We start from the raw sequence: 57,671 nt of genomic DNA, 5'->3' as shown, positions 1-57,671 counted from the left end.
GAAAAAAGACCTCCAGTATAGTTTTTTGAGCTGGAATGACTACATCAAATCCGCATTTGTGACATTAACAGCAGCTGTTCAGAACATCAGTATAGCAGAACGAAAATACCTGTACCAGGTACTGGAGATAAAGGATGATTCTATATTAATCAGATCGGTTCCGAAGTCAGCTTGTGATTATGTCGAGGATTATAAACCTATTTCCAAATGGGTAAAATGGCGGACAGACCACTGCAAGTTGATCGAGTTCAACTTCTGCTATTAAGTTCGGATAAATAATCTCTTTGATGATTGAAAAACGTGAGCATATGAAAAACCTATTCAAGCTAATAGTATTCTTATTTTTCTTGATTTTGATCTCCTGTCAGGAAAACCGTTTTGCAACCAAGGAGAAAGGTGTAAAAAATACCCATGTAGACAGTGTAAGCAATACTGAGGTTGAATTTAAACAGGTTCTGCTCAATTGTGATGGCGACGAATATAATGCCACAGTCTGTGTTAATGAAAAAGAGCAGATATCAATTGCATTCGCTGAAAAAAAAAGAAATTTCTCCATTGATCAGATCGGCTATATTGACAGCAATGACATAGATTTGGGAGACTTAGGTTTTCAGATTTATGTCTATAAAAATAGCACTGATAAGGTAATTATAATCGATTCATTTTTAGAGTGTGGTCACTTGTTCTATGTTTATTTTTATACTGAAAACGGTCTGAAATTTTTAGGAAAAAGGGAAGTAACAATGATTGATGAAGCCAATTCAATAGAAAGAATAAAGGTAGATCGTTTCAAAGATGAACTTATTATTTCTGCTGGAGAGCATATTGATGATTTAAAATTTGACACAAACAAAGGTATAGATATAGCGATTAAATCAGAATGATGTCTTATTCCCAGTAGTTTGACCGATTTAGGCTACCCTGATCGTCCGTCCGATTTTGTATATGCGTTAATTGAGTTATGCGTTTCTATGCAAGTTCGGGGTTTTTTTTTATATTTTTGCGTTTTATTGCATATTTTGCTTTTTTATCTGTATCATTACGTACGATTAAGGGTAGCCAATGATCCTATTTGATTTTACAAAACTCGTATTGATTGCAACTGTCTTCTTATGGAGTGGAATACTCTATGGGCAGAATGATAGTAACCTGGTCAAAGGTACTGTGGTTGACCCCGAGATGTCACCTGTTGCCTTGGCTACAGTAGGATTGTACAGCAGCAGTGGGGTATTGGTATCCAGTACAAACACTGATAATCTGGGAATTTTTCAGCTTCGGGGTAAAATCCCGGGTAAATATTTTATAGCGGTAAAACACCTTGGCTACCTAGATCATAGGAGCGCCCTATTTGACCTTGCTAATGGCAATCTGGGTACCGTAAAACTCTACCGACAGGAAAATAAATTGGAAGCGGTGACGGTCGAAGGTAAAAGAGCGGTGCTGACGGTTGATGGTGGCACCATTGTCTATCAGGTAGAAAATAGTATCGGAGCACAGGATATTTCGGCTTTTGACGCATTGAAAAGAGCTCCTGGGGTACAGATAGAAAATGAAGTCGATATTACGCTCAACGGCAAAAGCGGAGTGCAGATCTTGTTGGATGGGAGGCAAACTTTTCTTTCGGGAAAGGAGCTCAACGATCTATTGAAGTCAATGTCATCTAATAATCTCCGATCCATCGAAATTGTCAATAGTCCTTCTGCTAAATATGATGCGAGCGGTGCTGCTGGTATTATTAATATCAAAACGAAGAAAAATCAGTTGAAGGGGCTGAACGGAAGTATTACAAGTGCCTTTGCTTATGGTGTCAGCCTGAAGCAATTGCAGAATATGACCTTCAATTACCGGGTGAATAAACTCAATGTATTTGGGAATTATAACCATACATTGGGCCATTACAATTACCTCTATGGGACCGATCGTAAGCAAAACGGCAAATCTTATGACAGCCATACGGTCGATGTGGACAAGCGCCAGAAAATGGGTGCTCAGGTGGGGATAGACTACTTTCTGAACGATAAAAATACAATAGGTTTTTTGACAAACGGTAATTTTATCTTCGGTGGTGGACTGACGAATACAGCTACGGCTATTGCAACACTTCCTTCAGTTGTATTTGAAGAATCTCTTGATGCAATCAACGATTACTATGGTCAGAGTACCAAGCGCTACAACTTTAATCTGAACTACAAATATGAAGATACACTTGGTCGTAGTCTAAATGTGGATTTGGACTACGGTCTTTTTGATAAATGGAATAAAAACCTACAATCGAATACCTATCGGGACAACCAGGGAAATGTCGTTGACGAAAATCTGTACCGCACGCTGAATAATATCGATATTGATCTAAAAGGGCTAAAGGTTGACTACGCTACGAAACTGTGGGACGGAAAATTGGAAGCAGGTGCCAAATATTCGGCTGTAGGCTCTAAAAACAATTCCCAGTTTTATCATGTCAGCCCCGTAAGTGATAGTCTCGATAATAGACGTTCCAATGATTTTCATTTTGACGAACGCATAGCCAGCGCATATCTTGACTATAAAAGAACTATCGGAGAATGGTCTCTCCAAGCTGGGCTACGGCTAGAAAATGCGAATTCCAAAGGTATTTTATTTTATCGGGAGCAAGGAAAGGATCTGGATGACCATATCAATAGAAATTTTACTAATCTTTTTCCCTTTTTATCTATCACGAGGCAACTGGCCAATAAACAGACAATTTCACTGTCATACGCCAAGCGTATTGAAAGACCAGCGTATCAGGATCTGAATCCTTTTGTCTATATGCTCGATGAACTGTCTTTCTGGAAAGGAAACCCGTTTTTGACCCCCTCACTGAGCCAACGGTTTTCCTTACTTTATTCCCTAAAAAGTTCGACGGTTGTCGGCTTAAATTATGCGTATACGGATCAATTGAATGCCAAGATAACGGATACATTGGAAGCTGATAAAATAATGATGATCAGCAAAAATGTGGGTACGCAAAAGCATTGGTCGCTATCCTTGACTCAGACGCTAACACCGAAACCTTGGTGGGATATTACCTTTAATGGGTTGATGTATTATATCCACAATGATGTTTCATTTGACCAGTACCAAAACCTCAATTTAAAGCAGACCGCGGGACGTGTTAGTCTGCTACAGTCTTTTAAGCTGCCGAATAAGATGCGGTGCGAGATTTCAATGGTCTACAACTCCAAGCGGCTGACGGGTGCAAATACGATCAGTAGACCGATAAGTCAACTAGATATTGCATTCCAAAAGAGTTTATTGAAGGATAAGGCGACACTTAGGCTGGCCGTAACGGATGTTTATAAAGGTAACCAGATTAAATACACACAGAATTTACCCGGCTTGCAATCATCAAGCTACGGCTACTATGAGTCAAGACAGGTGCGTCTGAGTTTTGGCTATAGATTTAGCAGTGGGGCGGCAAAGGAACAACGTAGTCGAAAGTCAGCGCTAGAAAGTGAAAGTGGCCGAATACAGTAATGAAAAAATAAGGACGTCAATCACTTGGTGTACTGTCTAAATATTGTGTTCTTTTAGAGCTATTGAGAATGGATGTGTTACACATCCAAATGCTGAATTTTCAGGAACTTAATCGTAATACCCATCTGCCCGAGGTGGTACATATCATGGTGAATTAAACCCGTTAACAAATACTTATAATCGTGCGGAAAGGAGGTGTCAGCATGTGGGTAAGCAGTATGAAGGAAAGAGTCATCTTTTCCTTCCAGAAAAGAAATAATATTTTGCTGTGTTGTATGAAGATCCTGCATTAGATTCTCCCAACCACGTTTTCTTAACTCATCATTGCTTCGCCAGTTTGCGGCATCACTCATCTCAAGTCCTCTTTGATTTCCTTTTAGGCGGCTTAAAACTTCCCGGCGCCACTCGATTAAATGTGATGCTAACTCTGCTATGCTATGCATTGCGGGGATAGGACGTTCAAAAGCTGTCGTGCCATCCACCTGAGATAGCTTCTTTTCAAAATTTTCGTCGATCCAGAGATCAGCTGTTTCGACATCCTTTAATTGTTGAATATGATCTTTTATCAAAATATCATCCATGATTATCAGTTTTAGTTCTCTTTTTTATAAAGGAACAATTGCTGGATGGAGAAGGTTTAGGGTTTGGGGAAAATGATGCCGTTTTGGAAGCGGCTATCGCACAGTTGACAGGTGGATAAGTGACAACTATATTTAATATATTAAAAAAGCGCATCATTATTGTTCGCTTTTGGTTAAATCTGATTGCGTTGTTTTGGTCCCAGAAAAAGGTTAACAAAGATTATAAAACATTTTTTAGCTCGATCAGGTTAAAGTGATCATCATTTTTAAGGAAGTCTTTTAGTATGGCAGCAAAAGGATTGATGCGAGCGTAGTTTTTTTTTTGCTAATAAGGCTAATCGCTTAGACGGATAATAACTTGCATATAACGAATGATAAAAAAGATGTACCGGATCTCAATTTGCCACTGTGCCTGGTCTATGATTGCTGTATATTTAGGCGTAATTCTTTTTAGGTGGTGGACAATGAAATAACTTTTTTAGCTATTTCTGATTCACATAATTTTACTGATCTGATAGATAAATATAGGTTAATTTTATGTTTATGTAGGTGATTTTAATATGTTGATTATTAGTTGTTGTAGTTGTAATTGTAGTTGCGTTTAGTTGTGAAAGAGTTATCTATATTGAGCTGCAATATCCTGATGGCGAATTTAAAATACTACAACCAAGAATTCGGAAATTCCTATTTACAATTGAAACCCTTAGATAGGGCTGAAGTAGTGGGCAGTAAGGAGATCAAAGTGGAAATACTGATAGATGAAAATTTGATCAAGTTTGCCGTCACAGAGGTGACAATGACAGAAGCCACTGCTTTGATAAAATACTATTTTGAGCTCGATGAAATCGGTAATATAGATTCCTATGGGCTCGGATATCCATAGCGGATTAGTCGTGATAAATTTAGTGTCTGCAGATGTTTTATTTATATTGTTATTGTTTGTAGTTTAATATGTTATATTGGTTATATAAATTAAAAGTATAGTGCTAAAAACAGGTGCTTATAACCATTGGTTATGGTTGTTTTTGGAGTAATCCGATATGTTTTAAGCAGAGATAGGCTGTCATGGGGAAAGGCCAATTGGTAGGAGAAAATGAATTTCGACTAAGCTTGGATGCATTGTTGTGGTGCACGAAGCTACCAGACAATGGACACAGTATTGATGGTGTAGAAGGAGGTATTAAGGTCGTAGCGGAACTATTAGGTCTATTCCTTGGATCAGGTTGATTACGGAGAAAAGTTGTGTACAGGCGATATTTTGGCTATCAGAGGAGGACAGTATCAGTTTTATCGAAATGGTCAAAAAGAGCCTTCGATATCAGATGTAGTATAAGATAATATCAGCTGTGCATCGGATATTGAATGTGTTCCAGCTGTTTAGCGATCAATCTAATGTGGAAAAATATGGTTTTTATGTATTATAATTAATTTATTAATAGGTCATTGTATTGTTTTTGGTTAAGTTTTAGTGATAGTTGGTGTTCTCGGTATGTAAAGGCAGACTGACTGGTTGTGCAACCCGATGATACTGACTAAAAGTAATCTGCGCTTGATCTGTGGATGTGGGGTTGAGCGGAAACTCTCCATTGGTAAATGTCCTATTTCGCTTTTGGGCTATGTAGCTTTCTAAGTCGAGGTTTGCTATTGCCGCAGTATCTATTCAAAAAATCCGTTCTACGGACAAATTCCTCCTCTAGACGGATTCCGTCTAGCTTCCTTAACGATACCTTTGCAACATATTTATATTATTTAGAATAATTCTTGATATGCTTTACACTACAAAAATTAAATGGTCATTTGTTGCTAGCATACTGGCGGCGGTATGTTGGATTATTGGAGATATATTTGTCGCGGGTTTTGATGTAGATCCTTCGGAATATCCACTTTTTTCGGAGACTTATGCGGATCAGGTGGACGTGGGTATTGCGGTACTCATGCTGAAAGGGTCGAGCGCACGCCTCATGTTTGGTGCACTGATTGCCTCGATGACGGCTACTTTGTTCCTGCCGGGCGTATGGTTGGCCTATCAGTATTTTCACGACAAATCCAGGTGGTATGCCTGGGGAACTTATTTTGTGTTGATAGTCAGTGTTATGCTGATGCCCCTCGGTCATGCGGACTTTTATTATACGGGTGAAATATACAAAGCAATATACCATACCGATCCGGTCGCTCATCAATATCTGTTGGAGACAGCCTCGGGCTTTACTAAGGTACTGTATATTGCTTGGGGGACGGCTATTGTGGTGTTGATGGTAGGTTGGCTACTGTTTTCGATACTGATTTTTATGCGGAAGACACAATTGCCCCGCTGGGCAGCCTTTATCAGTCCTGTTTTTATCACCATCTATCAGTTGCCCTTGAGATTCCTACCCTCGTCTGTACTGAAGGGCTGGTTGCTCGCTGCGGGATTTAATATTTCATACCTAATTTTTTTTATCTTGTTGTGGCTACTTTTCAAAAAACCCGCGGCACAAGATACGGTGATAGATTCTTAACCTACATTAAGTTTTTAGCTTAAGCTAGGTTATTGGTTTATACCTCTCTGTTGGCGTAAATTTGGATATACAAAATCGAACAGCAAGCAAGCAAGCAAGCAAGCAAGCAAGCAAGCAAGCAAGCAAGCAAGCAAGCAAGCAAGCAAGCAAGCAAGCAAGCAAGCAAGCGGAGTGTATTCGATGATGTATGGATTCAAAAGATAGGAGTATTAAAAATGAAAAAATCAATTGAAAAAATCTTCCCTCGACCTGCACAGCCAGGTATGGTAGGTGACGGATTCCGTGTGTACAATATGGTTCCCGGTAACGGGATTACCAAAAGACGGATGAGTCCTTTCCTCTTATTGGATTTCAATGCGGAATTTGATTTTGGTCCATCAGATCATATTCGTGGAGTAGATGTTCATCCGCATAAAGGTTTTGAAACCGTGACTATAGCCTATAAAGGAAGTGTGGCGCATCATGACAGTTCGGGTAACAGCGGGGTGATCAATCCCGGGGATGTTCAATGGATGACAGCTGGAGCAGGAATATTGCACAAAGAGTATCACGAGGAGAATTTCTCCAGAGCTGGTGGTCCTTTTGAAATGGTGCAGCTTTGGGTTAATCTACCTGCAAAGGATAAATCTACCGAGGCGCATTATCAGGGCATTACTGCAGATCAGATGGGCAAAGTACAGTTGCCTGAAGATGGCGGTATTGTTAATATCATAGCTGGTATATTTCAGGATACAAAAGGACCAGCCGAAACTTATACTGCAGTCAATCTCTTTGATATTAAATTAGAAAAGGGTCATCAGACAGCATTTACTGTTCCCAAATATCACAATTCCGCCATTCTGGTTGTCAATGGAGAAGCAGAGGTCAATGGACAGTTGGCCAAAGAACATAGTTTTGTGCTGTTTGAAAACGATGGTGAAGAAATCGTGATCAAGGCCAATGAGCAAGCTGTCTTACTGTTTATGAGTGGAGAACCTATTGACGAACCTATTGTAAGCTATGGCCCTTTTGTAATGAACACACAAGAGGAAATCTATCAGGCTTTCGAGGACTTCCAGGCTGGTAAATTCGGTACACTTGAATAGTCATTGATAGAAAACCACTGTACTACTTTCTGCTAAAAATGATTGCTGAATATAAATGTCGGTTTATAGATTAAATCATGAATTTCCCCTGAGTCTAAAAGCTCAGGGGATTTTTTTTGAATAAGGTTCTCTTTACAACAAGCCGTTCAGTTTTTTTATCGATAGATCTGGTATTTCAATAGCGCCTAAGACAATTGTGGCGGTACAACTTCAGTGGGGTGGTGTAGACAATCTAGGCAAAATCATATGGTTGTTACAAAAATAAGATAGGAGTTGTGCCAAAGTCTTTGGATATTTGAAGATTGGACTTGCCTTAATTCACTAGGACAGGTTTTATAAACTGATGTGTTACCATATACCATATAGATGAAAATAGGAAGATTTATAATGTTGCTACTGCTACTCAGTATAGGACAGATCATAGCCGCCAAGGGGAAAACCGAGTTAAAAGTGCTGCAGATCAATATCTGGCAGGAGGGGACGGTTGTACCCAATGGATTTCCGGCTATTGCGGATGAAATCATAGACAAGAATGCTGATATCGTGCTTTTTAGTGAGGTACGTAATTACAAAGGAACAGATTATATCCAGCGGATATTAGCAGAATTAAAATCCAAAGGGGCAAGCTATTTTGGTAAGTCAAGTGATGAAAAGCTGGATGTTGGATTGATCTCCAAATTTCCAGTGGCGGACCAACACGCGCTATATGGTAAAGATAGCGAGATGGGAGGTGTGTTGAAAAGTAAGATCAAAGTTGGCAACCGCGATTTCGTCTTTTATTCTTTACACCTGGATTATACCAATTATGCCTGTTACCTACCTAGGGGGTATGATGGAGTAACCTGGAAGAAATTGGAGAACCCGATTACTGAGGTGTCCGCAATTGTAGAAGCCAATCGTAAAAGTAAAAGGGATGAAGCGATACGTGATATTATACACGATGTGGACGGGGAGAAGCAATCCCAATCTTTTATTATTGCGGGCGATTTTAATGAGCCTTCACATTTGGACTGGACTGTAGCGACAAAGGATTTGTTTGACCATCGGGGTGCCGTGGTGCCTTGGGACTGTTCGGTTCTATTAAACAAAGCGGGGTTTAAGGATAGTTTTCGTGTGCAGTATCCCAATCCGGTAAGTCATCCCGGGTTTACCTATCCGGCGTTCAATCAAGATGTCCCTATTGATAAGCTGGCTTGGGCACCTACAGCTGATGATAGGGACAGGATAGACTATGTCTATTATCGCAGTAAGCAACCATTAAAAGTGGTGAAGGCGAGGATTGTGGGTCCTGTGGAAACGGTGAAATATGCTAAAAAGCAGGAAAAAGATAGCGAAGATGAATTTTTGCTTCCAAAAGGAATATGGCCTACAGATCATAAAGCCCTGTTAGTGACTTTTAGCTTTTAGGAGAGAAAAGTTAATTGCACTACTGTGGATTGAATACAGTGCTAAAGGAATACAGGGGACATTGCACGGCATAAGAAGCACGGACAGGTTTTTAGCAACAGGTCTGTGCTTCTTTTTTGGAGGCCTGGTTTCTTGTGGGGTATGATGGTAAGCCAACGGTGAAAATTGAACCTTTATTGGGAATACTCTGAATATCGACTATACCCTTATTTCGCTCGATCAGATCTTTGCATAATACGAGCCCTAAGCCCGACCCGGGTTCATCTTCCGTACCGAATGATTTATGCTGGATTACATTAAACAACAAGGCGGATTTGGAGGGATTAATTCCAATCCCCTCATCTTGGATATGAATGTGTGTATGGATCTCATTCCTACTGCAATAGATGCTTATCTTTCCAGCCACGTAGCTAAATTTGATGGCATTACTAATAAGGTTGCGTAGTATGATGGACGTGTGATCCTTATTGGCGAAGATATGTGTTCCTTCGGTGATATCAATTTCTATCTTGAGTTGTTTTACCTGTATCTGATCAGCAAATAATGTCATGATTTCGCGAATCAATGGTTCGATCAGCACTAAAACAGCTGGGCTGGTAATCCCACGCATACTGCTACTTCCCCATTGCAGAAAGTCGTCCAGTGCCTGGTTTTGATGCACAATCTGTTGATAAAGTTGTTGTATATATTCTCTAGATACGGTATTGTTAAGTATTTGGTCGCGAAGCATCAACACCAATGCTTCCAAACTAGCAAATGGACTTTTGATATCATGAGCGATGATGGAAAATATTTTTTCCTTATCGCGATTCATGGATTCCAGTTTTCTCCGCTGGTCTTCAATCTTCTCCATATTGTTGTAAATAATCTGGAGGAAGGAGTTTACAGCGATTACAATAAAAGCAAGTGCATTGCTAATGTTGAAGATCAGTCTCAGCCTGGGAACACGTTGGACAACAGGAACAATTGTCGGAAGGAAATAGAGCAATGCAATGGCGAAAGAGGTAGCAAGACAGAAAAAAATATGGACACGACGGTCGTCATAGAGCAACATCGAAGCAATCAGGGTGCATAATAGAAAATATTCTCCTCCATTTTTAAACAATATCGCTCCCAAAAGAAAAAAGATGAAATTGCTGATTAATAACATCGCTTTCGCAAAGTTATGTTTACCATCGTATTGTAGAAAGAGTACCGAAATAGAACAGATGGTATTGGATAGGTTGATCGTCGACAGCAAGTAACGTTTGTCGATGATATTAAGGATAAAAAAGCAAAGCGTTGGCAATAAACAAAGTATGGCAATCAAGTTGACCATCTGTATCCTTTTGAGGTCGATATAGGACATATCCGGACGGGTACCGATATTAGTGAGTATGTTCCAATATCTTCGGATATAGTTCATAGTTTTATTTAATCTGCTAGTGAATATTAATCCGCTAAATTAACATAAATAAGGTTTTGTAGTGTGATGTTTAGCGAAAAAAATCTTCGCAATACTTTAATTGATAGATGGCTGGGGTACCTCTGAAGGATGATCATGATACAACTGATTTATGACTTCGGTTGAACAGCCTTAAATCAGTTGTAGGATTGATAGAGACTAGCTATTTTCTGCATGTAACCAGACTACTTTTTGATCTGATTCATGTTGTTTACCAATAATGTTGCAGTAGAGCTCTGGTCTTCGCGCGCTGATATAGCGATGTCCACCAGCCTGTATCAGTTTTTCGGGTGTTATTGTAGCTATGACAAAGCTATCGTCAAATGTACGGCATTCAGCGAGAATATCCCCGAAAGGGTCTAAGACCATTGAACAACCGTTTTTTAACTGATCGTCATCCATTCCGATAGGGTTTGAAAATACAGTATATACCGCATTGTCATAGGCCCTAGCAGGCAACCATTTCATTAGCCAGCTCCGTCCTTTCATTCCATCAAACTCCAAACGCAAGGAGGTTGGGTCATTTTCACGATTATGCCAGAGCTGAGGATCTACAAAGCCCGCTCCGGGTCTAGATGAAGGTGTGCACATGGTCACATGTGGCATAAAGATAATATCAGCTCCCAATAATTTTGTCGCTCGTACGTTTTCAATGACATTATTATCATAGCAGATCAAAATACCACATTTCCATCCTTTGATCTCAAATATCGTATAATCTTGACCTGCGCTCAGGTAAGGATTTATGAAGGGATGTAATTTGCGATGTTTGGCAATTAAGCCATCTTTGTCGACGCAGATATAAGGCTTATATAAATTGTCATTTTCATCTTTTTCAAATAAACCAGCAAGAATGGTGATATTGTATTTGGCGGCTATCTCGATCAACTTCTGGGTGCTCTTACCTTTCGGAACGAGTTCGGCAATATTGAGCATCTGCTGTTTATCTAAATTTCTTGCAAAGGTATAACCTGTAATGGAGCATTCGTGAAAGGCAATCACATCAGCACCTTGGGTTGCGGCCTGTTGCGCAAGGGTCTCGATGATTGTCAGATTATAGGCTTTATCCACACTTTTATGCTCAAATTGTGCTGTAGCAATTTTTAATTTGTCCATATTTCTTTCATTGATCTATTGACAAATCTACTTGTAAGTGGTTAAGATAAATTGTACAAACCCGACAAACGATCGGGCAAGGCTTGAAACTCCATAAAATTGATTGCCAGTCTGCTTGTATTGTTCAAGTATATGGATGGTGTAAAACCGGTATATTTTTTAAATGTCCTGATGAGATGAGATTGATCAAAATACCCACTTTCGTAGGAGATCGTCGTCAGTGTGGTATCATCAGGTTTATTGCGAAGCAACTTCAAAAAGAAATGGAGCTGGACAATGCTTACGAATTTTTTTGGACTCATACCGACCTGTTCGGCAAATATCCGTTCCATGTGTCGCTCAGTATGGCCGCTGTGTTTGAGTAGTTCTTCAACAGAGAGGAGTCCGTTATGGTCGGTAATATATTTTAATACATTGGAAAATGAGGTTTGACCTAGCGATTTGTTTTGAATGGCGAGTGTATAAAAGAAGGTATTTAATGCATTTAATTTGGCTGTTGGATGGCTGCGGTACATGAGCTGATCATAAAGCCGTTCTGCGGACTGTCCAAAAATATCCTGTAAGCCAATGATTTGATCTTTTAGCTCATGTGCCGGTACACCCAGCAATTTGTAGAGACCATCAGGTTGGAATACAACAATAATAAAGGAAATCCGTTCGATCAGACAGAGATCTTTAAAATGACTGATCTGACCGTACAAAAATGACTGGGGGAGATGATCGCTTTGGTTGATGGATAAACGGCCCTGATTCAAAAGAAATACGATTCCTGTATTTCCATCCGAGAATAAGCGTAGCGTTTTTTGCGAATCATCAGCACTTTCCAAAAAAAGATAGTGCTTGATGTAAGGCAATAATTCTTTTGACGGGAGTATCTGCATGATCTAATCCGTGAATTGATGTATACCAAATGTACGTATTTCCTGTTGTATGAAAAATTAAAAATGATTTGATATTTAGCGTTATCTGTCGTCTCAATTGAGGTTTCTGACCGCGTTAAGGTAGACCGGCGTGTATTGAATCAACAGCTTAAGGAGCTGGAGCACGACGGAATACTTCGCAAAGAGGTCTTTAAAGAGCTGCCACCCCGGGTGGAATATACCCTGACACCACTAGGTAAAAGTCTGGTGGAGGTACTCTGGAAATTAAATGACTGGGGGGAATCGCTTTTAGTTGAGAAGAATGATTCTCACTGTTAAGAGCCTGCTCATTCTATGAGCAATAAGTGGGGCATATTGCTCCAATACATCAGTTATTTAGTTCCTATAGTTCTTACCACAATCCATACAGCCAGCTACAAAATTGCAATTTATTCCTTCTTGGATTGGCGGGATTTGATTTCTTGGTTGATCTGTATATTATTCACATAGATCGGTATAAATACACAAAATAAGGAAGCTGCAATACCTGAAAGAGCATATTTTTTTGTTTTAAATGAAAGGTAGACCAAAACCACGATAGCTATAAACATGACAATGCCAAAAGATATCATGACTCCAATGGACTGTTTTTTCTTTTTGTTTAACTCCTCGCTAGTCAATTGAGATAAAACTTTGTTCTCTGGCATGGTTCAATTGTGTTAGGGTTTATAAAAAAGGGTTATATACCTCCCTTGTTAGAAACAAATTTAAATAAATTTTTGACCCTGTAAAGTTATTTTTTGATGCCAGTGATAAAGCCAGATAAGGGTTGTTTTTCTAGAGGGAATCTTTGTTTTGACGAAAATATAAGGGTATAAGTGATAGAAGGGAAGGAAAAAATAAAAATATATAAAACGCTTGGTCAATTTTGTTGTTCTTTTATTTAACTGGCCTAGGGGCAGGATGTTGTGAATTTTTATTTAGGTATTCATAATAGCAATGGCCTAATAGGGAATAGTATCAATAACCATAAAAAAAGGAAGAAATGAAATCAGCAAAATACATTGTGCTCAGTTTTCTCGAAAGCCTGAATAAAGAAGATTTTACGGCTGCATATGAATTATTGGATAGTGACATGGTCTTCGAGGGTGTGCTTGGGAGTAGGCATACTGCGGACCATTATATTGCGGATATGAAGAAAATGAAGTTTAAATACAATATTAAAGAAGTAATGACAAATGGTAATCATGTGGCTATCTTCTATAACATTGATATGGGTGGAATGGAGATCTTTAGTGCAGGCTGGTATCAAGTAGAAAATGAGCTGATCCTGAAAATAAAGGTTGTCTTTGATCCACGGCCACTTCTGAAAGATAAATAGCTTTACTCAGGAGTGTGTGGATCCAAACTCCTGAGTAAAGCTATTCGGCCCTTCGTTTGAGATCTTCGGCGGCACCTGTTTTACGTGACTGTCCTGTTTTGGTGGATCCAAAATTATAGCTATAGGACAACATCACAACTCGGGGCTCTCTTCTAGTCTTAAAATTTTCTTTGTAATCATTGTAGACGGTCACCCCCTTTATAGTATTGCTGTTGAATATATCACTTACGGCGAGCTTCAGAGTGTTTTTGTCCTTAAATTTCTTTTGCAACCCGATATTGAGATACCAATAAGGGTCAATACGGGCGAAGGCGTATACCTCGGTAGCTTTATAATTGGCCGCTAATTCGGCAACGAAATTTTTACCCAATTTAAGCGTATGGATGCTATTCATATCGAATGTGAAATTACCAATATTATTGATCTGTGTCCCTGAAACGTTTCCTGTATATGAACCGTAATAAAAGTTCGCGCTGTTGTTTATATCCCACCAATTGGTCGGCTTGATCGGTAGAATGAGATTGAGGGAGTAATAGGAAGCTGATTTCAGGTTCTCTTCTGTCTGAACGGTGATGTTTTCTCCATTTTCGATTACGGGTTTTATGACAGTCGTAATATTGTTGCTTATTTTGCTATAACTCAGGGTGGCTATATATCTACTTTTGAAACTATAGGTGAGTTCGTAACTTTGCGATGTTTGTGCATTTAGATCGGGGTTGCCAACGCGATATGTTGTCGCATTAATATAGTATTTAAAGGGGTTGAGCTGTTGATAATTGGGACGGTTGATGCGACGGCTGAGATTGACTTCGAGATTATGGTCTGTTGTGAACTCATAGGAAAAAATGGCACTTGGAAATAGCTGAGTGTATTGCCTTTTATTAATTTGTGCAGTGGTTAGCTGTGTTCCTGTAACATCGGTTTTTTCAACACGTAGACCTAATACGGTTTTCAGCTTATTCCATTTTTTTGACACATTACCATAGGCTGCGTAGATGTGCTCCTGGTAGATGTAATGATTAGATTTATTGGTGTCCCGTACTGCCGGCGATGTACTATGATCGTAAAATTCAATATCGTTATCTGATTTAACGTAACTCGTTTTAAAGCCGGTTTCCAGTTTGAGGTTTTTAGGGAAGATCTTAATCCAGTCGCTTTTTAGCGCATAAATATTCAAACCACCATCAGTTTTTCCTCTTAAGATATAGGGTATACCTATAGGTTCACCATCGTTGTTGCTGGTTTTGGTATCAAAACCTTGGTTTGATGTATTGACATAGCGAATGAAATCTATATCCGTGCTAAGTTCAGAACCAAGAGTATCCATGCTGTATTTATGGTTGAGATTAACAGAGATATTTCTCAAGGTATTGTTCGTTTGACTTAACGTGGCGATATGACTGAGTGGTTGATCGTTGGGGGCTAGGATAGCCGTTTTGCTATCCCCACGTGGTTTAAAGATATTACTTGTGAAGCTGACAGATGCACCCAATACGTTTTTGTCAGTTAGATTATAATCGAAGCCGATTTTACCATTATGATTGCGGGTATTGAACTTAAAGAAATTGTCCTGTAGGTATGTTTTCTCTAAATTGCCTTCCGTGTAAAACTTTCGATCGATCATAAGCTCGTTAAATGCTTCGCGATAAGCAAAATTATAATTGGCAAAGAGATTGAGCTTATTATTGCGATGGTTGATATTAAAACTGTTGTTATTTTTAACGTATCTACCTGCACCTAATGCTGTAGAAAAGCTTCCGTTGGTTCCCTTATTTGTTCCTTTTTTTAGTTTTATATTGATAATGGCAGTTCCGGCTGCGTCATATTTTGCAGATGGGTTGGTAATGAGTTCAATTTTGTCAATCGCAGATGCGGGGAGGCCGCGGAGGTAATTGGCTAGTTCATCGCCGGTAAGTGGTGAGTTTTTCCCATCAATCTGTATCAAAATATTGTTTTTTCCCCGCAGAATAACGTTGTCATTCCCATCTATTGTAACACCAGGTGCTTTTCCCAGTATTTCTAGCGCAGATCCACCCGTATTTTGAAGGCTGCTTTCCACATTTAAGATCATTTTACCATCATGTCGTTCAATAAAAGGGCGTGATTTGTTGATGACGACGGTCTCCAGTCGTTGTTCGTTTATCCGAATTTCAGGTAGAGCTATGTCATGGTCCGTCACTTGAATGACCTCCGAATTGTAGAGGTCTGATTGACCCTGGCGAATTTTGAAGTAATAGGCTCCTTTGCTGAGGGCATTAAATCGGAACTCACCCTGTTGATTGGGAAATTCGGTCTTGATCAGCTTAGCCTCTGTATCGAAGAGGTTAATTTCCAGCGGGGCAATCTCTGCAGTAACTATTTTTCCAGATAATATAAAATCGTTTTTCTGAACCTTTTGCGCCATGATCTTGGTTGTCGATATAGACAGTAACAGGGGTATGAATGTGATCAAAATTGATCCTGCTATAGAATCGGTTAGCATGATCAAGTGGAGGTTTCGTTGAGTTCGCATTTTTTATATTTCTATCACCGTTGTATGTCTACTCCGTAGTTGTATGTCGTATAAGCTTGTATTATGTTGCAGGATAATATGGTGTAAGTTTGTAGGCTTTGAGAAAATTGCGCTGATTTTTCTATCTTAATGATGCAGGAGTCCGTTGCGCATAAGGTGAAATGGAAGTTAATAGGAATAATGCTATGCTGATGATTGTCTCTGCCTCGTTATAATTTTTTGATGAAAATAATTACGATTCGTTGAGATTGACTTAAGATTCGTTTAATGTTGACCGAAAATAACTCGATATCTTTGATTCGGCAGTTGTTCATTTATTATTCAGGAGATTGAGCCTTTTCTTGCTAAAGATCTTTCTTTGGAAATTAATAGATTGGAACAGCAATTTGTGTTATTTCGGATAATAGGGTAGAAAGTGTTAAATAATATCAGATAATGGGTATAACGGAAATATTTGTCGTCATACTATGCATTGGAATTGTCAGTTTAGTTGCCGGCATAATTTTGTTGTTGTTGTATTTTGCTCTTACACTTATAAGTACGAAGGATTCGTGGGAAAATTTTATTAAAAAGCTTTTTAACTCGGCATATTATCTATTACAGATAGGTATGGTCATATTTATGCTGGCGCTAGCGGGCATGATCATCAGTATGACTATTGGCGGAACAGCAAAAGGCGAATATAAGTTGAGATTCGGTAGAACAGGAGGTGGCTATACAACGATTAGGTGGGCTACCAAACCCATACAATTTGCTTTTCAGACTGTTGGCTTTATAGGTTTTTCTATCTGGCTGATCTATTTTTCGATTAAACAGATTCGATTTATTTCAAAGAAAAGATGATTTTTTAAGCATCCTTGAATGAGACTTATTTTTATTATTATTGGTGGAATAGCTGGTATTTTGTTTTCTTTTTGGGATGCCATGGTTAGTTATTCCGATACGGCTCCAATTGGCGATCAGTTTGGGTTAGCAATTATTTCATGGCCTTTCTTTTTAATCAAAACACTTATTTATCTGCTTATTGGATCACTTTCTGGTTGGTTGATCAGTTTGGTCTTTAGAAGAAAATTGCCACAATGAGATTATACGGATAATGATGCGGTCATAGCGAATAATAAATATCTCCTAACAAATTTAAAATAATCTAATACACGACAAAAATCAACTGTATATTGGTGTAAAATTAATCTGGTATGAAGTGGATGTTTTGCATATTGATTTTTGTGACAATGGAAACGAATGCGACGTTTACCCAGACTTATTTAAGGAATGGAGTGTATGAATTAGCTGATATTATTTCATCAGATACCATTGGAAATGGAAGAGAGAAGATGCTAACCTTTGAAAAGAAAATCATCAGAAGAACACTTACTGTATCGAATGATACAATCTGCTATCAGATCGGAGAAAATACACAAACACCTGCGGCTAGTTTTGGAATACAAGCAGATTATTGTTTGAAACTTAAACCTCGCAATAACGGATTCAGCGCGGAAAACAAGACTGTCAAATTGAAGCTAGTTATCCTAGATGATGAGACTATTTCGATGGAGGTTTTAGCGGGAAAGGCCAACTACTTTTATAGTGGCGGTCAATATTTTAAACGTGTAATTGCAATTCCAACTGAAAGAAGAACATTGACTTTTAAACGGGTATTAACGGCCGAAGATATTGAAAAGTTATGGGAGCAGGAGCAATAAAGGATAAGGTAGGAGTCAACATCCTCAAAGTCGCTCAGGTTATTGTTGGAGGGATCTATATCCTGTTTATTCTGCTTTATCTTGGCCTTATTGTACCTGAATACCTAGCCTGTATCAATTGTGATAAAGAAGGTGCAATGGGAACTAATATTTGGGGTGATTCAGTGCAATGTTTTGGCGATAGTAAGGCCTTTGGTCAGGTTATGTTTGATGTGTCAACGATGACTATCGTTGGGCTTTCTGTTGTATTAATTCTCCTATTTCTTTGGCGGAATTTGATATCCAGGGGTGAGTTTCGAATTAAAGATTCCAGTAAAAAATGAGTGCTATGAAAAAAGTCTTCATATTGATTTTAGCGGTTGGTACTTTATTGCAATCCTGTAATTATAAAGCACAAGATCATGTCAAAGAAAAGGTCGTTCCAGCAATGGAGGAAGCTATTATGCAAGTTGGTACCATAAAAAACACAGGTGTCCCAATTCGTTCTTTTATTGGTAGAACAACCAACGATACTGTGGTGTCAAAGATGCATACCTGTCTTGGTGTAATGTTCTTGGAAAATACGTCTAAAAATAAATATGCGCTTGCGCAGTATTCCGCTATCATTGATCATTGCCAACACGGGCAGAGCAAATTTGTGATTGAAAGATTTGTACGTCATGATGCGAATGGTCAATCTGTGTTTTTGATTGTAGACGAACTGGATGTAGTGGCCCACTATCCGGCAATCTGTTTTGGTAATTTCCGATTGGCAATAGAAGATGACCGAGAAGAAAATTATATAGTTGCGTTTTATAATAATGATAGTGAGGTAATTAATCAAATTAGCAGGATATGGCGTATCGACTTAGAAAAGGAAAATTTTGTGGAAATCAGCAAACCTAGGGATTTGATATTAACCAATCCTGACTATGTTGAATCAGATGAAGACTCAGCATTTGCATTCCCCTCAACAGGGGGAAAGGCTTTGGATTTTATTGTCGATCCTACTGTTTTTGAGATTCAATATGAAACAACTGGAGACTTAAATGGGGATAGTCTATCTGATATTGTGATGGTTCGAAGAGATAAAACAAATAAAATGTCGATCAGATCAATCTTGGTACTGCTTCAGAATAAAGACAAATCCTACCGTCTGCACAAAATTTCGAACCTCCTCATGCCGGTTGAATTTAATAAGGATGGATCAAAAATATATGGAACAGAGGATATTAATATCGTAAATGGTGAGCTTCACCTTAATTTTTATGGGCTTGCTGGTGTGCAGGGTAATATTTGGGGGCATTTTAAATATTTTGGGGATGATCTGATGTTGACTTATGTAGAGACTTATCATGTGGGTGCTGGCTCTTGGCAATCGCTCTACTATGATGTGGTAAAAGGAGAATTGACGGAGGAAATAACGGATACAACAAAGGAAGACATGCCTGCCAAAACTAAGACATTTAAGATGAAAAAGAAAAAATATCTATTTGAAAATAGCTCATTGGATGGGGTTATGGAAGCCGCTTATAAAATAGTCAATTCAGAAGAGGCAGTATAACCGAAAATATGTATTCTAATATCTTAATGATTATGAACAATGAAAGCAATGTTAGTATGTGTCGAAATAAGGGGGGATGCGGTTTTAGAATAAAGAAAAGCATTGTCATTGTTTTGGCTGCAATTACTATCCTAACCTGCGGTTGGCTCATCCTAAGTCTGATGAACTCTTTGGATATTCCGTCCAATAAGAATGATCAGTTTGCAAGTGAGCAAAAGTGGCGGGTGGATCAACGGAGCGATATTGATTCCTGCGAAAAACAAATTATCAAAAATCAGATAGATCTGAAACGTGTCAATGAAAGGCAGATTTCGGGGAGGGCTTTTCAAACACAAATATTAGCTCTTTTGATAATTGTATTTCAATTGATATTGATTGTTTTCGTGGTATTGATACGCCGGAAGCCCTATTCTTTTCAAAAGACTTCCTAATATGAAATTATTGAGATCTATATTTGTGGTGGTAATACTATTGGCATGTATTTTTTGCCTTATTTCATTTTTGAAGCCGATACCATATTGCAACAGTTGCGGTGAGGATAATCTATACCGATTTCGCATGGGAATCTATCAGATAGATACAAATATTATTCAAGAAAAGGAACTGCAGAAACTTGGTGGGCTATTGTCCTTTGCTGGAATCCAGAAAATTAGGTGCCCTAATGAGATGGAGAGGCAGCGGGACAAAATGCTTGCACAAGCTATTGATAGCACAAATAGGAGCTTAAAATGGAGACTTTTGAAAGATGATCTATGGATTAATAAAAATGGAGATATCGGATTGAAGGAAATGATCTCTGTGGGAAATGAGGGTATTACTTTTGTTGATAGTTATCTTATAAGAATGGGCTTTAATACAGAAGAACCCTTGAATACGATTATTGATACCAGTACGTTTCAAAAGCTAAACAGTGCATTTTACAAAGATAAAAAACATATTTATCGCTATTATGCAATGGCTTACGGTGGAAGCTTTTCTACTTTTGAAAAAGCTGACCACGCGACTTTTGTAGCACTTGGTGATTGCTATGCCAAGGATAAAAGGCATATCTATGAAAATCGCCAAGGTATTTTAGATCATGTAGACTATAAAACGTTTAAAGTCAAAAGTACGGTGTCCGGTTGTTTTGCCAAAGATAAAGATGGCTATTTGTCCTGGGGGGATCGGATTACAGGTGTGGATCCCAATGATGAATATGTAAAACAGGCGATCAGCGAATTGGATAAATAATGCGGCGGCTTAGTGAGGGATTCAAATTCTATCCGTTGGGTGTAGTTAAGGCCTTCTAAACCTTTATGATATCTAATATCAAGAATTTTAAGATTGGGCAATTTGATAGACCACTAAGTTATACACTTTTTCTTGGAAATGTTGTCTAGTATGAGGGACAGGTGAGGGGATTTATAAAAAAGCAAACCAAACACTGAAGAATTCTTACAAAATACTGGATGCTGTAATATTTTAAGAAATCAAATGTTTGGTTTGTTTTATCTTGTTCTTTTTATTGCATTTATTTCCCGATACAAAAAGTGAATAATCCTGAGTGTCAGTAGTTTAATTCACCATGAGGGGTAAATAGGGTTTTAATTTTTTCCAACTATTAATAACTATAACAAAGTTACAAATATTCTGAAAACAAAACAATTATACCAGAAAAAATAAATAATTCACCTTCTCAACTGTACCTTAAAATTTGCATCAAAATTTTAGGGACAAATAAATACCAAAATGACGAAATATTTGTTGAGATGTATCGAATATTTCCCCTAAAATCTTGCGCTATTTTTTTAATATCTTGCGTTATTATATGGGGAAACTGAAATGTCAGGATGGAATAAATTCCGTTAACGACCCAAGATACCATTCCTTCCTGATTGCTCCATTATTGAAGGTTGTGTATACTAAATCATCCAAATAATGAGAAAACTTCTCATTATTTGGATGATTTAGTATTTTTTCACTAAATTTGAGAGAATTTCTCATAAATACAAAAAAAATTATGTTACTCGAGTTTTCAGTAGGTAATTATTTATCATTTAAAAATAGGGCTACGTTGAGTATGCTAGCTACGTCGATAAAAGAACATGTCGACACAAATATATTTTCAACCGAACGACATGAACTGTTGAAAGGAGCGATAATATATGGAGCAAACGCGAGTGGTAAAAGTAATATGATCAAGGCAATGTCGACAATGACAAGACTTGTATTACGCTCTTTTGACCTTTCCTCTACAGGAGATTTGGATATAACACCTTTTCTGTTAAATACGGAAACCGAAAAAGAACCTTCATTCTTTGAAGCCATTTTTCTGATTGACAATGTTCGCTACAGATATGGATTTGAAGTAGACAATTTCAGTGTTAGGGCGGAGTGGTTATTTGAAGCTGTCAAAAATGCGGAGAAATCCTTATTTCTTCGTGAAGAAGAAGGTATTGAAATTATGAAGGGGTTTTCAGAAGGAAAAGATCTTGAAGAAAGAACTAGAAATAATGCATTATTCCTTGCTGTTGTTGATCAATTCAATGGTAAAATTTCGCAGCGGATTATGAAATGGTTCAGCAATTTCATAAGTATTTCGGGTTTAAGTCATGAGAGTTACAAGGATGTAACATTTGACATGCTAGAAAATAAAGAAACAAAAAATGAATTACTTGATTTTTATAGAAAGCTTGATTTAGGTTTCGATGATATCAATATCTTAAAAGAAAAAATTAATCAAAAAGAGTATTCACGTAATTTGTTAGGAAACATTGTTAAACATCTTACAATTGATTACGAAGGTTCAGTAACAATTGATATCAAAACAACGCATAAGAAATATGACAGTAATAATAAAGAAGTAGGCATCACAGAATTTGACATGAGGAATCAGGAATCAGCTGGTACGAACAAAGTCTTCAATATATCAGGACCTATTTTCGATGTGCTTAAACATGGAGGTCTTTTAGTCGTTGATGAGCTGGACGCAAATCTACATCCCTTGCTTACCTTGTCAATCACAAAACTTTTCAACTCATATGAGTTTAACAAAAATAATGCGCAGCTTATTTTTGCAACCCATGATACCAATTTATTGAATTATGGAAACTATAGAAGGGATCAGATTTATTTTGTCGAAAAAGACCAATATGGTGCTTCTGAAATCTATTCTCTTGTGGAATATAGAGAAGAAGGAAAAACTGTACGTAAAGATAGGTCTTTTGAAAAAGATTATATCGAGGGACGTTATGGAGCAATCCCGTTTATTGGTAACCTATCAAATTTCACAAAGGAATGGCAAGAAGAATAACAATTCCCAATGAACGTCTGAATAGGTTTGCCAGGCAAGATCAGAAACGAAAAAAGGATACCCGAAATAAACGAAAATATTATCTTATTGTGTGTGAGGGTGAAGCAACTGAACCTAACTACTTTGATGGATTGAAACAGGATCTGCCGAAAGGTGTATTGACAGCCTATCAGATTGATATTGAAGGTACCGGAAGAAATACACAGTCTTTAGTTGATGAAGCAATACGATTAAAAAATTCATACGAGAAAAGTACAGCTCGTCCCATTGATAAACTCTGGGTTGTTTTTGATAAGGATAGTTTTACCCCTGAAGACTTCAACGGAGCCATAGAAAGATGTAAAAATAGCGATATAGGCTGTGGATGGAGCAATGAAGCTTTTGAATTATGGTATCTTTTACATTTTCAATATTATGAAAATGCCATGTCGAGGACGACTTATAGGAAGAGGATCGAAGGCCACCTTAAACCTGTTTTAGGAAATGGTTTTAGATATGAAAAGAATAGTCGGCAGATGTATACACTGCTCAAAGAGCATGGTAGTCTGGAAAATGCCATTCGAAATGCCAAAAGGCTGGCTGGGAGGTATGAAGGAAGGCAAGATTATGCTTATCATAATCCCTGTACAATGGTTCACAGACTAATTGAAGAATTATTTGCCCTAACAGATTAATGAAATAAACAAATTATGAAAAATGAACTTTTACAACCTCTGTTAAAAGCAGGTCTATTAAACATTGGTGACAGTGACGAGAGGTTGGATAATATTGAGAAATCCATCTCAGATGTAGAAAATCTATTAAAAGAAAACCTAGGCCTGATCCCTTCATATACGTTGGTTGCCCTAGACCCTAATATCGAAGCTGATGAACCTGTTCTTATTGAAGTTGAAGCTATTATAGCTGAACACTGGAAGGCTTTAAGGGCAAAATTTACTGAGACTCCTGTACAGATTATCCGTGCGGTAATTATCAATGCACTGTATAATATCGGAAAAGAGGATACAAGAATTGCGAGAATTGTATACCTAAAAGCAATAAATCTATATCCATTTGTAAAGCTGAAAAAAGAAAAAGATGTTATTGAACAACTGATCACAGAATTTGGCGATATTTCTGAGGAGAATGCGTCAGAAGAATGGCAATTGGAGAGTGAAGCTCCTGAACTCAAAATTTCGCCTCTAAAAATAGATAATCTATCATTTGAAGAGGTCGAAATAGATAATGACGAATTAAAAGATGGTCTTAAAATAGCTGCAAATAAAAGCCAAGAAGGGTATAATGCATATCAGCATGCAGAACAGTGGTCAACACATTTTTCAGAAAAAGCAGCAGATTCAATATCTAATACTGTGAATGCTGCTTTTTCAGAATTTTCATCCTCTGTTTCGGCTGATTCCATAGAAAAACCAATCAATACCTTCTTTACTGCATTTAAGTCTTCTCTAAATCAAATATTAGAAGCTTCATTTAATTCAATGCAAGCCGTTGAAAGAAGGAGTAAGTTACTATGGTGGAAAGAAACACTGTATTCATCTTCCCTAAAAAATAGTTATCGTTCGGTCAATGAAATTCAGCAGGCTGTCATTATGTCAAAAGACCTGTATGAGCAACTTCCTTCTGTGGTTCCGGCTAGTGTTGATTATTTATTGCGGGACACTTTGTTGCTGTTAAACAGTAAAGCGGGTAAAAAAGCAAAATTTTCAGAGCATTTAGCAGAAATTGCAAAAGGAGAAAATCAGGAAATTCTGAAAAATCATCTCACCAAGGTTCAGCACCAAGATAAGAGAATTTCTGTTACAGATTTCATTACGCTTTTGGTTTATGGAGAGGCGGTGCCCTCCTCTTTTAAACATTATACCGGAATTGATGATACCAATCAGGTTTCATTATTGGATATTTCAGTGATGATTTTACATGATCTGATGGGAGATTATTTAACAAAACATATTTAATTGCATGGCTGGAAACTGCTCACAGGAAAATTGTCATCCTGAGGAAACAGGATGTAACAGTGAGGGATGTTATATATTGACTGAATGTCAATATTATAAGAGTAATGAAGACACTGCTACCAAAGCTGATGACCCAGAAGAGGACTATTTCGTACGTATTCCCTGGACGGGAAATACGCTTGGTCTGCAAGATCTTGATTTTCTATCTTCTACTGCGCCAATAACACTTATCGGTGTTGCAGGCGTGGCGAGCGCCGGAAAATCAACATTTCTGGCGACATTATATTGTCTGCTCAGACATGGTCATAGTATTGGTGATTATAAATTTGCGGGTTCATTGACGTTGATGGGCTGGGAAGATATTGCCTGGTATTTGAGCTGGAATACCCACAATGATGTTCAGTTTCCTCCACATACCAGTAGTAATGCAGGTAGAATACCAGGTTTATTGCATATTTCCTTACGAAACAAAAAAGGAGAAAAGAAAGAACTTATATTTACCGATGCGCCCGGAGAGTGGTTTGGACATTGGATAGTCAATAAAAATGACAGCAATGCCAGAGGAGCCCAATGGATACATGAGAATGCAGATGCTTTTCTGTTATTCGCCGATTGCGAAATGCTGGCTGGTCCACAATTAGGAAAAGCACGTCAGCAGACTAAGCAGGTTGCAGACAGAATAAAAGACGGGCTGGGAAATCGCCCGCTTAGCTTAATATGGTCAAAGTCTGACATTGAAGTAGACCAAGATGTAAAAAGTCAGATTTCAGGTCACATAAAAAATTCAGAGGTTGTGAATTATACCGAATTTAAGACAAGCGTAAGAAATGAAGATAGTTCTGATCTCCAGATAAATATCGTAAATAGTATTTATTGGATTTTAGAGAGATTATCCGAAGAAAACAATGTTGTGCCAGAACCAAAGAGATTTTCTAAGGAAGATCTGTTTCTTTCCAAACGAGAAAATAATGGATAAAAAAAATAATACGATTTTAATCATCGGAGGTCCAAATGCAGGAAAGACCCATTTTGGAGGTCAGTTATTTGGAAGGCTGAATGCTAAGACAGAACACTTTAAGATAACCTCCCTCCCTGATGATATTACAATATTTCAAGAAGTTCTGGATAATCTCAATGATGGTAAGTCTTCAGGACATACAAATGTTAGTTCCCATAAAAGATTGAAACTTGAAATAGAATCTGCTTCTGGGCAGAAGTCAGAATTCAGTTTTCCCGATTATGGCGGTGAACAGATAAAAACAATTGTCAATAGCCGCAGAGTAGATAAAACTTGGGCAGAACAGATTGATCGGAGCAGCTCATGGATGCTTTTCATTCGCGTTGATGAATTGCAGGTTTTGGAAGATGTTGTTAACCGAGGATTGCCTGAGCAGGAAGTATTGAAGAAAAGGACAGAAAAGAAGGACAAAATGGTTTTTTCCAATACTGCATTTTATATCGAATTGCTACAGATTCTTCTGTATGTTAAAAAAGTGGGAACAAAGAAAAGAATCTCTGCTCCTAAATTGATCGTCGCTTTATCCTGCTGGGATAAACTCCCTGATTTGGATCAGGCAAAACTTCCAGAAAAAGTGTTTGAGGAGAAACTACCTGGATTATTGAGTTTTATAAGAGAAATCTGGAACGATGATGCTTTTAAAACCATTGGTTTATCCTCTGTAGGTAAAGATCTTTCCAATAAGAAATCAGATCCTGAATTTGTCAGAAAAGGCCCCGAGAGTTTTGGTTATATCATAACACCTGAAGGAAAAAAGGAAATAGATTTAACATTAACCATATCATATTTCATTGACTAGTAGCAGAATTATAAAGATAGATCAGGCGTTTTACGGAGAACTGGATCAAGGGCACGGATGTTTATATTCGACCATTGAGAACATTTCCCTAAAAGCTCATCTGACAGCTTTTACTGATCGTCCGGGTTCCTTATCAGCAGGCACCGAAATGAAACCATACTATTCGGGCATGAAATACGATGGGTATTATGTATTTACCCTCACTTTTCCAGATGAAAATGCCACAAGGGGCGGAATAGTATTTACGCATGCCTTGATTCTCAATATCGAGGACATTCAGTATATAAACAATCTTGATAATCTGTTTGGTCTCTTCTGTAAAGAAATGCCAGAAAATAGGACGTCATTAGAGCAGCTCCAACTTGAAGAATCCTTTTTTAAGGTTTCCGTATATCCCCAAGTCTTTCCTGAATACATGGTAAAAAGTATACAGATGCTTAGCAGTGGAGTATTGCCGATTATTTTTTGTGGCGAGGCAGAGAACTTTATTAGGTCTATAGCTGTTATCTGGCGCGGGCTTTCAAAGTCTTTTAGGAGCAAACTATCGTTTACTGCCGGTTTCATGGTTTCCAATGTGGATATGACAAAGACCTTCATCCACTTTCAAAAAGATCTTATCGATGTTTTGAGGAATATTGAGTTTATTTCGGATAACGATTCAGAGCAGGTAGAAGCAAAATCAACTATTGAAAAATTCATTCTTAATCCTCATGAAGATAGTCGCTTTGAAGAGTTTTTATCTAAGCTGCATATTAACCTAAATACCTGGGATATATTGCATTTAAGTGCGAAAGCATATGAAGGTTATTCTGTTTTCTCAGAGCTTGACAAAGACGCGCTAAAGCAATTGCTGCGGCAGGTTGCAAAAATTTCACCTGACAATAATAAAGGATATGAAATAAAAGAAAACCTTACTTCAGCACTTGCATGGAAAATTGAGAAAGGCGAAGAAACTAATTTAAAGTCACTAAGAAATCTCCCATTGGAAAGTTATGATTCTGGAGAAAGGAAGATCGGTAGCGCAGTGAAATTCTTCGTAGAGAATGAATTTGAAGCAACTGTAAATTTTAATGATACTATCATTGCCGAAGCAATCAAGGTAGCTAATGATGATCCCTCACAAAATTGGTGGCACCAACAGGTCATTGCAGCATTAAACCATGGAATCAGGGCTCAAACAGCTACAAGTATCAAAAATCTGTGGAAATTAATTCTGAAATCAGATGATTCATTTAGAAATGTCTGGAAACAAATACCTGCAACATCTGATTATGAAAATGTGCTGATCAAATATTTGCCAATGGTAATTCCCCAATTTTCAGCAGATGCGATAGTTGAGGCTTCTAAAGAGAGACAATGGACAATGTTGCATGCCTATATGCTCTTAACTTACCTGCCTCCGGAAGAAGCCTTGTTAAAACAGTATTACTTTGAAAAAGATTTAGCAACCGGAAAACTTCAAGGAACGGAACTGATTATTGCTAAAGTTTTAAACAGTGATCTCCTTTCTTTAATATTAGAATATAAAGAAGACTTTTTTGTTAACGAATATGTTAAGAGAGTTTTAAAGGATAAAACATTACTGAATGGTCTAGATGTAACCGATGAATCATGGCTAGATCTGTGGAGTCTTACATTGGAACAAACAAATGATCTCACTTATGGCATAATTGATTTATCGGAGAAGGTAGAATTTTTGTTGGACCAAATTTCGGCAGGAGAAAATATATCTGAGGTAATCACAATCGAAATAGCACAAAGTCAATATGCGGATATTTCAGGGCTGGAAAATCGTGCCCAGTTCTGGAAGCACATCAGCCCGAAACTCAGAGAGTTCTTTCTGAATGCAACCTCATATTCAATATTGAAAGATATTTCAACAAGCGGATTGTCTGGATCTGAACTGGAAAGCGAGCTGACCGATCATATGGCAACCGACCGTTTTATGACCGGTTTTCTAAGCAAATATAGAGGAGATTTAAACACAGTACTGGAATTTTACGAATATATACCCAAGCTTAAGGATAGGTTTTTGAGTGATTATCTTAAATATTATTCAGGCTCCTTAAAGGATATGCAGTCTGAACGTCTGGGAAATCTGGTTAAATCCAAAGGATATCGAGAAAGCGCAAAACAGATTTTTGAGAAGGCAAAAAATAACAGTTCATATCGGATTGCACTTGAAAAATGCAGAAGTTTGATCACTCTGGGATTTTGGGATCTTTTTTGGCATGGAGATTTATTTGGTAAAAAGATTACAAAAGATGATTTATATTCCGCAGTTAGCCAAATTTGTATTGAACTTTACCCACAGGGACCCGAAGACAGTGATCTTTGGCAGAGAGCTGGAGGAGATCCCAGCAAACTTTACCAGAATCATTCAAGGGAAGAAAACTGGCGGACAGCGATAAGATTATTAAGAAATGGGGGCGGAGGAAAAGACATTTCGCTTAAATCCCTTCTGAATGTCATGATAGAGGATTTCCCAAAAAACACACAATTGAAACAAATACTAAAAGCGATAATTTAAAATGAGTAAAATATTAATACAGACTGCTTTAAGCTTAGAATTCAAAGCGGTTAAAGCATTTTTGGAGAATGTGAAGGCGGTAGAGCATCCAAGTACGAATTCTATCTATGATAAAGGGACATATGGTGATTATGAAGTTCTTGTTGTTGAAACAGGGGCTGGAAATGTTAGAGCAGCTGATGAAACAGGAAGGGCAATTGAATTTTTTAAACCTGACTATGTGTTTTTTGTTGGTGTGGCCGGTGGACTAAAAGATGTGAAACTGGGTGATGTCGTTGCCAGTTCGAAGGTTATTGGCTTTGAGATGGGGAAAGATGACACAGAATTCAAGCCGAGACTGGATACTATGCTGGCTTCATATAAGCTAGAACAGATTGCAAAGCATGTTCAAAGAGAAGGAAATTGGAAAGAGCTGATAAAAGTGAATAACAGTATTGTCCCTGAAGCGTTCGTTCAGCCTATTGCTGCGGGGGAAAAAGTTGTTTCATCTACGGCATCAGTAGCTTTCACTTATTTGAAACGATACTGTAGTGAAGCTGTTGCTGTAGATATGGAAGGCAACGGTTTCCTTTTGGCGGCAAGACCATATCATGCACATGCTATAGAAGTTCGTGGAATTTCAGACCTGATCGAAAATAAAGCACATGCAGACGAAGGAGGATCACAGCCTAGAGCGGCTGCCAATGCAGCTGCATTCTGTTTTGAAATGATCAATCGGATAACTTCATCCGATTCCAAAGATATGAAACCGCAGTACTCTAGGGGCGTTAGTGTATTTGATCTAACATCGCTTGAATCCAGGAAACAATTGGTCAGCGAATTAGCAATCTTATACCCGCAGGGGCCGGAAGATAGTGATATCTGGAAAAGATCCGGAGGTGATACTTCTATTATAGTAAATTCCGCAAATAGAAAAGCCCAATGGTTCGGTGTTATTGAAAAGCTTGCATTAGGTGGCGGAGGGAAAAATATAACCATTACAACGCTAATTAATGAAGTAAAGGATGATTTTCCGAATTTTCCTTTGGTATAATAAAATTAAATGGCTGATAATTCAGTTTCATCAAATGATTGTCACTAGTTAATAAATAATCTTATTCGATTCGGTGTGAAATGGTTGAATATTATACTGGATCGAATTTTTTCCCTTAGAAATTTCACTGCTTATTCAGGTTATAACTGTATCGGAAATTTAACATAAAGATGTGTCTTTTATTGACCACACTTTACGTTCTAACCGACATTTATTTTTGCATGCGAGTTTTACTTTTGAATTTTTTATGCTTTAGAAGGTAAGCATCCAGCATAAAAAGCTTATCCTCACAATTAATCCAGCCTCTGTCATGAAAGCTACTGTTCATTGATTTAAAATAGTTTATATAACCTCTGAAGGGTGCCTTCTGTAGAACCTTATATCTTTTCAGTACATAATCGGCATGGCATTTTTTTATATAAATGGATTGATCCATAATTTCTAAAATAACAAAATCCTGGTTATGCACAACTTCATATTTTTCAGGTAAGAATCCGGCTTCTTTAAGAGCCGGTATATGTTTCTGAAAGTTCATTTCCCGCGTGAACATTTCTCGATACAATAATTCACCTTCTCAACTGTACCTTAAAATTTGTATCAAAAATTTTAGGGACAAATAAATACCAAAATGACGAAATATTTGTTAAGATGTATCGAATATTTCCCCTAAAATCTTGTGCTATTTTTTTAATACCTTGAGTTAGGAAATAGAATTTTTAATTCAATTGCCAAATATTGTACTGCATGAATTACCTCTTTTCCAATTATTTTTTATACCTACTCTATGAAATGTCAAAGAATTTAGATAGATCTTCAAAGGCTGCTGATGTAAAATTACCCGTAATTTCACCACCGCTATGACAAAGGTATATAAAGGTATTTTTTGTCTTGAAATGGTACTCATTCATAAGTAAACTTCTAGACAAAGATTCTGTTACATCTTTTCCTAGTCCAGCTACTATCACTCCAATCATAACTTTGTCATACAAATAAATAAGTATGAACATTTTTAAAATATTGACAATAGCAGGACTTGTAAGTATATACTCACAAATGATAGATATCCGTATCTGACGTCAGCTGTAACGTGGTGAATGTATGACGAAAGCCATGGAATGTAATTTTTTTTTATTGCGGCATTTTTAAGCCATTCAGGGAGGAATTTGATTACATCAGAATAGGCTAGGCCTTCGAAAACTTTTGCGTCACAGTCACCAGGAATCGTAAATAATGAAAAGGTGTGATCTGAAAATTGGATAGTACTCGGCCATTCCAGTTTTATTCTGCTTATATAAAAATGCAATTAAAAACATATTTTTTTGAAACAACGTAGTAGAAGTGAATCCATATGCTTTTACGCTTAAACTATTTATGGTAACTGTTTCTATTCAGGAAATTTCGTTACGTTTAAGTAAGTGGTAGTAAATAGAAAAAATTGCACAACACCTCTAAGTTTAGTATATTGAAAGTGATGACACATTATTAACGCTTACTAAATGAAACGTCCGGTTAAATTAGAATTCAGGTTACCGACATCTGTAACGGACATCACTGGGAATACCCCCAAATGGTGCAAGAACAGCATCCCATATGCCCAAGCAGAGCGCATCATCGTCAAGGAGGGTACCTTAATCAACCAGTTTTATAGCCATTTTCTCTTCTTTATTGAGATAATGGACATTGACTTGCATTCTGACATCGTAGTCGATTACCTAATCGAGCAGACTAGTTTATTTCTTTTCATGATGCTTGACGGAAAAATTGATTTCCATTTGCCCGATATGGAAATGAAAATGGAAGTGAACGGCAATACATGTTATGCAACATATAATCTTGAGGGCAAGTTCACCTTCTCCCTCGCCAAGGGAAAGCATAGACTATGTTACATTGTTCCAAGAACGGAATGGGTCACCAAAAATATTCAGTTTTATCCGAGATTGGAGCGGTTTATAGAAACTATGATGACAAGTGAAATTCTTTATGGACATCTGCCATCATGTAAAATCAACAAGGGGATGGAGCTGGGGCTTCAGAAACTTTTTAATCGCTATGAAAGAAAGAATAAAGATCTCGAAGCTGTATTGCTTCGGGACGCAAAAAGGATCATGTACCATTATCAGACATTGCTGGATGATAAGCTTACCCAACGCCCACTTTTGATAAAGGAGTATATCGAGAAAAACTATACCAATCCAGAACTGAACAATAGAGTTTTGATGAGGGAGTTTCACATGATCGAAAAAACCTTGATAACGATGTTTAAAGCTAAATTCGGTATTACTCCTTACAACTATATAATAGAATTAAGGATGGAAAAGGCCAGGCTTCTGCTCGAAAATAAAGAGAAAACACCTACAGAGGTAAGCTTACTAATCGGCTATGATAATTTTAGAAGTTTCAGCGCCCGATTCAAGGAAACATTTGGGTTATCTCCTTCAACCTACAGTAACTATGCACCAAATCGCTCTCTGGATCAGTCTAGTTAACATAGGTGTCAAAAAACACACCTATTGTATCGTTTTTTATCAAAAATAACAGAATTTTCTCTGTTTTATGACACCTCCCCATGAGAAACAATGGCTAAATTTACTCAATAAGCAAGTTAATCATATTAGTGGAAAGAATGGCCTGATTTAAATGTGTTCCCAATCAAAGGTGGTAGCTCTTGCTCAGCGTGTGCATATTCAGTTCCTCTGGTTATCAGATTTAACATAAAATCAAAATTGAAATTATGAAAAAGATCATCTCTACCATAGCTTCTTCCATGATCGTGTTTTTAGTCAGTGGTCAACAGAAGCTGTCCTATACTTATGATGCCGCGGGAAACCGGACAAACCGGACCATCGTTGTTGCTGCACGGAGCACGTCCGAAGGATTGGAAGAGTGTACAACTCAACTTTATGCTGATTCTTTCGACGGAAAAGAGTTGCCCATCGACACGGATAACAATGGGTGCAAGCCCTCCATCAGCATAGACGAATTATACCCTTCTTGGAGAGCTGGTTATTCGATTTTGTATAGCGAAGGCAAGTTGCTTTCCAGAAATATGCTTTCCCGAAATACCTCACAAATTGCGCTAGGTGTACTGCCAACTATATCCTCCATATTTTTTAAAGATGCAAGCTTTTGCTTGAACACTCGTCAAATTATAGATTAATACCTGCGTTATGAAAGCATTATCATCGATATTCCTATTTCTATTTGCTTGCACGACCATACTGTTTGCACAGGAAAATAAATTGGACACGGTAAAAAAGAAAGTTCCCAATTTAGAAAAATGGACAGAAGAACAGATTATCCAATGGGAAGACTCTGTTAAGAAAGCCCTTTATCCGGAGGTATCCATCGCATCTGTCCCACAGGCACAAGTACAGTCGGTAAAGCCTGTCAAAAAAGCTGCGGCAACTTCACTTGCATTTGTAAATAATCATGTGCCTGATTCTTACCCTGTAGACGTGACAAAGGATGTCGGGCAGATACCCATGACTTCCTCAACCGCACCTTCGGGTGCACGGCTATACAGCGTACCAATTGAAATTTCACCGGGAAGACAGGGGTTCCAACCTCAGTTGTCTCTGGTTTATAACAGCATGGGGGGCAATGGAACGATGGGAATGGGCTGGAGTACAGGAGGGCTCTCTTCTCTAGTACGTATAACGCGCAGTAAATATTATGACGGCGAATCCGGAGGAGTGAATCTTTCGAAGAGTGACGCTTTTGTACTGGACGGAACGCGTTTGATCAAGTTGTCAGAAACGACAGCCCAAATACAGTATGAAACTGAACAGGGGCTAGTAAAAGTAACGGCATTTCTGAATGGGAATATCATCAAATATTTTGAGGTAAAATATCCCAACGGAAACAAAGCTACGTTTGGAAATACGACAAATACCATCAATCAATTAACCTATCCTATCACAGCGATTACAGATCTTAGGGGGAACAGTATCTCTTATACCTATTCCTTTTCGAATAACCGTTATTACATAGACACCATAGCTTATACGGGATCATCGATCACTTTCCACTACCTTACATCCCGCCCCGATCCGGTGGTCAGTTATGACGGTGGACTCAAAGCTACTGACAATCGTCTCCTTCAAAAGATAGAATGCAAGTCAACGTCAACAGCGACGGTTCTACGAACCTACGAATTTACTTATCAAACCCAATCCATCCAGAACGTATCTACGCTTACTCAGATCGGGAGCATCGCTTCAGGAAAGTCACTGAACCCGCTTCGGTTCTATTATGGCGAAGGTAATACGGCCTACTCTTACACAAAAGCAGAAACACAATTACAAGAATGGTATAACTTCACACAACCGGGACAGTTGATTGTCAGTAAGGGGAAGTTCGATTATGGAACGGACAATGATGGACTTATCAGCCTTCCCAACAAGAACCCATATTGGCAACATTACAGAAGTTCGGGCTTGTTTCAGCACTCTCAAAACCGTTATGATAATCAATACAATGGAACAGAGAAGATCTTCCTCTATGCGGGGCTGAACGAAAACATCGCCTTACCTATGCCGAACTTGGTGACAGAAGCTGGTTTCACCGATATATTCACAGCAAATACCGATGGGAAAAATGAGGAAGAGGTCATCAAGGTGAACAATACTGTTTCGGGTAATGACGACCGTCTACAATTCACGGTATATTCCGTCCATTTCTATAATGGGATCGCGCTTAAATATACACGTGTTTTCAACTTACCTAGTGTGCTGACAGATGCAGATGGTGGAAAAAGTATACACCCCAAAATGCACCTTACTGGCGACTTCAATGGCGATGGAAAGATAGAGGTTTTTTCAGTTTCAAACCTCAATCCTTTCGGATGGAATGTGCAGGGACGTTGCTATCTTTTCGATCTAGAGACTGGTAGCAAGCTTTATGATGATGTCTCTTTTCAGATGTATCGCCAATTCGTTGGTACGAATCAGGGCGATCCTCAAGCCGCAGCGCAAAATTCTGACCGCCTTTATGCCATGGACTACGATGGAGATGGAAAGACAGATATCTGCCTTATCAATAGCAGTGGGACTTTTATCTATACGTTTGATATAAACGGCTCAACATATTCATTAAGACAGGTTTCCCATTATACTGGATTGCAGAAAGAAACTATTGGTGGAAGGCAATTGCTGGTTGGGGAATTTAATGGGGATGGTAAACCAGATTTTCTGTTGACCACCCAATCCGCAATTGCAGATTGGGCAATCTATTATTCAATGGGCAATGGGCAATTTGAAAAGGTTATCCTCCCAATTACAAGTATAAGCAGCTCAGATGAGATTTTTGTTCAGGATGTAAATACCGATGGTTTGACAGATATAGTGAAAAAAATGGGCGGGTCGGGCTTTTTTACATATCTTACAAGGCCGGGGATGCCATATACTTCTGATAGCTATGCCTCTTTCGATTATAATGGTTCTATACCTATTCCCACGAATATTAATAACCGAAATTATTTTCATCAGGTCGTCGCATTAAAGGATGGGAAAGTTACGCGGTATTCATATCCACGTAACGATACGAAGGAGAAGCAGTTAACCGGTGCAGTCAGTGGTCTGGGGGTTGTAGGAAAAAACTATTACCTAATGCTTAATGAAGCTCAATATAATTATACAAAGGGTAGCGGCGCGGTATACCCATTCGAGAATTTCAACGGACCTCTCTCTGTCGTAGTAAGTGATGAACAATACTTAAATGGTGTGCGTAATGAAAATAGAGAATATCGTTACGAGAACGCTGTTATTCATAAGCAAGGAAGAGGTTTCTGTGGGTTTAGCAAGGTCTCGGCAATAGACAATATCAGAGGACGTTTGAGTACTGAGGGATATGACCCATACAATTTCGGTATACTGAAAAATAGCGATTCTCATACAAGTAGTACCGGCAATACCTGGGTGGTAAATTTAGAGCCTAACAAGATTGTAAAAATAAGACCCTACAGCCGAAATCTAACGAACAAACTAACCAATCAAGCAACAGTTTTTTTATATATAACCGATACCTACGGAAATATCGAAAAAGAAGTTATTGGTTATAATAATACCGCGGGTAATGCACTTATCGAAACTAACGATTATACTTATTACAATTCAGTCTCTGGCAGTATTTATCTTATCGGGCAACCATTGACTAAAACTGTGACCCAAACTCGTGGTGCATCCCAATGGATCAATAAGAAAGTGTTTACCTACAACACGGCTCGGCTTCCAATAACGCAAATTACCTATACGGGTACCTTGGGCGACCAAAAAACAGGAGAAACCAGATGGACATACGATGCTTATGGCAATACCCTGACAGAAAAATATGCACCCTACAATGTCTCTGAATTCTTAGGGAATACTTATACTTATGATCCTACAGGGAGATTCATCGCTACTCTGTCAAATGCTATGGGGCAGATAACAACGTATTCCAATTACGATCCTTATGGAAACCCTAGGAATATTAAGGATTATAAGAATCGAACGACTATCAATAATTTCGATGTTTGGGGCAAATCTATTTCCAAACAGTATCCAGATGGGACAAATGAAGTTTTAAATCTGGCTTGGGGCGGTTCGGGCATCCTAACCAACACTAAAATGACTACTGGAAAACCGAGTACCGTAATTCACAGCGATGCTCTGGGGCGTGAATTGCGTATAGGTAACCAACGATTCGATGGGCAATGGCAGTTCGTGGTTACGGAATACGATATGTACGGCCGTGTTAATAGAACATCGCTGCCCTTCAAGGGTGCTACAGCCACATTGTGGAATACATATACTTATGACAGTTATGACCGTCCAACCAATATAACCGAAGCCTCCGGTAAAAAATCCTCATGGAGTTACTCTGGTCTTAGTACTACGGTAACTCAAAATGGAATTTCCACGATAAGAACTACGGATCGCATGGGAATTCTGGTAAGTATTTCAGATCCCGGAGGAACAGTCCTTTATACTCCCAGACCGGATGGTCAGAACTCATCCATTACTGCTCCTGGGGGCGTGGTAACATCTTTCGAGTATGATCCCTTTGGAAGACAGACAAAGTTGATTGATCCGAGCGCTGGACAACAAACAACCACTTATTCCTATAGCTTGTCAGGTGTATTGACCCAGACAAATACCAATCCCAAAGGAACTAATACATCGGTTTTTGATAAATATGGGCGTATTACGAGCCTGCAACGCTTGAATGAGTTTACCACCTCGTATGTTTATAGCCCGGACGGATTATTGGTAAGTGAAACCTCTACAAACGGTACTTCAAAAATTTATACATATGACACATATGATAGGATACTGACAGAACGAGAAAATGTACCGGACACTAAATGGTTACAAAAAACATATACTTATGGTGGTGGGAATATTTCCTCCATACAATACGTATCCCAGGGAGGCACAATAGTAACTGAAAATTATACCTATACCAACGGATATAAGACAGAGGTAAAACTAAATGGAACAACATCAATTTGGAAAATAACTGCTGAAAATGCTTTCGGGCAACAGACTACAGCTACAACGGGAAATATGAGTAGAACCTATATGTATAATACATACGGAATACCTACTGGTATAACAAGTGGAACTGTTCAAAATTTTACCTACAGCTTTGATGTACAGAAAGGTAACCTTTTGAGTCGTACAGATAACAAATATATTAAAACGGAGGCATTCGCTTACGATAATCTAAATCGGTTGACGAGTGCTGCTGGTAAAGTGATCACTTATGCTCCAAACGGTAATATTACACGAATCCAGGGTATTGGCACAATTAGCTACGGCAACACTGAGAAGCCTTATCAGATGACCATGCTGACCCCGGAAGGTACCGCTGTCCCATTACGGAATCAGATTGTTTCCTATACCTCGTTTCATCGCCCAACTAGCATCGCAGAGAATGGGAGCAACGCATCCTTTGTTTATAATTCATCTGGAGAGAGGGTAAAGATGCACGTCTTGGACGGGACGGTAGCGATACTGACACGCTATTATATCGGTGGCCAGTACGAAATGGACGCCAATTCTAACCTTGAAAAGCTATATGTCGGTGGTAATGCATATACCGCTCCTGCTGTCTATGTAAAAGAAGGTGGTAATTGGAAAATATATTATATTTGTAGAGACTATCTTGGTAGCATCACGCATATCGCGAATGCAGATGGTTCTTTGAAACAGGAGTTGAGCTATGACGCCTGGGGACGACTTAGAAATCCGGCAACGCAGGTTGCCTATTCCCCTGGTACTGAACCTGCATTGTTTCTGGGAAGAGGGTACACAGGACACGAATATCTGCCATGGTTTGGCCTTGTGAATATGAACGCCAGACTCTACGATCCAGCAGTTGGACGTTTTTTAAGCCCTGATCCGTATGTGCAGATGTCTGATTTCAGCCAGAACTTCAATCGGTACAGCTATGCGTTAAATAATCCTCTTGTTTATGTAGATCCAAATGGGGAAATTTTGTTTGTGCCAATTATTATTGGTGCAATTATTGGGGCCTATACGGGGGGGACGTTAGCAAACGATGGGCAGTTAAACCCTTTTAAATGGGATTATAGTTCTGGGAAAACTTGGGGATATATGTTAGGCGGGGCTGTTGTTGGTGGTGTAAGTGGCTGGGTCGGTGGATCTATCGCAGCTTCAGGTATTCCATTTGCGAATACAGCGGCAATAGTAGGAGGCTCTCTAACAAATTCTTTGGGAACTTATGCTTATACGGGTGGCAAAACTGATATTTCCGTTGCTTTCGGATTTGGAAGTTATAATTTTACCTCTGGTGAATTTGGATTTTTGGGAAAAAAAGGGAATTCAGGAATAGAAAATTTTGGGTACGGGTTAGGAGCGTTAGCAAATGTGAGTGACGCATTGACTGGGCTTCAGCCGAAGAGTGTTGATTTAATTACCGAACATTCTGATGGAACAGGACATTCGGCGTTAGTAAAAGAAGGAACAACAACAGGTGCTTCGGGTTATCAAGATCCTAATTCGCTAATCTCTGTAGGGCCAGATAGAATCAATTATCCAGGTGGATCATGGCATTGGATGAAGGGAACAAATAAGTGGGCGTCCTATTCGGCAAACTCTAGTGAACACCCTCGATGGGTTCAGAGTCTTAAGGTTAATATGAACACAATTGATAAATATTCTAATTGGCTAAATAAACTAGAGAGTTCAGGAAAATTGATCTATAGTTTGGAACTAAGTAGTTGTGTTACTCATACTTCTAATGCTCTAAATTTATCTGGAGTATTTAATATAGGGTTACATCCATTTTTACTTAATGCACAAATGTACTTATGGAGCAATGGCGTACGGCCATGGTCATATAGTTATTACTTAAATAGATAATATAATGAAGAATCGAATTTTAATTTCTCTCAGTTCAGTTTTTATTGTTGTTATTTTACACGGACAGGAAAGACCAATGGAAAATGTACCAAAAGATATAATACATTGTTTAAATGAGTTTGGAACAGATTTGTCTGGCGCATTGAATATTTGTGAATCTAGATATCTGGACTTCTACTTCGAAAAACAACGAAACGTGTTTTCATTTAAGGGTAAGAAAGTCTATTTTCTAACTGGAAATTCAGGTTCGAAAAGGACTGACAAGAGAACCTATTTTGATGAAATAAAACGTATCCTGAATATGGGGTCCATTCCATCTCATTTAATGCAACAACTTCTAGTTTTTTCGGAGGCTGAAAGTAAACAAATTGGATATGACGCAGCAATAATTACAGGTAGCAAAAAATACATCACAAAAGAGGATATTAATAAAAAAATAAAACAAGAAATAAATGATTTTTGATGAGGACAGATTCAATAAAGTTGGACCAATTATTTTATAACAGTCCTTTAACTGATAAAACAATAGGATATTAAGATTATTTATTTGCTGAGTCAAGCTCTTCGTCAGTGAGAGGTTTTAACCATTTAATCTGAACATCTTCCTTGAAATTAATGATGGCAATATGTACCATTTGTTATTTGCAGTCGCTCCCACTAATGTTCTACGTTTTCTGGAATATTCAACATCACCTTTTTTTAAAAGGACATTCAGGCAAACGCTAGAAGTACAATCAACAGTGACGTATTCAATTTCATTAAAAAATAAAGAAGAAAAAAGGGTTGAAGTTTTCGTAACAATACTAAATATGCAGTTTTAAAGAGTTGGCTTTTGCCAACTCTTTTTTTGTTTTATCTGTAAAATTGTGGATGATATTTTAAAACATGTACCCATGCATTTTTATTTATTAATAATTGTTTATTTAATTTTGGTTGCTACAATTGGTAACAATTTGGGGCTGAAATTGTTAAGGTTTTCCCTTTTTACTTTTAGTGATAGTGCTGATGGTGGTGGTCCTTTCGATCGTTTTTTCATCTTCTTAATTTTAAATGTTTATTAATTTGGTTTTAATGAATGAACAAAAATTATAATTGATTTTGGGATTTTAACTTTTTATTCATTCTCATTTATTGGTAATTTCAAAATTTATTTTGAATGATTTTTCCATAATGAATATATGGACATTAAGAAAAAATATCTGTAGGATTTCGATGAATATATGATAGGACGATAAACAACGATTACACAAAAATAAAATTTTTGATTGTTAAAAATTTACGGAGATTTCCTGTTGTATTTTGTCCTAAAAGCTCATAATCAAGTGATTATTTCGTAAGTTTTGTATCACAAGATAGGTTTAGTTTTCCTTTTTAGCACGTATTCTACTTAACGTTGATTGGGTGATCCCAAGGTATGAAGAGATCATACCTAACGGTATGCGTGCTATAATATTGGGATATTTTCGGAGAAGATGCTGATAGCGTTCTGTTGCACTAAAAACACGTAACTCGTTCGCTTTTTCCTCTGCTTTTATATAATATGTTTCAGTTAGAATCCTTCCTATATAATTGAATTCAGGAAAGGATTGATATAGTTCCATCAATTTTTCATGGCTTAATACTAGTACAGTTGTATCTTCTAAAGCTTCCAAAACCTCAAAAGATCGCTTTTGGCTAAAAAAGCTATATACCGAAATTGCAAGATCTCCCTCAAAGAGTAGCCAAGAAGTTGCATCCTTACCAAAACTATCGAGATAGTATGACCTTACCGCACCTCTAACGATGAAAAAAAGTGACTTTTGGATTTCGTCTATGTCGAGTAGAATATGTTTCTTATTTACTTTTAGCAAATATGTATTAGAAAATAGGGTAGCACGAAGCTCTGGAGACATTGAATGAATATCTTGGAGAAATCCCAATAAAGTTTCTTTCGCTAAATTTTCTTCCAATGTACTTACCGTATTTCTCATTTTTAATTTTGGAAAGATTAAATGTGTAGTTAGTAATGAAAAATGGAATATACGTTAATAAATTCAAAGAAACATGTTTTTTTTTGCCTTTTATCAAAAACTTTTAAAGCAAATAGCCCTTAATTTGTTATTCTGTAAACTATGTTACAAAAATTACTTTATGAAAAGAAGTACATTTATAGGGACGGTTTCCTTTGGTCAATGGGAAAAAATGAAGCAAAACGGCGCACCGTTCAACTATTAAATACTTGGTCGAAGTTTTAGGCTTTTGCTATAAAGTTTATGTGATCGTAAGATGAACCTACTTTTTTTTACAGTGCAGCGGTCTGTTAGAATAAGCTGTCAATTTATTGAAAGATCGGCAAATTTCCTTGTAGCATTATCATTTATTATTTAATGCTATCAGTTCTCATACAGTAATAATTCAACATAGTATTAAATACAGATTTTACCTATTTCAATGCGGATACCAATTCTGTAGCTGCAAATAATAAAACACCCTTGTAGTCAATGAGTAAGAAATAAATTATAGCGTATATTTAATTTTGTTTTATCTCAATAATAGGGGATATATTTTAAAGTGTGGGGCATAATTCACTTTAAATAAAAATCATATGAAACAGGCATATAAAAACATTTTATTATCTATTGAGAAAGAAGAGATAAATGTGTCAAGATGCAAGAAAAGTGCAATTGATGAAGCTTATCACATGGTCTCATTTCTTGACAAGACTTTAACAGAATTAAAAGCACAAATTAATCTTAAAGGGTTCGATAGTATTTTTGATGAAATTATTTTTTTTAAAAGAGTTAAACCTGAAATTCTGGGCCAGCTCATGTTTTACAATAAAGTTGTAAAAATTGAAGCATATAGTCCAATAAATTCAGAGCTAACCGAACCTTATTATACAGAACAAATAAAATTACTCAGTAAAGAGTACAAAAAGCATGTTGCATCTTCGGATTTCTACAGTTATTATCGTACAGGTCGGTCTGATAAGGATGAATACTATTTTAGGCTGGGAAATATTAACTATTTTGATGGGGTGGATAGTTTCTTCTTTGAAGTTGATAGGGAGTTTTCGACCTACTATGATTACAAGGTGGCCCAGATCAAGGCTTATGATCTGTACCATTCTTATCTTTCAGGAAAATTTAATCGGCTTGAACCAACGGACAATAATCATTTTGATATTGATGAAGATGCTGAATTTTCCTGGACTGATTCAAAAAATGCGCTCATAGAACTAATCTATGCACTTCATATTTCAAGAAGTGTTTCAAATGGGCGAGCTGGATTACGAAAGATCAGCCAAATGTTTGAAGATATTTTTGAGGTAAGTCTCGGGGATATTCATCATGCATTCTATCAGATGAAATTTAGGGCTGGTCAGAGAGCGCGGTATTTACATTTTCTGAAACATTCTCTTGAACAATACATGGACAACGATTTATAATTAAAAATAACACCAGTTTTTTCAAAGAAGGGTAATCTGCCAGATTGCCCTTCTTTTTTTACCCATATATAGTCATATAATATATATAATGACTGACTTGTAATAGCTTAAATCTTGATTATTCCCCCTTAAAAAGCGTGAAAAAAAGTTCCATATGACTACGATATGGGTACTCCTCCTGTTAGAAATAGCTGGAAAAACTAGGTCAATTTTGGCTCTGTAAACCAAACAGCAAAAGCTATGAATATTGACAGAATTGAATTTTTGAATTGGATGGAGCGAATCATGAAACGATTCGACATCCTTGCTGGAGATCTGGAAAACAGGGAAAAGAAAAGATTAAGTATTGATGGTGAAGAATTGCTGGACAATCAGGATGTACTTCAGATGTTAAAGATAACCTATCGCTGCCTGCAGCGCTACCGTACCATTGGTAAGATCAAATACTTTACGATAAGCGGTAAAGTTTTTTACAAAAGTTCTGACGTTCACCAGTTTATCCGTGACAGTTATCATGGGGGCAAGTATACGCCTATGTAGGAAAGTGGTGGATCGCAAAGGAAATATGGACTTAGCAAACTATAGATTCGATCCACGTAAAAACTTTTTATTATGAGTAAACAAACTATTTCTAAAGAAAACCAGCCACAAGAATTGGAAGCACTATCAGATATTCTTTTAGTACTTGATAAAAAGAAAAATCGTATTGAGGCGGTAAAAGGTGTTGATGATGACGGGAATCTGCAGACTGCTGATCCGAAAAAGTCAAGTTTACTGGATTTTATGCGTGTCGACAAAGGTGATGCCGTAAGCAACTTTTTCTCCAATTTCTGGCGCAGGTTAAATGACCCCATATCATTCAGGTTTTTCAGGGCACCTGAAATTGATATGAATGAAGTTGCCAAAAAATTACAAAAAGCGATCGACAATCCTACACCCGAGGGCAATAAGCTTCTGGATGCACTTGAGATCAAGTATGAAAACAAATTAAATCAAAAAAATATGGGAACAAATCAAACAGCGGAAAGCGCAGCGCAAGCAACTGAAACCAAACCAGTTTACAAGTACAATGTCGATCAGATTGACTGGACATCAGTTGAAAAACTTAATCTGAACCGTGCGCTTCTGGAAAAGAACGGGCAGCTGGACAAATTGCTAAAAGGTTACAAAACGGATGGGATTTACAGCATTCAAGGAAATTTTGATGGTGTAGTCATGAAAGGGGATGCAAGGTTATCACTAAGAAAAGTAAAAGATAGTGATCAGGTAGAGGTCCTGGTGCACGGGGTCCGTGTTGCACCGGATCTAAAAGGCCAGTTTTACGGACATGTCTTTACGCCCGAAGATAGAGACAATTTGAAAAAGACTGGAAACATGGGCCGGGTTGCCGAACTCACAAACTACTCCGACGGTTCCAAGGTAAAATCACTGATCAGCATTGATAAATTAACCAATGAGATAGTGTCTTTCCCTGTGGAGCTCATTAAGATCAGCGAAAAGTTTGGGGGCGTTAAGTTAAACTCCGAACAAAAAGCTGAACTACTGGAAGGAAAGCCAGTTCTTATTGAAGGTATGGTCAATACAAAAACAGGGGAAGTTTTTAACCAGGAACTGCAATATAACGCAGATGCAAAAAAGCTTGTCTTTGTGGGACAGAGTGAGGGGCAACAGCATGCACAGGCAAATGACATCCCAGATGAATTTAGAGGTAAGGTAATTGATGAGAAGGACAAAAAACTACTGGAGGATGGTGAAGTCATTTTTATGAAAGGTATTGTCAATAAGGAAGCTACTAGGATTTACGATGGATATGTCTGGCAAAACAAGGAAACCGGAAAATTGGAATTCGATTTTGAGAACCCTAATCGGGACAAAACTCAAAAGCAGTCTGAAACGCTGAAAGAAGGGCAAAGCCAATCAAACAAGCAAGATATTGCTGAAAATACTGCTACTAATAAGCAGAATTCGCGAAGAAATAAACTGCATTAAAACCAGATCTTATGAAAGCGATTATTGCGGAAAAGCCCTCTGTAGCCTATGAACTTGCACGAATTGTAGGGGCGAGTGAAAAGAGGGAAGGATATTGTGAGGGATCAGGATTTCTAGTAACGTGGGCATACGGACATCTGGTCGGGCTAGCGATGCCAGAGGATTATGGGATGAAGGGATTCAATAAAGAATCCCTTCCCATTATCCCTCGGGAGTTCAAACTTATCGGAAGAAGGGTGAAATCGGGTCATGGCTATATCTACGATGAAGGTTCGAAAAGGCAGCTTGAAATAATAGGCTCAATATTTGAAAAGTGCGACAGTATCATTGTTGCAACAGATGCAGGGCGGGAAGGTGAAGTGATATTTAGGTTTATCTATCAATATCTTGGTTGTACTAAACCCTTTGAGCGATTATGGATCAACAGCCTGACAGAAAAGGCAATTATTCAGGGATTTCAAAATCTAAAGGAGGGAAGTGAATTTAATGGTCTTTTTGAGGCGGGCAGGGAAAGATCGGAATCTGACTGGCTGGTTGGGATCAACGCAACTCAGGCGCTGACAGTCGCGATGGGTGATGGTCTATTTTCCTTGGGAAGGGTGCAGACGCCAACTCTTGCTATGATCTGTAAGCGTTATCTTGCACATAAAGCATTTGAGATCAAAAATTATTTTCAGCTGGAACTGACTTTAATCAAGGAGGGTATAAGTTTCAGAAGTCAATCCGAAAATAAGTGGGAGGATAAAGATAAAACCGAATCTATCATGCGAAATCTTGAGCGATGCGGTAACGCTGAGGTAAAACAAGTAGATAAAAAAACGGGTACTATCCAGGCTCCTCTACTTTTTGACCTTACCGGACTACAGAAAGAAGCGAATAAAAAGTTGGGTTATTCTGCCGAGCGGACACTTGAGATTGCGCAGAAACTTTACGAGAAGAAATTTATTACATACCCCAGAACGGGGTCAAAATATATACCAGAGGACATCTGGCCGGAAGTACCTTCGCTGATTCTCGCTTTAGCTTCCCGCGCTTCATGTAAGGAGTGTGTTAATAATATTAAGTGGGAACGTTATAATAAGCACATTGTAAATGATGTGAAAGTTACTGACCACCACGGCATCCTTATTACTGAAAATATCCCTACCAGACTGGAACCAAGCGAAGATGCTTTATATGATATGATTGCAAAACGTCTTCTTGAATCTGTTTCACCGCCGTGCCACAGGGAAATAACGGATGTAAAAATCTCTGTTTTGCATTATGATTTTAAATTGAAGGCAATTAGGATCATTTCTGCAGGCTGGAAAATGATCAATGGAAATTTTGAGCAGGAGAGTGAGGATCTTGTCACCGAATTTCCCGATCTCCAAGCCGGAATGCAGCTGAACATTGATGCCCTAAAAGTCCTTGCAAAGAAAACAAAGCCACCTATGCTCTATACTGAAGCTGATCTTCTTGCCACGATGGAAAATGTGGGTAGCACGGTTGAAAATGACGAAGAGCGAAAAATCCTGAAAAACATCGGGATCGGAACACCTGCCACACGGGCCGCCATTATCGAAACCCTTTTTGACAGAGGATATATCCTTCGGGAGAAAAAGAGTATTGTTCCAACCGATAAAGGCATGCTTGTTTATGAAATAGTTGGGGACAAGAAAATTGCTGATGCTGCGATGACGGCGCAGTGGGAGATTGCATTCGAAAAAATTGAAAATGGAGAGATTGATGCGGAACTTTTTCATGCGGAGGTTGAGCTCGCGGTACATCAAATAACCAATGAATTACTGAGCGTAAAAAGAGCTTCCGGGGATAATACGGATCTATGCTGTCCTAAATGTAAGGGCAAAGTGATCCTGCGTGAAAAAGTTGTTAAATGCACAGATGAAGCCTGTGATTGGGTATTATTTCGCAATATCTGTGGTGTACAGCTGAGTTATCAGGAAATTGATGCCCTTCTTGTAAAAGGCAGAACCCCATTGATAAAAAAGATGATGGGCAGAAATAGGAAATCCTTTAGTGCCTATATCCTGTTGGACGGGTTGGGTTCAATATCCTTTGAGTTTGAACAAAAAAAGAAAGGAAAATACAAATAGTTCATGATGTGATTTTGGTTGGTGAAGTCCGGGACCTGCAATGGTTCCGGACTTTTTTGTGTAATGGGAATATTTTGGCAAGAATAGGAAAGCTTAGGAATCAAAACAAAGATTACTCCCTTAGCTGATTAGGTTTACCGCTATAAAGTTTTAAAAAAAATATAGCGATATGAAAAATCATAGCCAGGACTTTTCCTACTACCAGCTAAAGTTGCAGGATCACATCGATTCCAGTTTTCCCGAGAGATCAGGAGATAATAAATTTATCAGCCGGCGTGCAAGGTGGGCCGCAAATGCCTATGAGGGAGCTTTCCGTTCAGGGAACCATGTTAATAAATGCAATGAGATTGCTGATTACATTCTTTACGAAGGATTGCATTTTTCTCGATTTGATACACTGTTTGAGGTATTGACCTATGAATTTTCGGATGTTTTCGATGAGCTCGATTATCGTGATTTTGCACTGAAGATCCTTCCACAATGTGAGGAGATATTTGGTCATTATGAGCTGACGGATGATTTCGCCTATACAACTGATTACGATTTGCTGTATACGGAGTTAACAGGCTTCATCGCAATCTGGATCGAAGGTAATGGCATTCGATAAGAAGCGCATCATCCGCCAGAATATTGATGCGATCCGGACTGTTTTCTCCCTTGAAAAAGAAGGGCGACCCGCAACAGAAGATGAAATGTCCATACTGCAGAAGTATGCTGGATTTGGTGGGTTAAAGTTTATATTGAATCCAGTAGGGGAGCTTGACGATATCAATCATTGGAAGGCTTCCGATATGCCATATTTTCCGCTGACACAGGAATTGTTCGCACTTATCAGGGACAATTCTGAAAGTGAAAACAGCTACCGCGAGTATGTATCCAAAATAAAGGGTTCTATCCTTGATGCGTTTTACACACCAAACGAAATTACGGGAAGTATTGCAACAGCAATCAGAGATACTGGAATTTCTATTGGAAGGATGCTTGAACCTTCGGCGGGGGTGGGAGCGTTTCTCGCACCATTTACAGACATCGACGACATCAGTATATGTGCTTATGAACAGGATCTTCTTACAGGGAAAATCCTGAATGCACTGTATGGTCACAGTGCGGATATCCGCATCGATAGCTTTGAAAATATAAACGAAGAAGATACGGGATACGACTTAATTATTGGAAACATACCTTTTGGAACAACTTCTATTTTTGATCTAACTTATTCGAGAGGAAAAGACGAAACCCGAAAATTTGCAGCGCAGAGCGTACACAATTATTTCTTTTTAAAGGCTGCTGATAAGTTAAGGGAAGGTGGCTTGCTTGCATTTATAACATCGCAGGGAGTTCTAAACAGTCAGTCCAACTTTCCGATACGTGAGGCACTAATGCAGGAGCACCGACTGGTTTCCGCACTACGTTTACCCAATAATCTTTTCGAAGAAAGCGGAACATCTGTCGGAACCGACCTGATTGTTTTACAAAAGAATAGTCGGTCTGGTTCATTATCAATACGTGCGCGAGATTTTATGGGAACTACTGGGAACTGCAACTTATTATTATATAAACCGAACAATATTATTGCAACACGTTCCTTTCAGGATACTGATCAATTTGGGAAGCCTACAACAATTCACCTGCATGATGGTGGGACTGAAAGAATTGCAGAAGATCTTCACCGAAAGCTTTCTGAGGACTTTCAGCAGTATTTCGACCTTGAATTGTTTAATGTACATAAAGTAAGAGCGATTGACACTAAGGTTTCATCAAAACCTATTATCAATATTTCAGAAAAAAATATCGTTGATACGATCGATCATGAAAAAGCTACGCAACTCAGTCTATTTTCAGATCAGGTGATTGATGAGCTGTCAATTAAAAAGACAAAGCGAAGGCTAAAAAACACAACAAAAAATGAGGTCGCACAGTTTAAGCAACTTTCCTTTTTTGATTTTGGAGAAGTCGGAGCGGTGCATCAAAAGGATAACCTGAATGGTGAAATTAGCAAAAATGGGAAAAGTAGTTCCCGTAAGCATTCCTTTAATACTGCAAAGAAGAATGCTGAACCTAGATCCTTATTTTCCGAAGTTCCGGATAATGATGTCTCCAAAAAGGAACCTGAAAGATTTACGGAAGAGATTAAGGCATTTTATCGCGATAATACCTTGGTCGTTTTAAATGGAAGGGCAGGAAAACTCAAATTGAACCGCGGGGACGGAAGTTTTATTTTTCAGTCTATTGATTTATCGTTAAAAGACCATCAACGGATCGAAAGCTATATAAAGCTACGGGACAGCTATCTTCTGCTTTATGATTTTGAAGCAAGCAACAGACGGGAGGATATAGAAAGCAGAAAAGTGCTGAATGAGACTTATGATAATTTTGTTGACCGCTTTGGAACTTTAAACAGTGCTGAGAACATTAAATATATCAAGCTGGACGCATCGGGTAATGAAGTTCCTGCTTTGGAGCGAGTGGTCGGAGGTGTAGTCCGTAAGTCCGATATTTTTGATCATCCGGTCAGCTTTTCAACTAGAGAAGTTACTGTAAGCAATGCTTCTGAAGCACTATCTGCATCGCTTAATCTGTACGGAAATGTTGACCTGGCATTTATGGAGGAGATCAGTGGTACCACAGAAAGTGAGTTACGTCAAAACTTACAGGGGCAGATCTACTATAATCCACTGTCGGGCGACATAGAGGTTTCCCAGAAATTTCTGGCAGGCGATGTAGTTTTCAAGGCGAGGCTGTTGAACGAACACATCGCCGCGCATCCCGAAGATACAGAAGCCCTAAAAAGTCTCGCAGCCCTTGAAAAAGCCAGACCCGAGCCTATAAAATTTGATGAGCTGGATTTTAATCTCGGTGAGCGCTGGATCGGATGTGATATTTATAATGTCTTTGCAAGTCACCTGTTTGATACAGATATCAAGATTTACTATTCGGAAAGCAGTGACGATTTTTCGGTGAATGCGAAGGCGAGCAATATAAAAATTACTGACAAATATGCGATAAAATCGGAAAGCAGAATATTTGATGGTCTGAACCTGCTCCGTCATGCGCTCGTCAACACAACTCCGGATATCACCAAAACCGAATACTTGGCAGATGGAACTGCTGTCAAGGTCAAAGACATGGATGCAATCCAAATGGCCAACGGAAAAATTGACGAAATACGAAACGAATTTACTGACTGGCTATATCAGCAGAGTGATGAGTTTAAAAGTGAGCTCACGGAACGATATAATGATCTTTTTAACTGCCATGTCAGACCGCATTATGATGGTCGCCATCAGACTTTTCCCGGACTTGACCGTAGGGCTCTAAATATCGAAGACTTGTATGACAGCCAAAAAGATGCGATCTACATGCTCAAAAGCAATAATGGAGGTATCTGCGATCATGAGGTGGGAGGAGGAAAGACACTCATCATGGTCGGTGGTGCACAAGAAATGAAAAGGCTAGGGCTAGTTCACAAGCCCATGATCATTGCACTGAAAGCCAATGTACATGAAATAGCCGAAACTTATCAAAAGGCCTATCCATTTGCAAAAATTTTATACCCCGGAAAAAAAGATTTTACTCCGCAGAAGAGGCTAAAGATTTTTGGAGACATTAAAAACAATGATTGGGACTGTATCATTCTCACCCACGACCAGTTTGGGATGATACCGCAATCGCCTGAATTACAGAAAGAGATTTTGCAGGCAGAGCTGCATTCTGTGGAACAGAATCTCGAAGCTTTGCGCAGTCAGGGAAAAGATATCTCCGGTGCTATGTTGAAAGGTGTAGAAATTAGAAAGAAGAACCTGAACGTAAAGTTGAAGACACTTGAACACGATATTGAAAATCGTAAAGATGACATCGTGGATTTTAAAATGATGGGAATCGATCACCTTTTTGTCGATGAAAGTCATAAATTCAAGAATCTCATGTTCAATACAAGGCATGAGCGTGTAGCTGGACTGGGGAATGTACAGGGCAGCCAAAAGGCGCTCAATCTGCTTTTTGCGATTAGAACTATTCAGGAAAGAACCGGAAAAGATCTAGGGGCCACATTCCTTTCAGGGACGACAATTTCAAATTCACTTACCGAGTTATATTGTCTTTTTAAGTTTTTAAGACCCAAAGCACTGGAAAGACAAGGGATAAACTGTTTTGACGCATGGGCAGCGATCTATGCGCGTAAATCCATAGACTATGAATTCTCCGTTGCGAACAATATTGTTCAAAAAGAGCGGTTCAGGCATTTTATCAAAGTCCCTGAACTGTCCCAGTTCTATACAGAAATTACTGATTATCGTACGGCCGCTGACATTGGAATTGACAGACCGGAAAAAAATGAGATTCTATATCATATTCCTCCAACACCCGATCAGGAGATCTTCATCAAAAAATTGATGGAATTTGCAAAAACCGGTAATGCTGAACTATTGGGAAGGCAACCTCTGTCACTTACAGAGCAGAAAGCCAAGATGCTTATTGCAACTGATTACGCACGGAAGATGTCGCTGGATATGCGTCTTATTTCTCCTCGATATGGCGATGATCCCGGAAATAAAGCTTCTGTCTGTGCGGCAAATATTTCAAAATATTATATGAAATATAAAGCACAGAAAGGGACGCAGTTTGTTTTCTCAGACCTTGGCACCTATAAGTCAGACGAATGGAATGTATATAGTGAGATTAAGAAGAAGCTTGTGCTGGATTATGGTATACCTGCGGAAGAGATTCGTTTTATTCAGCAAGCAAAGACCGAGGATCAGCGTAAGGAGCTAATAAGAGCGACGAATGAGGGCAGGATCAGAGTTCTTTTTGGATCAACAGAGATGCTCGGAACGGGAGTAAATGCCCAAAAGCGAGCTGTAGCAGTACATCATCTTGATATTCCGTGGAGGCCGTCGGATGTGGAACAACGGGATGGTCGTGCTGTACGAAAGGGGAATGATATTGCTAAATTTTTTGCAGGCAATAAGGTCGATGTTTTTATATATGCTGTTGAAAAATCCCTTGATGCTTATAAGTTTAATACTTTAGCGAACAAACAACGCTTTATCGGGCAATTGAAAAGTAATACGGTAACATTGAGAACCCTAGATGAGGGCGGCATGGATGAAGTTTCAGGTATGAATTTTTCCGAATACGTTGCTTTACTTTCCGGAAATACTGATCTACTGGAAAAAGCGAAAATTGAAAAGAAAATATCTGCTTTGGAAAGCGAGAAACATGCTTTTTTAAGGTCAAAATGGAGTTCTTCCTCGAAACTTGAAAGTTTGGTAGAAGAACTGGAAACGAGAACTTCACGACTGCAAAGGCTAAGCGTAGACTGGAATAATTTTCAACAGCGCGTACAAAAGTCTAAAGACGGAGATATTTTAAATCCGATACTTCTGGAGGGTATTTCCAAAGATGCGGGTGTCAAGGAAATAGGTGCAAAGCTGTGTAAGCTTGCACTTGCTTCCAGAACAGGTGGAGATTATGAGGAAATAGGATCTCTATATGGCTTTAGATTACTAGTAAAAACAGAAATGACGCAAAAAGACAGTTCCGGTCCTGTTGAAAGAGATAACAGATTTTTTGTTTGCGGTGAGGGGAATATCAAGTACACTCATAATAATGGTATCATGGCAAATGACCCAGAGCGTGCAAGTTTAAATTTTATCAGTGCCTTACAGAAACTTCCGGGACTTATCGCGGAGGAGGACAAAAAGCTTAAGGCACTAAAAGACGACCAGATTGTACTTAATGATATTGTGAATGGTAGCTGGAATAAGGAAAAACAGCTTGCATCACTGAAAACGGAGCTTGCAAGTGTGGAGCGACGTATTCAGACTTCTCTTGAAAACAACAATGATAAGGATGTTGAGGAATCAGATGATCAAATTAAAACAAGGGCTTCCAATGAAAATTTAAAAACTGGGCTTAAGTTATAATTTTGAGCTTTCAGTAATGGTTTGATTATAGTTCGGTGAGATCTCACAATGGGCAATTATGCTTAACGTGAGATTCTCATACCTTGGTTTTTGACTTTATCTGCAGACAATTTTAGTACTGGAGATTTTCCATCTAAAATATCTGGTAGCTCTCTATATAATTTCCCTTTATTGATAGAATAGGAGAGACATTCCGATTTATGATCTTTTGCGGCAAGAATATGAAGTTTTTTGAGATTATCTATTTCGTAGCCATCGATTTTGTCGGGGATACTATTGATATTTTTTTGTAATTGTTTGTAAAGTAGATTTATTTCCCTCTGATCTTGTGAATGTAAGGCTTTGATTATATTTTGGATCTGTCGGGAATTTGGAGGTAGCACAGAAAGATAATCGCTCTGAGAAAAAAGAGAAATAATATTTTTGGTGGAAATGGTAATATTAGCAGGGTCAAAAACACAATATTCAATTTTATCCCTGGAGAACCTTGATATGATATGATCATAACCACGTTCTTTAAACATACTGAGGTTATCTTGTGAGTTAAAGGCGTCCATAAATTCCGCATATTCTCCTAATCCAATACTTTCATCGATAAACTCCAAAGCTTCATCAGGATCTGAGATATTTTCTTCAAATATGATATTCACAATATCAGGAGCTTGATCGGCAGAACCAAATACATCGTCTAAATTCAGCGCTTTTTTTAAGACAGCTTGACATTCTAAAACTTTATCACCGAAGAGTTGAGCTATACCGATTTCTTTTGTAAAATGTATGCCTCGGTAACAATTTTCCCATTGGGTATTCTGTCCTAAATATTCGAAGGAAAATTGATTAAAATCAGTATTGGTACCGTGATATAAGGTGTGGGTGTCTGGCTGATTAATTATTGGTGCTTTCATATTTAATTCAATTTTATTAACACTAGAAATGTGATATGTATCTTCTCTCGGATTTTAGTTGGGTTCTTCTTTTTTACTTCTCAATATATTTTGAAATCAATCCTAACGAATTAAGTGGGCTAATTCAGGATCTTCTGCAATTCTCGCTAGTTCGTTCGCGATTATAATTGAGACATCAAGTTTTATCTGTCGGTAATTCTGGTCAATTATTTCGTCCATGTTATCTTTACCTTCTGAAATAAAAGAACGGATCTGTGGAATAGGTTTATAATTTTTGGTTTCTTCAGCCACTTTTTCGGTATCGACTACAATCTGCGCATGAAATATTTTTTGTTCTATTTTCTCACCGAAATTATCGGCTACTGCTCCGACAAACATGCCTTGAGAAAGCGTTGAAATTTTAGATGCAGGAATTAAGCTGTCAAGCTGCGTTGATATTGAAGAGCTGGTGTCATTTCTATTGATACTGATAGACTGCCTTGTTTGTACTATTTTTCCGAACCGTTCTGATAGTGCTTTGGCAGTTTCGCCAACGACCTGACCTGAAAAAATATTACCTACCGTATTCTGTATTACTTTGGCCTCCTTGTCCCCGTAATCCCTGATCAGCTGAGAAAAATCCTGAAATCCGAGACATACTGCTACGTTATTGCTTCTCGCTGTTGCAATGAGATTGTCCAGACCACGGAAATAAATTGTAGGAAGTTCGTCTATAATTACTGAGCTTTTTAATTTTCCTTTTTTATTGATCATCTTCACTATCCTTGAATTATATAATCCTAATGCCGCAGAGTATATGTTCTGACGATCAGGATTATTACCTACACAAAGGATTTTGGGTTCGGCTGGATTATTTATATCCAATGAGAAATCATCACCTGTCATTACCCAATAAAGCTGAGGGGAAATCATACGTGATAAAGGAATTTTTGCTGAAGCGATCTGACCTTGGAGCTGGTCTTGTGCACCACCCTCCCATGCATCCAGGAAGGGACTTAGATAATTTTCCAGTTGTGAATAGCTTGTAAGAATTGTGAATATATCTGCATATTTTTTATTCAAAAGTTCTATAGCATGCGGGAATGTACAGAATTTACCATTTTCATATATTTTAAGGAACCATATTATTGCAGCTAGTAAGATGATCGGAGATTCGACAAAGAAGTCACCTTGCTTTTGAATCCATGTTTTATTTAGATTGAGCATAATAGTATATGACGCCTCATAGGCATCCGATATATCTGTCATAAATTTTGGACTTAATGGGTTACAACGATGACTTTTGCGGGGATCGTCGAAATTGATCACATAGAATTTTGGTTTTACTTGATATTTGTCACTGTGTTTGAGTAGATGGTTATAAGCAATTATTGAGAGATCATCAAATTTGAAATCATAGATGTACATGGAGAATCCTTTCTCAATATGCTGTTTTATGTAGTTATTTACAATTGCATAGCTTTTCCCACTTCCGGGCGTGCCAAGCACGATTGAGGCCCTAAAAACGTTGACCACAGAAATATATCCATCATTCCATTTACCTTTAAAGTAGAACTTGGTTGGCAGGTTTACAGAATACTCATTTTCAATCAGACGAGTTTCCTGCATAAAACTTTCATTTTCATTATTGAATGGATCATCCATCAGTCTGTTTTTCAAAAGCCTGCTCATCCACAAACCTGCAACCATCAGTAGAATAAATCCTGCAGATGTTGTCAGCATATACAATACAGTAGAAAATTTAAGAATTGGGAAATTCAGAAGGTAAAGTAACGAACCTGCTAAAAGGCAGGTATTAATGTTTCTCCATTTTATATTTTCATTCTTTACACCTTTAGTGCCTAAGCAGCTCAGTGCCAGTAGAATTAGGGCAAACAACTTACTGTTAAAAGAATTACTGAAAAGTCCGGAGGTTCTTTGGAAATTCTGGAGTATCTTGTCGATTACTTTCAAAGTCCATTCCTGTTGGTAGAAAAATGGGTAGCAGAACCAATAGAAATTCATAAGAACCAGTAGGATGCTGACTGCGCGCATAAATGCCATTATTTTTGCGAGTCCCCGTAAATCGTCTTCCTGCATTATTTAAAATTTTCACCATAGATATTAAGTGTATGAATGAAAATCACAGATGTTGTTCTTGGAGGTACTGGTTTTCCTGTATTGTCTTACATGAAGGATAAAAGTTTCACTTTGGATCTCATCAAATAACCTTGAGGCCGGTATATTTTTAAACTAGGAATATTCACAAAGAATTTCTAATTTGAGATAAAATTTATATTCTTATAAAGAATTTCGGAAGTAAATATTTTGGTATGCTAGATACAATAGGACAATATGAAGGACATTTTAGTAAGCAGACTTTTAGGATTACATTTAAGGCCCGTGATTTCCAAATTGTATTATTAAAAAAAGATTTAACAAAGGAACAAGAAGAATTCTCGGTCTTATTAGACGGATTGGTTCAAAAGCTTCTTAAGAAGAATGGGAAGTGGCACTTTGAACATGGAGAGGATCAGGATTTAGCACAAGACATATGGCGTCAGATAGCTCTTCGTTATCGCTTGTAATTTGTACGGTCTAATTAAGTCTTTTTTATGTATGTAATAGTAGATGATTATAAGCAATGGTAGATAGGTCATCAAATTTGAAATCATATAGATATACGGTAAATCAAAGCTCTATCTGTTGCTTTATGAAATTATTGATAACTGCCCAGCTCTTGCCACTTGCGGGAGTGCCTAGAACGATCGATGCGCGATAAGGGTTAACAACATTAATCCACCCGTCTTTCCATTTTCCACTATAGTGAAATTTTGTAGGAAGGTTGACTGAATGTTCATTTTTAATTAGACGTGTTTCCTGTAAAAAACTCTCATTTATATTATTGACTGGATCATCCATCAATCTGCTCTTTAGCAGTCTGCTCATCCATAAACCTATGGTTATCAGAAAAATAAAGCCCGTCGACGTAATAAGCATATATAATGAATTAGAAATCTTTAGCAGCGGGAAATTTAAAAGGTAAAGGATTGAACTTGATATCAGGCATATGTAAATGTTTTTTCATTTGATTTTCACGTTCTTAAGACCCTTTGTGCCAATGCAGCTCAGTGCCAGCAGAATCAAGGCAAATAGCTTACTATTTAAGGAACTACTGAATAGTCCAGAGGTTCTTTGAAAATTTTTTAATATCCTTTCCAATAGGTTAAAGGAGCTATTTCTCACTTTAAGTGAGGAAGAGATTTATATCTTGGATGAGTAAATCAGAAACTGTTGCCAATCTTTGGTTGATTGGAATAGTTCTCTTAATATTGTTGTATAATAGCAAAATTTTTAACAGCATTCTCCTCCTGATGATCATTTTTCGCTTACCTCAAGAAGGAAAGATGAATGTAATTTTGTAAAGGCTAGGTATTAATTTCCTAGCCTTTTTTGTTTTATATCAATGCCAGTTTATATCCATTATCACTTCGATTAGAGGCTGGATATTACGATGGAAAATGGAGATGGAAAGTCTAGTAGAAAAAAGGTAAGTATAACAGCTGATAATTTACCAGTTAGTTATGCAAAGATGAAGAATGTTATTTTGGTCTAGTTTTTAAGGCGTTTGGTCTTGTTTTATTGTGTTCTACAGATTTTATATTGCATATTGAAAAATATGAAGTGTAATAATAAATAATATTTGCTTTCACGAATGTAGCTAACGATTAACG

The 57,671-nt window shown here is 38.0% G+C and carries 47 protein-coding genes (1 of these 47 running past the window's edge); 35 read left to right on the top strand and 12 right to left on the bottom strand.

Annotation, left to right across the window (positions count from 1 at the left end; genetic code table 11):
* The 3 genes from AC07UV_RS00235 to AC07UV_RS00225 form a co-directional block, all read left to right on the top strand.
* Positions 1 to 265: the 3' end of a hypothetical protein gene (locus AC07UV_RS00235; protein ID WP_495182258.1), read on the top strand. The gene continues 515 nt to the left of window position 1, outside the view; the window shows 265 of its 780 coding nt (coding positions 516-780); its start codon lies off the left edge, out of view; it ends in the stop codon at positions 263 to 265.
* A gap of 43 nt (positions 266 to 308) precedes the next feature.
* Positions 309 to 884 (top strand): hypothetical protein, encoded by a 576-nt coding sequence (locus AC07UV_RS00230; protein ID WP_495182257.1) that lies wholly within the window; start codon positions 309 to 311, stop codon positions 882 to 884.
* A gap of 178 nt (positions 885 to 1,062) precedes the next feature.
* Positions 1,063 to 3,495, top strand: a complete 2,433-nt coding sequence (locus AC07UV_RS00225; RefSeq protein WP_495182256.1) for an outer membrane beta-barrel protein — start codon at positions 1,063 to 1,065, stop codon at positions 3,493 to 3,495.
* Positions 3,496 to 3,572: 77 nt separating this feature from the next.
* Here the strand turns inward: AC07UV_RS00225 and AC07UV_RS00220 are convergent, their stop codons facing one another.
* Positions 3,573 to 4,076 carry a DinB family protein gene (locus tag AC07UV_RS00220; protein WP_495182255.1) on the bottom strand — a complete coding sequence of 168 codons (504 nt, stop codon included), beginning with the start codon at positions 4,074 to 4,076 and terminating at the stop codon, positions 3,573 to 3,575.
* Positions 4,077 to 4,683: 607 nt separating this feature from the next.
* On the opposite strand from AC07UV_RS00220, the gene AC07UV_RS00215 reads away from it, so the two are divergent.
* From AC07UV_RS00215 to AC07UV_RS00195, 5 genes are all read left to right on the top strand, one after another.
* Positions 4,684 to 4,959, top strand: a complete 276-nt coding sequence (locus tag AC07UV_RS00215; RefSeq protein ID WP_495182254.1) for a hypothetical protein — start codon at positions 4,684 to 4,686, stop codon at positions 4,957 to 4,959.
* A 182-nt stretch (positions 4,960 to 5,141) separates the two neighbouring features.
* Positions 5,142 to 5,303: a hypothetical protein gene (locus AC07UV_RS00210; protein WP_495182253.1), complete on the top strand. Its 162-nt coding sequence runs from the start codon at positions 5,142 to 5,144 to the stop codon at positions 5,301 to 5,303.
* A gap of 539 nt (positions 5,304 to 5,842) precedes the next feature.
* Positions 5,843 to 6,574 (top strand): DUF6796 family protein, encoded by a 732-nt coding sequence (locus tag AC07UV_RS00205; RefSeq protein WP_495182252.1) that lies wholly within the window; start codon positions 5,843 to 5,845, stop codon positions 6,572 to 6,574.
* Between the two features lie 215 nt (positions 6,575 to 6,789).
* Entirely contained in the window at positions 6,790 to 7,659 is an 870-nt protein-coding gene (locus AC07UV_RS00200; RefSeq protein ID WP_282254044.1) for a pirin family protein, read from the top strand.
* 366 nt (positions 7,660 to 8,025) lie between these two features.
* Positions 8,026 to 9,066, top strand: a complete 1,041-nt coding sequence (locus AC07UV_RS00195; protein ID WP_495182251.1) for an endonuclease/exonuclease/phosphatase family protein — start codon at positions 8,026 to 8,028, stop codon at positions 9,064 to 9,066.
* A gap of 91 nt (positions 9,067 to 9,157) precedes the next feature.
* Here AC07UV_RS00195 and AC07UV_RS00190 read toward each other — a convergent pair whose 3' ends face one another.
* The 3 genes from AC07UV_RS00190 to AC07UV_RS00180 form a co-directional block, all read right to left on the bottom strand.
* The gene (locus tag AC07UV_RS00190) at positions 9,158 to 10,471 is read right to left on the bottom strand and encodes a sensor histidine kinase (RefSeq protein WP_495182250.1); all 1,314 of its coding nucleotides are present in this window, start codon (positions 10,469 to 10,471) and stop codon (positions 9,158 to 9,160) included.
* A 198-nt stretch (positions 10,472 to 10,669) separates the two neighbouring features.
* Positions 10,670 to 11,626, bottom strand: coding sequence for a nitrilase family protein (locus AC07UV_RS00185; RefSeq protein ID WP_495182249.1), 957 nt, complete (start codon positions 11,624 to 11,626; stop codon positions 10,670 to 10,672).
* Between the two features lie 41 nt (positions 11,627 to 11,667).
* Positions 11,668 to 12,507, bottom strand: a complete 840-nt coding sequence (locus AC07UV_RS00180) for a DUF6597 domain-containing transcriptional factor (RefSeq protein ID WP_495182248.1) — start codon at positions 12,505 to 12,507, stop codon at positions 11,668 to 11,670.
* 96 nt (positions 12,508 to 12,603) lie between these two features.
* Between AC07UV_RS00180 and AC07UV_RS00175 the strand changes: the two genes are divergently transcribed.
* Entirely contained in the window at positions 12,604 to 12,825 is a 222-nt protein-coding gene (locus AC07UV_RS00175; RefSeq protein WP_495182728.1) for a winged helix-turn-helix transcriptional regulator, read from the top strand.
* Positions 12,826 to 12,935: 110 nt separating this feature from the next.
* On the opposite strand, the gene AC07UV_RS00170 is transcribed toward AC07UV_RS00175, so the two are convergent.
* Positions 12,936 to 13,193 (bottom strand): hypothetical protein, encoded by a 258-nt coding sequence (locus AC07UV_RS00170; RefSeq protein WP_282254050.1) that lies wholly within the window; start codon positions 13,191 to 13,193, stop codon positions 12,936 to 12,938.
* A 338-nt stretch (positions 13,194 to 13,531) separates the two neighbouring features.
* On the opposite strand from AC07UV_RS00170, the gene AC07UV_RS00165 reads away from it, so the two are divergent.
* Positions 13,532 to 13,867, top strand: coding sequence for a nuclear transport factor 2 family protein (locus AC07UV_RS00165; RefSeq protein WP_120257291.1), 336 nt, complete (start codon positions 13,532 to 13,534; stop codon positions 13,865 to 13,867).
* Positions 13,868 to 13,907: 40 nt separating this feature from the next.
* Here AC07UV_RS00165 and AC07UV_RS00160 read toward each other — a convergent pair whose 3' ends face one another.
* Complete coding sequence (locus tag AC07UV_RS00160) at positions 13,908 to 16,379, bottom strand: TonB-dependent receptor domain-containing protein (RefSeq protein ID WP_495182247.1); 2,472 nt, start codon at positions 16,377 to 16,379, stop codon at positions 13,908 to 13,910.
* A 609-nt stretch (positions 16,380 to 16,988) separates the two neighbouring features.
* On the opposite strand from AC07UV_RS00160, the gene AC07UV_RS00155 reads away from it, so the two are divergent.
* From AC07UV_RS00155 to AC07UV_RS00090, 14 genes are all read left to right on the top strand, one after another.
* A complete protein-coding gene (locus AC07UV_RS00155; RefSeq protein ID WP_282254055.1) occupies positions 16,989 to 17,222 on the top strand; it encodes a hypothetical protein in 234 nt (77 codons plus the stop codon).
* 18 nt (positions 17,223 to 17,240) lie between these two features.
* Positions 17,241 to 17,462: a hypothetical protein gene (locus tag AC07UV_RS00150; protein WP_282254056.1), complete on the top strand. Its 222-nt coding sequence runs from the start codon at positions 17,241 to 17,243 to the stop codon at positions 17,460 to 17,462.
* Positions 17,463 to 17,575: 113 nt separating this feature from the next.
* Positions 17,576 to 18,082: a hypothetical protein gene (locus tag AC07UV_RS00145; protein ID WP_495182246.1), complete on the top strand. Its 507-nt coding sequence runs from the start codon at positions 17,576 to 17,578 to the stop codon at positions 18,080 to 18,082.
* Positions 18,064 to 18,405, top strand: coding sequence for a hypothetical protein (locus AC07UV_RS00140; RefSeq protein WP_495182245.1), 342 nt, complete (start codon positions 18,064 to 18,066; stop codon positions 18,403 to 18,405). The genes AC07UV_RS00145 and AC07UV_RS00140 overlap by 19 nt, the downstream gene beginning before the upstream one ends.
* A gap of 5 nt (positions 18,406 to 18,410) precedes the next feature.
* Positions 18,411 to 19,625 (top strand): hypothetical protein, encoded by a 1,215-nt coding sequence (locus AC07UV_RS00135; protein ID WP_495182244.1) that lies wholly within the window; start codon positions 18,411 to 18,413, stop codon positions 19,623 to 19,625.
* 32 nt (positions 19,626 to 19,657) lie between these two features.
* On the top strand, positions 19,658 to 20,056 hold the full coding sequence (locus AC07UV_RS00130) for a hypothetical protein (RefSeq protein WP_495182243.1): 399 nt from the start codon (positions 19,658 to 19,660) through the stop codon (positions 20,054 to 20,056).
* 127 nt (positions 20,057 to 20,183) lie between these two features.
* Positions 20,184 to 20,855 (top strand): hypothetical protein, encoded by a 672-nt coding sequence (locus tag AC07UV_RS00125; protein WP_495182242.1) that lies wholly within the window; start codon positions 20,184 to 20,186, stop codon positions 20,853 to 20,855.
* A 769-nt stretch (positions 20,856 to 21,624) separates the two neighbouring features.
* Positions 21,625 to 22,917, top strand: a complete 1,293-nt coding sequence (locus AC07UV_RS00120) for an AAA family ATPase (protein ID WP_495182241.1) — start codon at positions 21,625 to 21,627, stop codon at positions 22,915 to 22,917.
* Positions 22,902 to 23,591: an RloB family protein gene (locus tag AC07UV_RS00115; RefSeq protein ID WP_495182240.1), complete on the top strand. Its 690-nt coding sequence runs from the start codon at positions 22,902 to 22,904 to the stop codon at positions 23,589 to 23,591. Before AC07UV_RS00120 ends, AC07UV_RS00115 begins: the two co-directional genes overlap by 16 nt.
* A gap of 15 nt (positions 23,592 to 23,606) precedes the next feature.
* Positions 23,607 to 24,872, top strand: a complete 1,266-nt coding sequence (locus AC07UV_RS00110) for a GTPase-associated system all-helical protein GASH (RefSeq protein ID WP_495182239.1) — start codon at positions 23,607 to 23,609, stop codon at positions 24,870 to 24,872.
* A 4-nt stretch (positions 24,873 to 24,876) separates the two neighbouring features.
* Entirely contained in the window at positions 24,877 to 25,848 is a 972-nt protein-coding gene (locus AC07UV_RS00105; RefSeq protein WP_495182238.1) for a TRAFAC clade GTPase domain-containing protein, read from the top strand.
* On the top strand, positions 25,841 to 26,689 hold the full coding sequence (locus AC07UV_RS00100; RefSeq protein ID WP_495182237.1) for a TRAFAC clade GTPase domain-containing protein: 849 nt from the start codon (positions 25,841 to 25,843) through the stop codon (positions 26,687 to 26,689). Before AC07UV_RS00105 ends, AC07UV_RS00100 begins: the two co-directional genes overlap by 8 nt.
* Positions 26,682 to 29,219 (top strand): GAP1-N1 domain-containing protein, encoded by a 2,538-nt coding sequence (locus AC07UV_RS00095; RefSeq protein ID WP_495182236.1) that lies wholly within the window; start codon positions 26,682 to 26,684, stop codon positions 29,217 to 29,219. The genes AC07UV_RS00100 and AC07UV_RS00095 overlap by 8 nt, the downstream gene beginning before the upstream one ends.
* A gap of 1 nt (position 29,220) precedes the next feature.
* Entirely contained in the window at positions 29,221 to 30,252 is a 1,032-nt protein-coding gene (locus tag AC07UV_RS00090) for a 5'-methylthioadenosine/S-adenosylhomocysteine nucleosidase family protein (protein ID WP_495182235.1), read from the top strand.
* A 211-nt stretch (positions 30,253 to 30,463) separates the two neighbouring features.
* Here AC07UV_RS00090 and AC07UV_RS00085 read toward each other — a convergent pair whose 3' ends face one another.
* A complete protein-coding gene (locus AC07UV_RS00085; protein WP_495182234.1) occupies positions 30,464 to 30,787 on the bottom strand; it encodes a hypothetical protein in 324 nt (107 codons plus the stop codon).
* A gap of 961 nt (positions 30,788 to 31,748) precedes the next feature.
* On the opposite strand from AC07UV_RS00085, the gene AC07UV_RS00080 reads away from it, so the two are divergent.
* The 4 genes from AC07UV_RS00080 (at position 31,749) to AC07UV_RS00065 (ending at position 40,080) form a co-directional block, all read left to right on the top strand.
* On the top strand, positions 31,749 to 32,738 hold the full coding sequence (locus tag AC07UV_RS00080) for a helix-turn-helix domain-containing protein (RefSeq protein WP_495182233.1): 990 nt from the start codon (positions 31,749 to 31,751) through the stop codon (positions 32,736 to 32,738).
* 245 nt (positions 32,739 to 32,983) lie between these two features.
* Entirely contained in the window at positions 32,984 to 33,409 is a 426-nt protein-coding gene (locus tag AC07UV_RS00075) for a hypothetical protein (protein ID WP_495182232.1), read from the top strand.
* Positions 33,410 to 33,419: 10 nt separating this feature from the next.
* A complete protein-coding gene (locus AC07UV_RS00070; protein ID WP_495182231.1) occupies positions 33,420 to 39,617 on the top strand; it encodes an RHS repeat-associated core domain-containing protein in 6,198 nt (2,065 codons plus the stop codon).
* A 4-nt stretch (positions 39,618 to 39,621) separates the two neighbouring features.
* The gene (locus AC07UV_RS00065) at positions 39,622 to 40,080 is read left to right on the top strand and encodes a DUF8192 domain-containing protein (RefSeq protein WP_495182230.1); all 459 of its coding nucleotides are present in this window, start codon (positions 39,622 to 39,624) and stop codon (positions 40,078 to 40,080) included.
* An 895-nt stretch (positions 40,081 to 40,975) separates the two neighbouring features.
* On the opposite strand, the gene AC07UV_RS00060 is transcribed toward AC07UV_RS00065, so the two are convergent.
* Complete coding sequence (locus tag AC07UV_RS00060) at positions 40,976 to 41,587, bottom strand: Crp/Fnr family transcriptional regulator (RefSeq protein WP_495182229.1); 612 nt, start codon at positions 41,585 to 41,587, stop codon at positions 40,976 to 40,978.
* 614 nt (positions 41,588 to 42,201) lie between these two features.
* On the opposite strand from AC07UV_RS00060, the gene AC07UV_RS00055 reads away from it, so the two are divergent.
* The 6 genes from AC07UV_RS00055 to AC07UV_RS00030 all read left to right on the top strand — a co-directional run bounded on the left by AC07UV_RS00055 (position 42,202) and on the right by AC07UV_RS00030 (position 53,053).
* Positions 42,202 to 43,044 carry an RteC domain-containing protein gene (locus AC07UV_RS00055; protein ID WP_495182228.1) on the top strand — a complete coding sequence of 281 codons (843 nt, stop codon included), beginning with the start codon at positions 42,202 to 42,204 and terminating at the stop codon, positions 43,042 to 43,044.
* A 240-nt stretch (positions 43,045 to 43,284) separates the two neighbouring features.
* Positions 43,285 to 43,584 (top strand): helix-turn-helix domain-containing protein, encoded by a 300-nt coding sequence (locus AC07UV_RS00050; RefSeq protein ID WP_495182227.1) that lies wholly within the window; start codon positions 43,285 to 43,287, stop codon positions 43,582 to 43,584.
* Positions 43,585 to 43,656: 72 nt separating this feature from the next.
* The gene (locus AC07UV_RS00045; protein ID WP_495182226.1) at positions 43,657 to 45,033 is read left to right on the top strand and encodes a DUF3945 domain-containing protein; all 1,377 of its coding nucleotides are present in this window, start codon (positions 43,657 to 43,659) and stop codon (positions 45,031 to 45,033) included.
* Positions 45,034 to 45,044: 11 nt separating this feature from the next.
* Complete coding sequence (locus AC07UV_RS00040; protein ID WP_495182225.1) at positions 45,045 to 47,129, top strand: type IA DNA topoisomerase; 2,085 nt, start codon at positions 45,045 to 45,047, stop codon at positions 47,127 to 47,129.
* A 169-nt stretch (positions 47,130 to 47,298) separates the two neighbouring features.
* Entirely contained in the window at positions 47,299 to 47,736 is a 438-nt protein-coding gene (locus AC07UV_RS00035; protein ID WP_495182224.1) for a DUF1896 domain-containing protein, read from the top strand.
* Positions 47,723 to 53,053 (top strand): helicase-like domain-containing protein, encoded by a 5,331-nt coding sequence (locus AC07UV_RS00030; protein WP_495182223.1) that lies wholly within the window; start codon positions 47,723 to 47,725, stop codon positions 53,051 to 53,053. Before AC07UV_RS00035 ends, AC07UV_RS00030 begins: the two co-directional genes overlap by 14 nt.
* 62 nt (positions 53,054 to 53,115) lie before the next feature.
* Here AC07UV_RS00030 and AC07UV_RS00025 read toward each other — a convergent pair whose 3' ends face one another.
* Complete coding sequence (locus AC07UV_RS00025) at positions 53,116 to 53,958, bottom strand: ADP-ribosyltransferase-containing protein (protein WP_495182222.1); 843 nt, start codon at positions 53,956 to 53,958, stop codon at positions 53,116 to 53,118.
* 102 nt (positions 53,959 to 54,060) lie between these two features.
* Complete coding sequence (gene mobC / locus AC07UV_RS00020; protein ID WP_495182727.1) at positions 54,061 to 56,040, bottom strand: conjugal transfer protein MobC; 1,980 nt, start codon at positions 56,038 to 56,040, stop codon at positions 54,061 to 54,063.
* Between the two features lie 230 nt (positions 56,041 to 56,270).
* Between mobC and AC07UV_RS00015 the strand changes: the two genes are divergently transcribed.
* Entirely contained in the window at positions 56,271 to 56,525 is a 255-nt protein-coding gene (locus AC07UV_RS00015) for a hypothetical protein (RefSeq protein ID WP_495182221.1), read from the top strand.
* A gap of 103 nt (positions 56,526 to 56,628) precedes the next feature.
* Here AC07UV_RS00015 and AC07UV_RS00010 read toward each other — a convergent pair whose 3' ends face one another.
* Together AC07UV_RS00010 and AC07UV_RS00005 are read right to left on the bottom strand one after the other, a co-directional pair.
* Complete coding sequence (locus AC07UV_RS00010; RefSeq protein WP_495182220.1) at positions 56,629 to 56,886, bottom strand: hypothetical protein; 258 nt, start codon at positions 56,884 to 56,886, stop codon at positions 56,629 to 56,631.
* A 135-nt stretch (positions 56,887 to 57,021) separates the two neighbouring features.
* Positions 57,022 to 57,183, bottom strand: coding sequence for a YWFCY domain-containing protein (locus AC07UV_RS00005; protein WP_495182219.1), 162 nt, complete (start codon positions 57,181 to 57,183; stop codon positions 57,022 to 57,024).
* Positions 57,184 to 57,671: the final 488 nt, after the last annotated feature.

The organism is Sphingobacterium sp. GW821-FHT03E03 (genome assembly GCF_059420745.1).
The sequence above is the reverse complement of the archived record's forward strand: the minus strand, read 5'-3'. Positions and strand labels throughout refer to the sequence as shown.

What these genes read in the sequence shown, in the direction of transcription:
- AC07UV_RS00145 (WP_495182246.1), top strand. Translation starts at nt 17,576, where the DNA reads ATGAAGTGGATGTTTTGCATATTGATTTTTGTGACAATGGAAACGAAT.
- AC07UV_RS00140 (WP_495182245.1), top strand. Translation starts at nt 18,064, where the DNA reads ATGGGAGCAGGAGCAATAAAGGATAAGGTAGGAGTCAACATCCTCAAA.
- AC07UV_RS00025 (WP_495182222.1), bottom strand. Translation starts at nt 53,958, where the DNA reads ATGAAAGCACCAATAATTAATCAGCCAGACACCCACACCTTATATCAC.
- AC07UV_RS00080 (WP_495182233.1), top strand. Translation starts at nt 31,749, where the DNA reads ATGAAACGTCCGGTTAAATTAGAATTCAGGTTACCGACATCTGTAACG.
- AC07UV_RS00010 (WP_495182220.1), bottom strand. Translation starts at nt 56,886, where the DNA reads ATGAGCAGACTGCTAAAGAGCAGATTGATGGATGATCCAGTCAATAAT.
- AC07UV_RS00100 (WP_495182237.1), top strand. Translation starts at nt 25,841, where the DNA reads ATGGATAAAAAAAATAATACGATTTTAATCATCGGAGGTCCAAATGCA.
- AC07UV_RS00150 (WP_282254056.1), top strand. Translation starts at nt 17,241, where the DNA reads ATGAGACTTATTTTTATTATTATTGGTGGAATAGCTGGTATTTTGTTT.
- AC07UV_RS00065 (WP_495182230.1), top strand. Translation starts at nt 39,622, where the DNA reads ATGAAGAATCGAATTTTAATTTCTCTCAGTTCAGTTTTTATTGTTGTT.
- AC07UV_RS00075 (WP_495182232.1), top strand. Translation starts at nt 32,984, where the DNA reads ATGAAAAAGATCATCTCTACCATAGCTTCTTCCATGATCGTGTTTTTA.
- AC07UV_RS00120 (WP_495182241.1), top strand. Translation starts at nt 21,625, where the DNA reads ATGTTACTCGAGTTTTCAGTAGGTAATTATTTATCATTTAAAAATAGG.
- AC07UV_RS00125 (WP_495182242.1), top strand. Translation starts at nt 20,184, where the DNA reads ATGGGAATCTATCAGATAGATACAAATATTATTCAAGAAAAGGAACTG.
- AC07UV_RS00195 (WP_495182251.1), top strand. Translation starts at nt 8,026, where the DNA reads ATGAAAATAGGAAGATTTATAATGTTGCTACTGCTACTCAGTATAGGA.
- AC07UV_RS00085 (WP_495182234.1), bottom strand. Translation starts at nt 30,787, where the DNA reads ATGAACTTTCAGAAACATATACCGGCTCTTAAAGAAGCCGGATTCTTA.
- AC07UV_RS00200 (WP_282254044.1), top strand. Translation starts at nt 6,790, where the DNA reads ATGAAAAAATCAATTGAAAAAATCTTCCCTCGACCTGCACAGCCAGGT.
- AC07UV_RS00045 (WP_495182226.1), top strand. Translation starts at nt 43,657, where the DNA reads ATGAGTAAACAAACTATTTCTAAAGAAAACCAGCCACAAGAATTGGAA.
- AC07UV_RS00030 (WP_495182223.1), top strand. Translation starts at nt 47,723, where the DNA reads ATGGCATTCGATAAGAAGCGCATCATCCGCCAGAATATTGATGCGATC.
- AC07UV_RS00225 (WP_495182256.1), top strand. Translation starts at nt 1,063, where the DNA reads ATGATCCTATTTGATTTTACAAAACTCGTATTGATTGCAACTGTCTTC.
- AC07UV_RS00185 (WP_495182249.1), bottom strand. Translation starts at nt 11,626, where the DNA reads ATGGACAAATTAAAAATTGCTACAGCACAATTTGAGCATAAAAGTGTG.
- AC07UV_RS00130 (WP_495182243.1), top strand. Translation starts at nt 19,658, where the DNA reads ATGAACAATGAAAGCAATGTTAGTATGTGTCGAAATAAGGGGGGATGC.
- AC07UV_RS00160 (WP_495182247.1), bottom strand. Translation starts at nt 16,379, where the DNA reads ATGCGAACTCAACGAAACCTCCACTTGATCATGCTAACCGATTCTATA.
- AC07UV_RS00060 (WP_495182229.1), bottom strand. Translation starts at nt 41,587, where the DNA reads ATGAGAAATACGGTAAGTACATTGGAAGAAAATTTAGCGAAAGAAACT.
- AC07UV_RS00015 (WP_495182221.1), top strand. Translation starts at nt 56,271, where the DNA reads ATGCTAGATACAATAGGACAATATGAAGGACATTTTAGTAAGCAGACT.
- AC07UV_RS00230 (WP_495182257.1), top strand. Translation starts at nt 309, where the DNA reads ATGAAAAACCTATTCAAGCTAATAGTATTCTTATTTTTCTTGATTTTG.
- AC07UV_RS00070 (WP_495182231.1), top strand. Translation starts at nt 33,420, where the DNA reads ATGAAAGCATTATCATCGATATTCCTATTTCTATTTGCTTGCACGACC.
- AC07UV_RS00135 (WP_495182244.1), top strand. Translation starts at nt 18,411, where the DNA reads ATGAAAAAAGTCTTCATATTGATTTTAGCGGTTGGTACTTTATTGCAA.
- AC07UV_RS00050 (WP_495182227.1), top strand. Translation starts at nt 43,285, where the DNA reads ATGAATATTGACAGAATTGAATTTTTGAATTGGATGGAGCGAATCATG.
- AC07UV_RS00220 (WP_495182255.1), bottom strand. Translation starts at nt 4,076, where the DNA reads ATGGATGATATTTTGATAAAAGATCATATTCAACAATTAAAGGATGTC.
- AC07UV_RS00115 (WP_495182240.1), top strand. Translation starts at nt 22,902, where the DNA reads ATGGCAAGAAGAATAACAATTCCCAATGAACGTCTGAATAGGTTTGCC.
- AC07UV_RS00155 (WP_282254055.1), top strand. Translation starts at nt 16,989, where the DNA reads ATGGTCATATTTATGCTGGCGCTAGCGGGCATGATCATCAGTATGACT.
- AC07UV_RS00190 (WP_495182250.1), bottom strand. Translation starts at nt 10,471, where the DNA reads ATGAACTATATCCGAAGATATTGGAACATACTCACTAATATCGGTACC.
- AC07UV_RS00105 (WP_495182238.1), top strand. Translation starts at nt 24,877, where the DNA reads ATGGCTGGAAACTGCTCACAGGAAAATTGTCATCCTGAGGAAACAGGA.
- AC07UV_RS00090 (WP_495182235.1), top strand. Translation starts at nt 29,221, where the DNA reads ATGAGTAAAATATTAATACAGACTGCTTTAAGCTTAGAATTCAAAGCG.
- AC07UV_RS00165 (WP_120257291.1), top strand. Translation starts at nt 13,532, where the DNA reads ATGAAATCAGCAAAATACATTGTGCTCAGTTTTCTCGAAAGCCTGAAT.
- AC07UV_RS00170 (WP_282254050.1), bottom strand. Translation starts at nt 13,193, where the DNA reads ATGCCAGAGAACAAAGTTTTATCTCAATTGACTAGCGAGGAGTTAAAC.
- AC07UV_RS00110 (WP_495182239.1), top strand. Translation starts at nt 23,607, where the DNA reads ATGAAAAATGAACTTTTACAACCTCTGTTAAAAGCAGGTCTATTAAAC.
- AC07UV_RS00055 (WP_495182228.1), top strand. Translation starts at nt 42,202, where the DNA reads ATGAAACAGGCATATAAAAACATTTTATTATCTATTGAGAAAGAAGAG.
- AC07UV_RS00205 (WP_495182252.1), top strand. Translation starts at nt 5,843, where the DNA reads ATGCTTTACACTACAAAAATTAAATGGTCATTTGTTGCTAGCATACTG.
- AC07UV_RS00040 (WP_495182225.1), top strand. Translation starts at nt 45,045, where the DNA reads ATGAAAGCGATTATTGCGGAAAAGCCCTCTGTAGCCTATGAACTTGCA.
- AC07UV_RS00035 (WP_495182224.1), top strand. Translation starts at nt 47,299, where the DNA reads ATGAAAAATCATAGCCAGGACTTTTCCTACTACCAGCTAAAGTTGCAG.
- AC07UV_RS00210 (WP_495182253.1), top strand. Translation starts at nt 5,142, where the DNA reads ATGGGGAAAGGCCAATTGGTAGGAGAAAATGAATTTCGACTAAGCTTG.
- AC07UV_RS00180 (WP_495182248.1), bottom strand. Translation starts at nt 12,507, where the DNA reads ATGCAGATACTCCCGTCAAAAGAATTATTGCCTTACATCAAGCACTAT.